The sequence below is a fragment of the Frankia nepalensis genome (assembly GCF_016786325.1).
Classification (GTDB): Bacteria; Actinomycetota; Actinomycetes; order Frankiales; family Frankiaceae; genus Pseudofrankia; species Pseudofrankia nepalensis.
Window position 1 is genome coordinate 15599 of sequence record NZ_JADWYU010000141.1, and the last position, 57671, is coordinate 73269.

The 57671-nt window shown below is 70.9% G+C and carries 52 protein-coding genes (1 of these 52 cut by a window edge); 32 read left to right on the forward strand and 20 right to left on the reverse strand.

From position 1 onward, the window contains the following. Positions 1-769: hypothetical protein (locus I6A81_RS20845; protein ID WP_203010278.1), on the forward strand; the 769-nt coding region annotated here is incomplete at its 5' end. 244 nt (positions 770-1013) lie between these two features. Here the strand turns inward: I6A81_RS20845 and I6A81_RS20850 are convergent. The 3 genes from I6A81_RS20850 to I6A81_RS20860 all read right to left on the reverse strand — a co-directional run bounded on the left by I6A81_RS20850 (position 1014) and on the right by I6A81_RS20860 (position 4210). Next, positions 1014-1529 (reverse strand): HEPN domain-containing protein, encoded by a 516-nt coding sequence (locus I6A81_RS20850; protein ID WP_203000011.1) that lies wholly within the window; start codon positions 1527-1529, stop codon positions 1014-1016. Next, positions 1530-2660 carry a DUF262 domain-containing protein gene (locus tag I6A81_RS20855; protein WP_203000009.1) on the reverse strand — a complete coding sequence of 377 codons (1131 nt, stop codon included), beginning with the start codon at positions 2658-2660 and terminating at the stop codon, positions 1530-1532. It lies immediately after the preceding gene. A 182-nt stretch (positions 2661-2842) separates the two neighbouring features. Continuing rightward, positions 2843-4210, reverse strand: a complete 1368-nt coding sequence (locus I6A81_RS20860) for a hypothetical protein (RefSeq protein WP_203000007.1) — start codon at positions 4208-4210, stop codon at positions 2843-2845. Positions 4211-4500: 290 nt separating this feature from the next. Between I6A81_RS20860 and I6A81_RS20865 the strand changes: the two genes are divergently transcribed. The 3 genes from I6A81_RS20865 (at position 4501) to I6A81_RS20875 (ending at position 7387) form a co-directional block, all read left to right on the forward strand. Further along, positions 4501-4983, forward strand: a complete 483-nt coding sequence (locus I6A81_RS20865) for a hypothetical protein (RefSeq protein WP_203000005.1) — start codon at positions 4501-4503, stop codon at positions 4981-4983. A 59-nt stretch (positions 4984-5042) separates the two neighbouring features. After that, positions 5043-5570 (forward strand): hypothetical protein, encoded by a 528-nt coding sequence (locus I6A81_RS20870; RefSeq protein ID WP_203000003.1) that lies wholly within the window; start codon positions 5043-5045, stop codon positions 5568-5570. Between the two features lie 413 nt (positions 5571-5983). After that, complete coding sequence (locus I6A81_RS20875; RefSeq protein ID WP_238428270.1) at positions 5984-7387, forward strand: replication initiator; 1404 nt, start codon at positions 5984-5986, stop codon at positions 7385-7387. 479 nt (positions 7388-7866) lie between these two features. Here the strand turns inward: I6A81_RS20875 and I6A81_RS20880 are convergent, their stop codons facing one another. Next, on the reverse strand, positions 7867-9417 hold the full coding sequence (locus tag I6A81_RS20880; protein ID WP_203000001.1) for a recombinase family protein: 1551 nt from the start codon (positions 9415-9417) through the stop codon (positions 7867-7869). Between the two features lie 263 nt (positions 9418-9680). On the opposite strand from I6A81_RS20880, the gene I6A81_RS20885 reads away from it, so the two are divergent. Beyond that, entirely contained in the window at positions 9681-10052 is a 372-nt protein-coding gene (locus I6A81_RS20885; RefSeq protein WP_202999999.1) for a VOC family protein, read from the forward strand. Positions 10053-10126: 74 nt separating this feature from the next. On the opposite strand, the gene I6A81_RS20890 is transcribed toward I6A81_RS20885, so the two are convergent. Continuing rightward, a complete protein-coding gene (locus I6A81_RS20890) occupies positions 10127-10846 on the reverse strand; it encodes an IclR family transcriptional regulator (protein WP_202999997.1) in 720 nt (239 codons plus the stop codon). A 186-nt stretch (positions 10847-11032) separates the two neighbouring features. On the opposite strand from I6A81_RS20890, the gene I6A81_RS20895 reads away from it, so the two are divergent. From I6A81_RS20895 to I6A81_RS20920, 6 genes are all read left to right on the forward strand, one after another. Next, positions 11033-11686: a nitroreductase family protein gene (locus tag I6A81_RS20895; protein WP_202999995.1), complete on the forward strand. Its 654-nt coding sequence runs from the start codon at positions 11033-11035 to the stop codon at positions 11684-11686. Between the two features lie 78 nt (positions 11687-11764). Continuing rightward, positions 11765-12313 (forward strand): hypothetical protein, encoded by a 549-nt coding sequence (locus I6A81_RS20900; protein WP_238428269.1) that lies wholly within the window; start codon positions 11765-11767, stop codon positions 12311-12313. A gap of 331 nt (positions 12314-12644) precedes the next feature. After that, positions 12645-13145 (forward strand): large conductance mechanosensitive channel protein MscL, encoded by a 501-nt coding sequence (gene mscL / locus I6A81_RS20905; protein WP_407661344.1) that lies wholly within the window; start codon positions 12645-12647, stop codon positions 13143-13145. A gap of 179 nt (positions 13146-13324) precedes the next feature. Next, positions 13325-14368, forward strand: a complete 1044-nt coding sequence (locus I6A81_RS20910) for a YihY/virulence factor BrkB family protein (RefSeq protein ID WP_202999993.1) — start codon at positions 13325-13327, stop codon at positions 14366-14368. A 245-nt stretch (positions 14369-14613) separates the two neighbouring features. Then, complete coding sequence (locus tag I6A81_RS20915) at positions 14614-15678, forward strand: NAD(P)-dependent alcohol dehydrogenase (RefSeq protein WP_238428278.1); 1065 nt, start codon at positions 14614-14616, stop codon at positions 15676-15678. Between the two features lie 470 nt (positions 15679-16148). Continuing rightward, on the forward strand, positions 16149-16790 hold the full coding sequence (locus I6A81_RS20920; RefSeq protein ID WP_202999991.1) for a DUF2510 domain-containing protein: 642 nt from the start codon (positions 16149-16151) through the stop codon (positions 16788-16790). 75 nt (positions 16791-16865) lie between these two features. Here I6A81_RS20920 and I6A81_RS20925 read toward each other — a convergent pair whose 3' ends face one another. Continuing rightward, on the reverse strand, positions 16866-20465 hold the full coding sequence (locus tag I6A81_RS20925; protein ID WP_202999990.1) for a WD40 repeat domain-containing serine/threonine protein kinase: 3600 nt from the start codon (positions 20463-20465) through the stop codon (positions 16866-16868). Between the two features lie 525 nt (positions 20466-20990). Beyond that, a complete protein-coding gene (locus tag I6A81_RS20930; RefSeq protein ID WP_202999989.1) occupies positions 20991-21563 on the reverse strand; it encodes a MarR family winged helix-turn-helix transcriptional regulator in 573 nt (190 codons plus the stop codon). A gap of 60 nt (positions 21564-21623) precedes the next feature. Between I6A81_RS20930 and I6A81_RS20935 the strand changes: the two genes are divergently transcribed. The 4 genes from I6A81_RS20935 (at position 21624) to I6A81_RS20950 (ending at position 25811) form a co-directional block, all read left to right on the forward strand. Further along, positions 21624-22475 carry an alpha/beta fold hydrolase gene (locus I6A81_RS20935; protein WP_202999987.1) on the forward strand — a complete coding sequence of 284 codons (852 nt, stop codon included), beginning with the start codon at positions 21624-21626 and terminating at the stop codon, positions 22473-22475. 71 nt (positions 22476-22546) lie between these two features. Next, positions 22547-22861 (forward strand): pentapeptide repeat-containing protein, encoded by a 315-nt coding sequence (locus I6A81_RS20940; RefSeq protein WP_202999986.1) that lies wholly within the window; start codon positions 22547-22549, stop codon positions 22859-22861. A 408-nt stretch (positions 22862-23269) separates the two neighbouring features. Then, complete coding sequence (locus I6A81_RS20945; RefSeq protein ID WP_202999985.1) at positions 23270-23971, forward strand: cysteine hydrolase family protein; 702 nt, start codon at positions 23270-23272, stop codon at positions 23969-23971. A gap of 181 nt (positions 23972-24152) precedes the next feature. After that, on the forward strand, positions 24153-25811 hold the full coding sequence (locus I6A81_RS20950; protein WP_202999984.1) for a permease family protein: 1659 nt from the start codon (positions 24153-24155) through the stop codon (positions 25809-25811). Between the two features lie 260 nt (positions 25812-26071). Here I6A81_RS20950 and I6A81_RS20955 read toward each other — a convergent pair whose 3' ends face one another. Continuing rightward, entirely contained in the window at positions 26072-26509 is a 438-nt protein-coding gene (locus I6A81_RS20955) for a hypothetical protein (protein ID WP_202999983.1), read from the reverse strand. A gap of 534 nt (positions 26510-27043) precedes the next feature. Between I6A81_RS20955 and I6A81_RS20960 the strand changes: the two genes are divergently transcribed. Then, complete coding sequence (locus I6A81_RS20960; RefSeq protein WP_203000033.1) at positions 27044-28036, forward strand: aldo/keto reductase; 993 nt, start codon at positions 27044-27046, stop codon at positions 28034-28036. A gap of 392 nt (positions 28037-28428) precedes the next feature. Here I6A81_RS20960 and I6A81_RS20965 read toward each other — a convergent pair whose 3' ends face one another. Next, positions 28429-28800 carry a winged helix-turn-helix transcriptional regulator gene (locus I6A81_RS20965; RefSeq protein WP_202999982.1) on the reverse strand — a complete coding sequence of 124 codons (372 nt, stop codon included), beginning with the start codon at positions 28798-28800 and terminating at the stop codon, positions 28429-28431. 323 nt (positions 28801-29123) lie between these two features. Here I6A81_RS20965 and I6A81_RS20970 point away from each other — a divergent pair, with 323 nt between their 5' ends. Both I6A81_RS20970 and I6A81_RS20975 read left to right on the forward strand, forming a co-directional pair. Then, positions 29124-29486, forward strand: coding sequence for a luciferase domain-containing protein (locus tag I6A81_RS20970; RefSeq protein WP_238428267.1), 363 nt, complete (start codon positions 29124-29126; stop codon positions 29484-29486). A gap of 117 nt (positions 29487-29603) precedes the next feature. Further along, entirely contained in the window at positions 29604-29996 is a 393-nt protein-coding gene (locus I6A81_RS20975; RefSeq protein ID WP_202999979.1) for an EthD domain-containing protein, read from the forward strand. Between the two features lie 106 nt (positions 29997-30102). On the opposite strand, the gene I6A81_RS20980 is transcribed toward I6A81_RS20975, so the two are convergent. From I6A81_RS20980 to I6A81_RS20995, 4 genes are all read right to left on the reverse strand, one after another. Then, a complete protein-coding gene (locus I6A81_RS20980) occupies positions 30103-31041 on the reverse strand; it encodes an alpha/beta hydrolase (protein WP_202999977.1) in 939 nt (312 codons plus the stop codon). Positions 31042-31210: 169 nt separating this feature from the next. Then, complete coding sequence (locus tag I6A81_RS20985; RefSeq protein ID WP_202999975.1) at positions 31211-32053, reverse strand: LuxR C-terminal-related transcriptional regulator; 843 nt, start codon at positions 32051-32053, stop codon at positions 31211-31213. A 604-nt stretch (positions 32054-32657) separates the two neighbouring features. After that, a complete protein-coding gene (locus tag I6A81_RS20990; protein WP_202999973.1) occupies positions 32658-33446 on the reverse strand; it encodes a TetR/AcrR family transcriptional regulator in 789 nt (262 codons plus the stop codon). A 275-nt stretch (positions 33447-33721) separates the two neighbouring features. Continuing rightward, positions 33722-36115: an acyl-CoA dehydrogenase gene (locus I6A81_RS20995; RefSeq protein WP_202999971.1), complete on the reverse strand. Its 2394-nt coding sequence runs from the start codon at positions 36113-36115 to the stop codon at positions 33722-33724. 259 nt (positions 36116-36374) lie between these two features. On the opposite strand from I6A81_RS20995, the gene I6A81_RS21000 reads away from it, so the two are divergent. After that, positions 36375-37370 (forward strand): Rieske 2Fe-2S domain-containing protein, encoded by a 996-nt coding sequence (locus I6A81_RS21000; RefSeq protein WP_202999969.1) that lies wholly within the window; start codon positions 36375-36377, stop codon positions 37368-37370. Between the two features lie 79 nt (positions 37371-37449). Here the strand turns inward: I6A81_RS21000 and I6A81_RS21005 are convergent, their stop codons facing one another. From I6A81_RS21005 to I6A81_RS21015, 3 genes are all read right to left on the reverse strand, one after another. Beyond that, the gene (locus tag I6A81_RS21005) at positions 37450-38322 is read right to left on the reverse strand and encodes an SDR family oxidoreductase (RefSeq protein ID WP_202999967.1); all 873 of its coding nucleotides are present in this window, start codon (positions 38320-38322) and stop codon (positions 37450-37452) included. Further along, positions 38319-38519 (reverse strand): hypothetical protein, encoded by a 201-nt coding sequence (locus I6A81_RS21010; RefSeq protein WP_202999966.1) that lies wholly within the window; start codon positions 38517-38519, stop codon positions 38319-38321. The genes I6A81_RS21005 and I6A81_RS21010 overlap by 4 nt, the downstream gene beginning before the upstream one ends. 351 nt (positions 38520-38870) lie before the next feature. Next, on the reverse strand, positions 38871-39287 hold the full coding sequence (locus I6A81_RS21015; RefSeq protein ID WP_202999965.1) for a VOC family protein: 417 nt from the start codon (positions 39285-39287) through the stop codon (positions 38871-38873). A gap of 153 nt (positions 39288-39440) precedes the next feature. On the opposite strand from I6A81_RS21015, the gene I6A81_RS21020 reads away from it, so the two are divergent. Further along, on the forward strand, positions 39441-40523 hold the full coding sequence (locus tag I6A81_RS21020) for an NAD(P)H-dependent amine dehydrogenase family protein (RefSeq protein WP_202999964.1): 1083 nt from the start codon (positions 39441-39443) through the stop codon (positions 40521-40523). 57 nt (positions 40524-40580) lie between these two features. Here I6A81_RS21020 and I6A81_RS21025 read toward each other — a convergent pair whose 3' ends face one another. Continuing rightward, entirely contained in the window at positions 40581-41603 is a 1023-nt protein-coding gene (locus I6A81_RS21025) for a TIGR03619 family F420-dependent LLM class oxidoreductase (protein ID WP_202999963.1), read from the reverse strand. Between the two features lie 37 nt (positions 41604-41640). Between I6A81_RS21025 and I6A81_RS21030 the strand changes: the two genes are divergently transcribed. The 4 genes from I6A81_RS21030 to I6A81_RS21045 all read left to right on the forward strand — a co-directional run bounded on the left by I6A81_RS21030 (position 41641) and on the right by I6A81_RS21045 (position 46003). Beyond that, positions 41641-42243: a nuclear transport factor 2 family protein gene (locus tag I6A81_RS21030; RefSeq protein ID WP_202999962.1), complete on the forward strand. Its 603-nt coding sequence runs from the start codon at positions 41641-41643 to the stop codon at positions 42241-42243. Between the two features lie 204 nt (positions 42244-42447). Continuing rightward, complete coding sequence (locus tag I6A81_RS21035) at positions 42448-43209, forward strand: crotonase/enoyl-CoA hydratase family protein (RefSeq protein WP_202999961.1); 762 nt, start codon at positions 42448-42450, stop codon at positions 43207-43209. Between the two features lie 252 nt (positions 43210-43461). After that, the gene (locus I6A81_RS21040) at positions 43462-44220 is read left to right on the forward strand and encodes a FadR/GntR family transcriptional regulator (RefSeq protein WP_203010279.1); all 759 of its coding nucleotides are present in this window, start codon (positions 43462-43464) and stop codon (positions 44218-44220) included. 598 nt (positions 44221-44818) lie between these two features. Continuing rightward, complete coding sequence (locus I6A81_RS21045) at positions 44819-46003, forward strand: amidohydrolase family protein (protein WP_202999959.1); 1185 nt, start codon at positions 44819-44821, stop codon at positions 46001-46003. Between the two features lie 122 nt (positions 46004-46125). Here the strand turns inward: I6A81_RS21045 and I6A81_RS21050 are convergent, their stop codons facing one another. The 3 genes from I6A81_RS21050 to I6A81_RS21060 all read right to left on the reverse strand — a co-directional run bounded on the left by I6A81_RS21050 (position 46126) and on the right by I6A81_RS21060 (position 49292). Then, on the reverse strand, positions 46126-46884 hold the full coding sequence (locus I6A81_RS21050; RefSeq protein WP_202999957.1) for an SDR family oxidoreductase: 759 nt from the start codon (positions 46882-46884) through the stop codon (positions 46126-46128). Positions 46885-47342: 458 nt separating this feature from the next. Further along, positions 47343-47729: a glycine cleavage system protein GcvH gene (gene gcvH, locus I6A81_RS21055; protein ID WP_202999955.1), complete on the reverse strand. Its 387-nt coding sequence runs from the start codon at positions 47727-47729 to the stop codon at positions 47343-47345. Positions 47730-47807: 78 nt separating this feature from the next. Continuing rightward, positions 47808-49292 carry an L-serine ammonia-lyase gene (locus tag I6A81_RS21060; protein WP_202999953.1) on the reverse strand — a complete coding sequence of 495 codons (1485 nt, stop codon included), beginning with the start codon at positions 49290-49292 and terminating at the stop codon, positions 47808-47810. Positions 49293-49482: 190 nt separating this feature from the next. Here I6A81_RS21060 and I6A81_RS21065 point away from each other — a divergent pair, with 190 nt between their 5' ends. The 8 genes from I6A81_RS21065 to I6A81_RS21100 form a co-directional block, all read left to right on the forward strand. Beyond that, a complete protein-coding gene (locus I6A81_RS21065) occupies positions 49483-50427 on the forward strand; it encodes an ABC transporter permease (protein WP_202999951.1) in 945 nt (314 codons plus the stop codon). Then, positions 50424-51380 (forward strand): ABC transporter permease, encoded by a 957-nt coding sequence (locus I6A81_RS21070; RefSeq protein ID WP_202999950.1) that lies wholly within the window; start codon positions 50424-50426, stop codon positions 51378-51380. The genes I6A81_RS21065 and I6A81_RS21070 overlap by 4 nt, the downstream gene beginning before the upstream one ends. Before the next feature lie 148 nt (positions 51381-51528). Next, positions 51529-53100, forward strand: coding sequence for an ABC transporter substrate-binding protein (locus I6A81_RS21075; protein WP_202999949.1), 1572 nt, complete (start codon positions 51529-51531; stop codon positions 53098-53100). 2 nt (positions 53101-53102) lie between these two features. Beyond that, on the forward strand, positions 53103-54140 hold the full coding sequence (locus tag I6A81_RS21080; RefSeq protein ID WP_307874796.1) for an ABC transporter ATP-binding protein: 1038 nt from the start codon (positions 53103-53105) through the stop codon (positions 54138-54140). A 56-nt stretch (positions 54141-54196) separates the two neighbouring features. Next, entirely contained in the window at positions 54197-55267 is a 1071-nt protein-coding gene (locus I6A81_RS21085; protein ID WP_202999948.1) for an ABC transporter ATP-binding protein, read from the forward strand. Next, the gene (locus I6A81_RS21090) at positions 55264-56064 is read left to right on the forward strand and encodes a TetR/AcrR family transcriptional regulator (RefSeq protein ID WP_202999947.1); all 801 of its coding nucleotides are present in this window, start codon (positions 55264-55266) and stop codon (positions 56062-56064) included. The genes I6A81_RS21085 and I6A81_RS21090 overlap by 4 nt, the downstream gene beginning before the upstream one ends. Beyond that, entirely contained in the window at positions 56061-57296 is a 1236-nt protein-coding gene (locus tag I6A81_RS21095; RefSeq protein ID WP_202999946.1) for a M20 family metallopeptidase, read from the forward strand. The genes I6A81_RS21090 and I6A81_RS21095 overlap by 4 nt, the downstream gene beginning before the upstream one ends. 227 nt (positions 57297-57523) lie before the next feature. Then, positions 57524-57671, forward strand: partial view of an acyl-CoA dehydrogenase gene (locus I6A81_RS21100; protein WP_203004587.1) — the 5' portion only. It continues 2012 nt past the right edge of the window; 148 of the gene's 2160 nt are visible here — the first part of the coding sequence; it begins with the start codon at positions 57524-57526; the stop codon falls past the right edge of the window.

Consider the following 57671-nt stretch of genomic DNA (forward strand, 5'->3'; position numbering starts at 1 on the left):
CGATCCCGATCCCGGCGGTGGGCCGGACGATCCCGATCCCGGCGGTGGGCCGGACGATCCCGATCCCGGCGGTGGGCCGGACGATCCCGATCCCGGCGGTGGGCGCAGTCGCCACATCTTTGAGATCGTCGGTATTTCAATTGCCGCACTTACTCTAATCACGTCATCGATCTTTGGCTGGTTAGCGATTGTTGCGGCGCGAGACTCCGTGGACATCGCAAATGAGGCGCTTCTAGATTCACGGGCCTCCGAAGAAGATGGGCAGCTGTTAAATCTACTGAGGATCAGATTCAACTCAATCGAGCCGCGATTTGCTTTTGAAATGAGAGATCTTGAGTTCGAGAATAACTCCCCGCGAGGCTTTTATCTGTACCACCTCGAAGTCAACATGTACATCTCTGGTCTCGACGAACGGGCGGCATCTGCTGGCCCCGCGCCCCGCAAAACATCGATACTTCGCATTGAGAAACTACTCAGCCCGTGCACGGTAGTCACCGCTCAAATGTCTGAGGACTCCGCCAATGAACTCTTTGTCTCTGCCCTGCAACGGGCGGTGGAAGTTGAAAAATACCGGGGCTCGGGCGGGGGCTCCGGTCGTATCTATACGGCGACGACGCTGGTGGTGCGGGATGTTGCTGCTGACACCTACTGGCGGTTGACGCCCGGGCAGCCGCCCGAGCGAGCTGTGCCGCTTTCGAATCCCGGTCAGAATCTTGATCCGAGAAGAGACGTGCAGATCTCAGGCGAAGGTTCTCTACCTGGTTGTTGAACGGTGCGTGCGACGGATCCGCGGCACCTCCGGCCGACCTTCGCGCGATGCGATCCCTGTGCAAAAACCTCATAGATTTGCTGCGACAAAGATCATCTTTCTTCATCAAGATCCGTGGTAGTCCGCTCGCGTTCGCGGGCTTAGCTGTCGCGGTGACTGCCACCTGGAACCGTCCACAGACATCCGCCGTCGACGGTCTCGCGCGACGAGCGAGGTCGAATCTCTACCGATACTGCCTACGACCTCAGGTAGGACGGAACCGAAGTATGAACCAGTCCGCAACCTGACATGCTACATCCTTAAGTGCTAGCGCTTTGACGACCCCGATCCCCTCGTTCAAGCCGTGTGCAATCCTGTTGCGCCGATCGACCAGAAATGCGAGCTCGCGCCGCAACTCCTCGTCGTTTGCGTTCAAGAATTCGCCGAGTTCTTCCTGCATTCCAGCATCAAAACGACCGGTGAATGTCTCCAGTGCATCCGGAGTCGGGTTGTGTGTTCTCTCTAACCAGCCAAGGGAAAAGGAGCGTACGAGTCCATAGGATTTATGCCTCGTGTAAGCTCGCGCGGTCTCGGCGACTGTTTGTTCTAGGTATCCGCAGCTGCGAATGACTAGGAGGCGCGCCAGCCATGAGACGATCTCCTGATCATTCGACGAACGAGCCTGCTCTTCCACTATAGAAGCAAGCTCGGAAAGCCGTTTCAGGATAAATGTTACTTCTGCGGGTGGCCAGACGTCTATCGGGCTGCGCGTCGTCGACATCTATATGCGAGCAAACGCTTTGGTCGCGAGGGCGAGACGCGTTCGAACACTCTCCTCGTCCGCCGTCGCCCTAGCGGTGACCTGTTCAAGCTCCGGCTCTTCCAGGAGCCTCCGTATCTGCTCGTCGATATCCTCTGGTGTGGGCTCCGTACCCGCATCCAGACGTCGAGCGATCCCCACGAGAAGCGCCTCCGTCAACGCCGCGTTAAGTTGACTTCCTCTGGCCCTAAGTGCGCGCCTCCCTGCTCGCGCGAGTATAAGCTCAGTTGCTCGCTCAAACCTCGACTCTAGAATTTCAACCGGAAGGTCTTCCAGGTTCCGATGAGCGCCTACGAAGTCATTGAGATACTTCTTCAAGGGTCGCTTATAGTTGCCGGGAGACGTGTAGAGTGCGATAAATCTCAGCACGATCTCCTGATCACGCAAACGAGGTGAGGCCGGGCCATACAAAGCCCGCCACGAAGGCTTCTCATTCAAGGCTGTCAGGAATTCAATTAGCTCTCCCGCGTACAGAGCCACCCGGATCTCATGGGGCGTGAGTTGAGTGCCACCGGAATTGAGTCTCTCAAAAATCTGATACACCGCGTCGAGAGATTCTCGGGTGCCATCCGTCTTCACCACGGTGGCTTGGATGAACGTGTTATCGAGAGTTCGCCGCTGTTCCGGGGTTAGTGTACGGTACGTCAAGTCTTGAAACCTCGGCGCCACATTCTGTAGCGCAAACTCTCGTCCAGCAAATATCCCATCGTAGAAGGCGCTCATAGTCTTGATGCGCTGCTGTCCGTCTAGCACTAGGTACCTGCGGTCCTGCTGCTGGACGAGAAAGATGCCCGGAATCGGATACCCCAACAGTAGTGATTCGATGAAGCGATCCATCTGTGGGCGTCGCCAAACGAATCTTCTCTGGAATCCCGCCGTTTCAACGGTAGCGTCATTGTTTCCAAAACTAGGGACTACAATATCGCCTCTATTGTGGCGCCTAACGAGACCCTCAATATCAAAGTCGGTGCCGCTGTAGCTGATCTGCGCCGGATCAGGATCCACTTCTCGCAGCTCGTAAACATCGTCGAGTCCAAGGCCCGGTTCCTCGTCCTCAACGATGGACAACGCTTCATCTGAGGTCTCGCTCACACGAGCACCTTACTACTCGAGGCTCGCCGTACGATCAAGACCTGGATCCGCGACGGCTCTCGAGCACGGTGCGTCAGCGCCGTGAGCAGTCGTCGCGCGGCGCGATCCTTGCATCGACGCTTCCTTGATCATCGACACACGGATTCGGTAACGCCGTGAGTGCTCGCGTTTGACGCTACTTGCTACTGGGGTAGGGCGGGCTGCGGCCTGTCTTGCATGAACTGCTCGAGTTCGGTCGTGAGGTCGCGGATGGCTGTTGTGTTGTGGTAACGGGGTGTGGTCAGGACATCGTGGATGCGCTGGATGTCTGCAAGGAGGCCGTAGACGCGGTGCTGCGGGGGCAGATGGAGGATCGGTTGTAGGGCCTCGCGCACGCCTTCGACGTTGCCGGCGCGGGCTCTTGCCAACGCGAGTGCTTCGTAGGACCCGTTGGTGTTGCCGTGACGCGCCTCGGTTGTGGCCTCAAATGAGGCTACGGCTGTGGTGGCGGCGGCTTCGGCTGTGGTTGGGTCGGGCAGGAATGAGTGGGCGTCGGCGGCGATGTAGAGGGTGTCGGCGTCGTTGATGGTGAGCCATCCGCCGAGGTCGCTGAGGTCGTCGGGTTGGGCGCGGTCGCGTGCCTCTGCGGCGGCACGTAGGGCGGCGTGTGCTTGGTCGATGTCGCCGACGGTGGCGTAGGCGCGGGCCTGCAAGTAGGCGTGTTCGACGGCGGCGCTTCCGCGGGTTGTGGTGGCGTCGGCGTCGGCGAGTTGGGTGTAGCGGAGTGCGTCGTGGTGCCAGCCGGCCCATCGGGCGTTGGATGCCTGGCGGTTGCGGAGCCAGACGCGTAGGGCGGGGCTGCCGGCGCGGTCGGCGCAGAGTAGTGCTGTGCGGGTTTGGGTCATGGCGGCGTCGAGTTGGCCGGTGTCGCGGGCGGCGTGGGCGAGCATTCCGCTGGCGGCTGCGGCGAGGAAGTAGACGTCGCGGGCTTGGTTGGGGTCGGTGGGTGCGTCGAGGTGGCGGAAGGCGAAGCGCTGCGCGGCGGCGAGGCCGGGGATCAGGGTGGGGCCGCCTTCGGTGGGGAAGGCGTGGGCGATGCGGCGTACCTCGTTGGTGAGGAGGGTGACGACGTCGGCGGAGGTGGTGGCGCTGTGGGCGCGGAGTAGGAAGTTGGCTGCTTCTTCTGCGGCCATGAGTAGCCCTCCTACGGACGGGGAGATGGGACCGTTTCCCGACGCTTCTTCACTGTTGGCCGCGGGTCGTGTCGCTGGGTGACCCGCTCGGGTGGGTGGGGCGAGTTCGGTCCTGGGCGGTGGTCCCTGGGGTGGGGTCAGGAGGCGGTCTGCGGTGATGCCGAAGAGTTCTTCGAGGACGCGGCGGGAGGCGGGGACGGGTCGGGTGACTTTTCCGGCTACCCAGCGTTTGGCGGTGCTGTAGTCGATGGTGCGGGTGGTGACGTCGTCGAGGCGGGCGGCGGTGGTGGCGTATTCGCGGCAGAACTGGTCGACGGTCCAGCGGCGTTGGACCAGGAGCAGGCCGAGCAGGGTGCGCGGGTTCGGGCTCGGGGGCATGGCTTTCCCTTGGGTGTGTGGTGCTGTCCTGTCGGATCGTCGTGCCCGGGGGGCGTGGTGTCAGCGGGGTCGGGGTGGATGAGCCTCAGATGCCCCCGGCGATGCGCCTATCGGGTCCGGAGACGCCCCGAAGATTCCCCTCGCGTCGCCACTTACGGAAGCTGATCGGTTGCCGATAGTTGCGGCTACCGGACCCCGGTCAGCAGGGCGCCATTCCTGGTCAGGGCCGGCTGTAACGGTCCGCGGGTGCGGACGTCGTCGGCTCGATGGAGGTAGGAACCGTGACTGCGGTGACGATCATTCTGGGTGAGGTAGGTGGGCCGGTGACGGTCGAGTTGCCGGAGCTACGGGCGTTGAAGGCGGACGGGTTGGTCCTGGGTCGATCGCCGGGCTCGGATCCGGTCGATGGCGGCGGGTGCGGGTGGGCGACGGTGGAGTACCTGTCTCGGCCGTATCTGGTGCGCTTGGCGTTCGAGTTCGCCCGGCACTATCCGGAGGCCGGGCCGGTCGTGCTGTGGCCGCTCGGTGTGGCGGTGGAGTTGACGGCGGTGGCGTGCGCGGTTGGTGGGCTGCTGGTTGGTGTGCGGCCTGTCGGGTTGGTGGCGCCGGTGGTGTGTGCGGTTCGACCGCCGATGCGTCGTAGCAGGCTGGCGCGTTGTCACGACGTGCGAGCAGATCTCGACGGGTGTGCCGTTTCGTTGGTGGTGTGGGAACTGGTCGTGCCCGCCCGGGGCGTGTGCCTGTCCGGGGCGATGCGGGCGGTGGCGGCGTGAGCGGCTCGGTAGTGACGGGCCAGGACTGGCGGGCGGTCGCGGGGGCGCTCAACGGCCGGATGGCGGCGTGCCTGGTGGGCCAGTCGCGGTTGGCGGCGTTGTCGGGGGTGTCGGTATCGACGATCAGGATCGTGCAGCGAGGCGACGGCCGGCGCAACGTCACCGCGGAGACGTTGACGTTGCTGTGTCGGGCGTTGGGCTGGCCGGATGGCCACCTTGCCCGGGTGCTGCTCGGTCGGGAGGTCGACGACACGGCGGCGCCGATCGGTGGCATTGACGCGGCGCAAGGCCGTCCGCATGACGGGTGCCCGACCTGCCTGGCGCGGAGTGCGGCAGAGTTCGCGGCCGGCGACGGCGGCGGGGCGAAGGAAGGGAGAACGTCGCTGGCGACGGTGTCGGCGCGTCCGGGAACGGGTGTCGAACTGCTGGCGGCGCAACTGGCGCAGGTCCCGGCCGGGTACGTGTTCGTGGAGGCCTTCGGGGACGAGAGTCCGGTGTTGGTGTTCGGGCCGGCGTCGGGTCAGCCGTCGCGACGCGCGCTGCTGTCGGCGGTGGTCGGCTCGCTGGCCCCGGGCTGGGACGGCTGACCCGACAGGACTAGCAGCGGCGGGTCTTTGGTCCTTTGCGTTTGTTTGGCTGTGTTTGCTTGCGTTGGCTGGGTATCTTAAGGGGCAAGGTCATCGGGTAGGCGCGTGTCAATATTCCCTACTCTTTCTTTGTACGGGTGCCGCCATCTATAGGGGAGCTCGCCAGGTGCGGTTCGGCAGGGCTTCGGTGTCACCACCTCCGCGTTTGGAGTGACCCCAACGCCGCTTCGGCGGTGTCGGGGTATCCCGGGCGCTCCCCGCTTTCGGGCGGGTGGCTATGCAGGTCACGGCCGTAGTCCCTTTTCGCCGTGCCCGCTTTCTGATCTGCGCCGCTGTCGTCGGCGTGGTCATGGTGGGCACTGCTGTGGGGTGTGGTCGGGCCTGCTGTCCCGGGGTGGAGGCAGCGGTTCCCGATGGTGGACGACGTGGTGTCGCCGGTCGTGGCGGCGGGTGGCTGTGTACAGCCGATCAGGCTTTCGGGCCGCAGCGATCATGTAGACCTGGCGACCGGTGAGATCCGCGCGACCGCGGCGCCGCCAACGGTACATGTGCGGTGCAACAACCGGCGGGCCAGCGCGTGTCCGGACTGCTCGAAGCTGTATCAGCGGGATGCGCGGCGGATCGTGGTCGGCGGGCTGGAGGCCGCGGCCGGTGGCTCGGCCGGGCCGGCGGGGTCTCCGGCATGGTTCATCACGCTGACGGCTCCGAGCTTCGGGGCGGTGCATTCCCGCCGGGCGGGCACGGGTGCCGATAGTCGGATCTGTCGGCAGCGGCGCGGGACCTGCGAACACGGCCGGGCGTTGTCGTGTCTCCTGCGCCACGCGGCGGATGACCGGCGGCTCGGGGAGCCGATCTGCTCGGCGTGTTTCGACTATGGCCGGGCGGTGGTGTGGAACGCGATGGTCTCGGCATTGTGGAAGGCCACCCGCGACGCGTTGGAATCGGCCATCGCGGCCGCAGCCGGGCTGACCGTCGCCGGGCTGCGTCGGCAGGTGCGGGTGTCGTTCGTGCGGGTCGCGGAGGTGCAGCGCCGCGGGTTGGTGCATCTGCATGTCGTGGTGCGGGTCGACGGCCGCGACTCGTCGGGCGGGCTGACCGGCGTACCGGAGTGGGCCGCGGGTGAGCTGGTCGCGGACTGCCTGCGGGACGTGGTGGCGTCGGTGGCGGTCGCCGCGCCGGATCCTGCGGGGGTGGCGCTGCTCGACGCGTCGAGGGCGCTGCCGGTCGCGGCGTCGGCCGGCGGGTGGGCGGTGCGCTGGGGCGGGCAGGTCGACATCCGGCGTATTCGGCTCGGGTCGGAGATGGATGCGGCCCGGGTCGGGAACTACCTGGCGAAGTATCTGACCAAGTCGACGACTGACGGCGGGGCACTCGACGCGCCGGTGCGTTCGCTGCGACAGTTGGCCCGACTTGGGTTGCGTGAGCATGCCCGGCGGCTGGTCGAGGCGTGCTGGCGGCTGGGCTCGGACACCGCGTTCACGGCGGCGTTGGATGCGGCGGCGGGCCGTCCGCCCGGCCGGGTGCCGGGGCTGATCCGCTGGTCGCACAGTTTCGGCTTCGGCGGCCACGCGCTGACCAAGTCCCGGGCGTACTCCACGACGTTCTGCGCGCTGCGGACGGTGCGGCGGCGCTACGCGCGGGTGTTGGCGGCGGCGTTCGCGGGCCGTCCCCTGGGCGTCGATGGCGGTGGGCTGGTGGTCCTCGACGAGTTCGGCCGTCCGGACGGTGATCCGGCGACGCTGGTTGTCGGCTCCTGGCGGTATGCCGGACGTGGCCGTGATCCTGTGGCGGGCAACCGTCCCGGGGACTGGCTGTGAGGCGTCGGGGGCCGGTGCGGTTGGCCGGGGAGATCGCGCTGTTCGACCTTGCCGAGGATGACGCGTCGGGCGGTGCGGACCTTGCGGGGCGGGTGGTCGCCGAAGAAGCGGGCACCGAAGGTCCCGACTCGTCTTTCGCCTTGTCTTCTGCTGGTCGGGAGGATTCTGCGGCGGCGTGCCCACCGTTGGCGGGGGTGGGCGGGTGGGACCCCCGAACGGCACCAGATACCGCTGCGGGCCGCTCGGCTGACGTCGGGCGCGGCGCGTCAGGCGCGGCGGTCGGGCCTGCTCCTGCTGCTGGCCCTGGTGGTCGGGCTCGTGCGGGTGGGCGGGCGTCGCAGGCGGCTCGGCTGTGTGCGCAGGCGGCGGCGGATGCGTGGATTGACGCGATGGTCGCGGCGGCTCCGCCGCTCGATGACGCGACCGCGGAACAGATCGTCACCCTGCTCGGCGGCCCGTCGGTAGGTCGGGCCGGGTGGTCAGGCGGCCGACGTGCGGGTTGAGTCCTCCTCTTCCTGCTCGGGCTGGGTCGCGGCCGGGCTCGTCGGGCGGAACTGGCGCCAGCGGACGTCGAGCCGGGTGACGTCGATGGTGCCCGCGGGGCCGTGGCGGCGTCCGGCGGGCTTGACCTTCACCGACGCGAACAACAGGCGGTACAGCGTGCGGCGGGTCGTGACCGGCAACGCCTCCACCCGGGCACGGATCTCGGACTCAGAAGGCTGGCCCTCGACCAGGCGCACGACGTACAGCGGCACCGCGACCGTGTCCGCCTCGACCTGCGCCGCCGCGATCTGCGGCAACAACTCCGCCTCGACCTCGGCCAGCCCCTGCGGGCTGAGCTTCCCCGTCGCGGCGGCCTTGTAGAACCCGGATAGCCGGGCCTGAAGCTCCCCCACGGTGCGCCGGGCTGCCACCGCCCGGGAATCGTCAGGCCGTGATAGCCGTGCCAGGATGTCCGGCCTGGCCAGTCTGCGCACCGTCAACGTGAGCAGGTGCGCGTCGAACTCGACCAACATGATCGACACATGGCGGGCCCCCGTCGAACACCAGTAATGCGGCCGACGCGCCCCGCCCGGGTTCACCGACAGTCCAGCACCGCAGACCGCGCAGGCCGCGATCCCCGACCACTCGTAGCGCTGCCGCCCCGGCCGCGATGCCGCTGCCGGCCGTCCGCCGACGGTCCGCTCGGCCATCGCCCGACCGGCGGCGGCAAACGCCAGGTCATCGACCAGCGCGGGCCACGTACCCGGATAGACCCGACCACCATGGGTCCGCCGCGCGACGTACACCTCGGCGGTCGCGATCCGGCGCACCGTGCCCGCCGTCCACGTGGCTCCCTTCGGCGACGGGATCCCCTCGGCGTTGAGCGCGGCGACGATCGAACGCAGCGACCGCGCCTCACCCACCTCCTTCACGATCCGCCGCACGATCGGCGCCGTGACCGGGTCCGGGTTCTGGACGACCAGCCGCTTCGTCTCCGGGTCGTACTCACGCCGATAGCCGTACGGCACCGGACCTTGCGGGCGTCCCTTGCGGATGCCCCCGGCCACGCCGCGCCGGACCCGTAGAGAGATCTTTTTCGTCTCGGCTGCCGACCGGATACCCTCCTCGGCCAACGTCTCCCAGTCACGGGCGTTGGCCATGTCATAGGTCCGGTCATGCGACGCAACCCGGATCAGGATCCCGTGGTCGTGGCAGTAGTCCAAAAGCTGCGACCACTCCGTCAGCTTCCGGTCCCCACGCGACGCCTCCCACAACCACAGCGCATCACCCCGGCCCGCCTCCAAGTCGGCCAGCAGCCGGGACCACTCCTCCCGGTCCCGCTTCGCGAACTCCGACGCCGACCGGCCGTTGTCCGTGTAGACATCGGCGACGTCCCACCCGAGCTCGGCGCAGTCCTCTCGGCCCTCGGACTCCTGGTCACTGACCGACTTCCCGTCGTCCAACACAGACCGACGCGCGTAGATCAACGCCGAACGGACATCCGCCCGCGTGACGACCAGCCGACCCGCCTGCCTACGTCCACCCATAGCACCAATTGTAGTGATTAAGAGGCATGACGTCCATGACGCGGAACGTCTGACTGATCTCTCGACGGCCGTTCTGGTGCGGCGAACGTTGCTGGATAACGGCACTGGGTCGTTTCTGATGGCGCTTGGACGGTGTGGCGGAGCCACGTCTTGATCGCCGCGACGGTGAGGGCGCGATTGAAAACGTGTGCCAGGCTGGCCCGCTCCCGCGGGGGCGTCGCGGCTTCTTCTTCGCCCCCGGCCCTTCCCCTAGGGTGCCGGTCATGGCCTGTCGAATTTCCGAGCTGGTGATCGATTGCCGGGACCCGCGGACCCTGGCGGCGTTCTGGTGCGAGGTACTGGGGTTCAGCGTGCTGGACGACGACGACGGCGTGGTGGAGATCGGGCCGCCGGAAGGGTTCGGCGGCTTGCAGCCGACCCTGATCTTCAGCCCCAGCACCGAGCCCAAGACGGGCAAGCTGCGGCTGCATATCGACGTCAACGCCACCGACCGCGACCAGGACGCCGAACTTCAGCGCCTGCTGGCCGTTGGCGCCCGCCCGGTCGACATCGGCCAGAGCGACCAGGTGAGCTGGCATGTCCTGGCTGACCCCGAGGGCAACGAATTCTGCCTCCTGCGGGCCCGCCTGACCTGAGCGCGCCCGCCGCATGGCGGCCCCAATCCCCCGATACGCGCTCAACGCCGGCCCGAATCCGGCCGGGAACGTCCTCAGGCCGAGAGGGACGGGGTGAGGTGGGCGGTGAGCGCAGCGGCGGCCGCGGCGAGCAACGGCACGGCTCGCCGCGCCGCCGGGACGGATGGCGCTATCACCGAGAGCGCCGCCGCTGGACCGCCGTCGCCTGTCGGACCCACCGGTGCGGCGATCTCGGTCCCGCCCAGGTGCCTTTCTTCCTTGGCAATCGCGAGCGAGCCGCCGCGAATGTCGGCGAACTGGCGGTGGAGCAGCCCCGGCGCGGTGACGGTATACGGCGTGAGCCGCGTCAGGTCGCTCAAAACCCGCTGTCGCAGCGCGTCGGGACCGTGGGCCAGAAAGAGTTTGCCCGCGGCCGTCGCGTGCAGCGGCAGGTGCGACCCCCTCGACACGGGTGCGTCCAGTTCGTCGATGATGAGCAGGCGATCGCCGTCGAGGGAGGTCAGCGCCACGGCACGGCCTGTCGCCGTGCGCAGTCCGCGCAGGTAGGGCCGTCCGGCGTCGGCGAGCCGTCGCTGGCACGGAACCTGGCCGCCCAGCACCCACAGCCGGGTTCCCAGCCGGTACGACCCGTCGGCCTGGCGTTCCAGGCCTCCCCACGCCACGAGTTCCCGCGCGAGCCGCAGCGTCGTAGGCAACGGCAGGCCGCTGCGCGCCGCGATGGTGGTCAACCGCAGGCTGGCCGAGCCGTCGGAGAACGCGTCCAGGAGGGACAGCGCCCTGCCTACCGTCGACATGCCATCGCCTTCCGGACATCGCGCCATCCCAGCCAGCGCATGATCCTGGAAAATCCGTGATCACCGCGCCCTGTCCCGCGGTCACCCGCGGCACTTTCACCTGGTGAAACCGGACGCTACCGCCCTCACGTCCCTGGCCGGCACCCTGTGGTTCCCCGATCCGTAGAGGCCACGAGAGGCAAGCGCATGCTGCTGGACCTGTCGCCCGACGAGCTGTTGTCCACCACCCGGGCGGTACGCCACCGGTTGGACCTGACCCGGCCAGTGCCATGGGAGCTCATCCAGGAGTGCGTCGAGCTCGCGGTGCAGGCGCCCACCGGCCGTAACCGGCAGCGGTGGCATTTCGTCGTGGTCACCGACCCGGAGCGACGCCACGCGCTCGCGGACGTCTTTCGGCGGGCGGTCGCGGCGGCCGACCCGCACGCCAGCCCGCTGACGCGGCGCGACGCCGAGCGGATGAACGCCTACCCGTCGTCGTTGTCCAGGATGCGCAGCGGCTTCCAGCACCTGTACGACAACATCCACCGCGTGCCCGCGCTCGTGGTCCCTTGCGTCGAAGGGCGAACCGACGACGCTTCCGTCCTCGCGCAGTCGATGACCTGGGGCTCGATCCTGCCAGCCGTGTGGAGTTTCATGCTCGCCGCCCGCGCGCGGGGGTTGGGAACGGTGTGGACGACCGCGCAGGCGCCCCTCGAACGTGAGATGGCCACGCTGCTGGGCGTCCCGGCCGACCGGGTGATGCTGGCCGCCTTCATTCCACTCGCCTACACCGTTGGCACCGAATTCCGGCCGGCCCCCAGAGTTCCCCTGGACCAGGTGCTGCACCGCGACCACTGGTAGCAGACGGGGCGAAAGCATCGGCGAGTATCACCGTTCCCGGCGCGCGGGGCGGATTCCCCGCTTGCTAGGTTCACGGGGGTGACCGGTGGTCGACGGGAGGCCGGGCGGCCGCGGCTCATCGAGCGGCGAAGCGAGGTGCCCGCCCCGGCGGGGGAGATCTGGGCTCGGGTCAGCCGTATGGACGGCGTGAACGACGAGTTCAGGCCCTGGATGCGGATGACGGTGCCGCGTGCGCTGCGCGGGGCCAGCCTGGACGACCTGCCGCTGGGCGTCCTGGCCGGGCGGAGCTGGCTGCTGCTGTTCGGCCTTGTTCCGTTCGACTACGACGACCTCGTCATCGCGGAGCGCGAGCCAGGGCGGCGATTCCTCGAGCGCTCGACGATGCTGTCGATGCGGCGGTGGGAGCACGAGCGAATCCTCAAGCCGTGTGACGCCGGTACTGGCACCGGTGGCCGGACCGTGGTCCACGATCGGATCGTCTTTGAGCTACGGCGGCCGCTCGCGCTGGTGCCGGGCCTTGGCGCCGTGGTGGCGTCGGTCGTGTCGGGGCTGTTCGCGCATCGTCATCGACGTCTCGAGCGCGCCTTCCGGTCCTCGCGCGAGGGCGACGAACGACCGTCGAATTGACGCCGTAACCCGTCCTGACCGCGACCTGGTGTTCGCCCGCCTCGGCGTCCCTGACGGCGGAGCCACACCCCAAAGGCCGCCCCGGGCGTGCGCGGCGGCGAACTCCCGGGCGACGGCGAACTCCCCGGGCGACGAGGCCGGGAGCTCAATGTCGAGCACCGCCGCGGACTGCGCGTCTGCCGGCGGCCGGCTACGGACGCGGCGGGAGGAATTAAACACGCGTAGCGGGAAACAGATCGCCCGGCGGCATGATCGGACCGGAGGGCGGGCGGATATGCGTTGGAAGAGGTTGTCGGGCTGGGGCTGGGTCCGGTTGCCGGGTCGGCGTGAGGTGATCGGCGACGCGGTGGTGGCGGCGAAGGCCGTCCGGTCGCCGCTGGTGGGGTTCCGGCAGTTCATCACCAGGGGAAACGTCGTCGACCTGGCCGTCGCCGTCGTGGTCGGCACCGCGTTCACCGCGGTGGTCCAGTCGCTGGTCAAGAACATCTTCACGCCGTTGATCGCGGCGATCTTCGGGAAGCCGGACTTCTCCAGCCTTACCTTCCACGTGCACCACAGCGTCTTCCACTACGGCACGTTCCTCAACGATGTGATCACCTTCCTGAGTGTGGCCGCGGTGATCTACTTCGTCGTCGTCTTCCCGTTGGCCAGGTTCAACGAACTGCGCCGGCGAGGGCAGACCGACGAGGTCGAGGCTCCCTCGATCAGCGACGAGGCGCGGCTGCTGACCGAGATCCGTGACCTGCTGGCCGCGGGCGTCGGTGGGGGCCAGCTACCCGCCCAGGCGGAGACCCGCGCGGGAGCCGACGGCGCTCCGCCGCCGAGCGACTGAAAACCTCCTCGAGGCTCACGCGTCCCGTCGCCGACGCCGCCGGCCAGCCCGAGGGTTCTGACCAGCCCGGCGATCTGGCCAGCGCGGCGTCATCGGCAATGCCGCCATCCGGAATGAATCCCGGTGCCCGGCCCAGGCCAGCGGCGTTATCGCGGTTGTGCCGGGGTAGATGCGGCGGCATGGTGTCGATCAGGCGGAAGCGCCAGCCCACGGAACTCGCGGTGGGCACGGGCCCGGACGAGGCCGTCCAGGAGGCCCAGCCGGACCGGCCGGGAGAGCTGCGGCTGGCGTCGTGGTGGGCGGTGCTGCGCAGGACGATCACCGAGTTCAACGACGACGCGCTGTCCGACCGGGCCGCGGCGCTGACGTACTACTCGATACAGTCGATCTTCCCCGCCCTGCTGGTCCTGGTGTCGCTGCTGGGTGTGATCGGCAGGTCCGCGACCGCGACGATCCTCGACAACCTCCAGCACCTGACCCCGAGCTCCGCGCGGGACGTGGTGACCAACGCGGTGAACGGCGTCCGCGACAGCGCCGGCGCGGGTGGGGTCATCGCGATCCTTGGCCTGGCCGGAGCGATGTGGTCGGCGTCGGGCTACGTGGCCGCGTTCATCCGAGCCGCCAACGCGGTGTACGACATTCCGGAGGGCCGACCGGTCTGGAAGATCGCGCCGTTGCGGATAGCGGTGACCGTCGCGCTGATGCTGCTTCTCGCCCTGAGCGCCGTGATCGTGGTGTTCAGCGGTGGCGTGGCTCGCCAGGCCGGGGCGGCGCTCGGCTTTGGCCAGACGGCGGTCGAGGTGTGGTCGTACGCAAAATGGCCGGTGCTCGTCGTCCTCGTCATCCTGATGATCGCGATCCTGTACTGGGCGGCGCCGAACGTTCGGCATCAGGGCTTCCGCTGGCTGACGCCGGGCAGCATCCTCGCGCTGGCGATCTGGATGATCGCCTCCGGCGCCTTCGCGTTCTACGTGGCCAATTTCGGCTCGTACAACAAGACCTACGGCGCCCTGGCCGGGATCATCATCTTCCTGGTGTGGCTATGGCTGACCAACCTCGCGATCCTGCTCGGACTGGAGTTCGACGCGGAGCTGGCCCGTCAGCGGGCCATCGCCGGTGGCTATCCGCCCGGCGCCGAGCCGTACACCCAGCCGCGCGACACCCGTGGTTTCCCCCGCCGTCCCGTCCGCAGGAAGACGCGGCCGGCGACCCGCGGCACCTGACGTCTCCGGCGCACCTGGGCACATCTCCGGCACACCCGCCGAGCCACGCACCGCCCGGCGGGTACCCGGAGAGCGCTGAGAACACCGGCAGTCCACTACCTGTCAGGTCCGGTCTTCCGCCGTGTTCCGAAAATGCGTGATTTGGCGGGACGCGCGGGATTGGATCTGGCAACCCGGGTCTTGGGCCTGGCGACTCGGGGTAGGGCACCGCGTGTTCCAGTAGAGCGAAGGAGATCGCTGTGCTGATGAGGGCGGCCCGGATGTACGGGTACCACCAGCCGCTGCGGCTCGAGGAGATTCCGGTTCCCGCTCCCGGGCCGGACGAGGTCCTGGTCAAGGTGGCGGCGACCGGGATGTGCCGCAGCGACCACCAGTTGCTCGAGGGCTACTTCCAGCGGGCCGCGCCGATGGAGTTCCCGGCCGTTCCCGGGCACGAGGTCGCGGGCCACGTGGCCGGGACCGGCTCCGCCGTACCGCGTTCGGCGGGCCTGGCCGAAGGCGAGCTGGTGCTGGTCAGCGCGGGGTGGGGAGACGGCACGTGCCGGCAATGCCATGAGGGCAATGAGCAACTGTGCACCGGGACCGGTGGATGGATCGGATTCGGCCCGCCTGGCGGCTTCGCGGAATACGTGGCCGTCCCGCATCGGCACCTGGTCCAGGTGCCCGGTGGCGACCAGAAGGCGGAGCACCTCGCGCCGTTGACCGATGCCGGGCTGACTCCCTACCGCGGCGTGAAGAAGCTGGTAGCAGCCGGAAAGCTTGGACCAGGGCGCACCGTGGTGGTCGTCGGCATCGGCGGACTCGGCAGCTACGCCGTGCAGTACGCAAAGCTGCTCGGCGGCGGCGCCACCGTGGTCGCGTTCTCCCGCACCGACGAGAAGCTGGCGGTCGCCCGGCAGGGCGGCGCCGATCACACCGTGAACACCCGTGACCTGAGCTCCCGCCAGGTACAGGACGAACTGGAGCGGCTCACCGGTCGCCGGACGGTCGACGCGATCCTGGACTGCGCCGGCGCCCCCGCGTCGATCGCGCTCGACTTCGAGATTCTCGCCGCCGAGGGAGCAGTCGCCTCGGTGGGCCTCATGGGTACCAAGGTCGAGGTGCCGCTGAACGTGATCGTGGGCACCGAGCTCTCCTACTTCGGCTCGTTCTGGGGAAACCACAACGATCTCACCGAAGTCCTTGCCCTGGCCGCCGCGGGACAGATCAGGCACACCGTCACCACGGTGAACTTCGAGGACATCAACGACAACCTCGAAGCGCTCGCCCGCGGCGACGTCGTCGGCCGTCAGGTAATCGTCTTCGACTGATCCGGTGTCGGCGGCCCCGTCGAGGAGAGGCACTGAAGCGGCCGCTCACTTGTCAGGATGTCCGTCGGCTGACGCGGATCCGCCTGGACGTGGCCGGTCCGCCGCCGCGGCGAGGTGGTCGGCGGCGCGGGCATGGACCAACTCCGGTGAGCCGTTGTCCACATATGGCATCCGTCCGCGTATGGCATCCACATACACCGTCCGTGTGGACGAGATGATCGTCCGAGTCGCGAGTCGCGTCCGGCGGGCGGCTCGCTGGAAACTCGTGATCAACGCCTTGCGATCACTTTCTGTGACCGCCGGCCGTTCGCCGAGACATGCTGAACCAAATCCCTGGAAACACCGTCCACAAAACAGCCCCGACACTGGCGGACAATCGGTGGTCAACCCTCGCGAGTACGTCGTAACTGGTTGAAGTCGTTCCTATACTCTGCCCTCATGGATCTGCGCGCCGTCCTGGATCGCCGCCGGTGACCGCCCCAGGGGGCGGGTCCGCCGCCCCCGGCTGGTACCCCGACCCGGCCGCGCGCTTCGCCCAGCGCTACTTCGACGGCGCCCAATGGACCGACCAGGTCACCAACGGCCGCGGCTGGTACGGCCCTGAATCCGCCGCGCCGCCGCAATCGCGGCCTGTCCCGGGTGCCGGCGGCGGGCGGCCGAACCCGTTCGCCGTGGTGACGGTCGTGGTCGGCGCCCTGGCGATGCTGCTCGGCCTGTTCGCCGTGCCCTGGATATCGGAGGACGGGGTGGAGGTCTCGGCCAACGACATCCGCGAAATCGTCGACTCGTCCATCGGGTGGGAAGGCGACCCACCCGGTTTCGTCGGTCCCTACTTCGAGTTCGGCCTCTATCTCGCCATTTTCGGCCTTCTTGTCGTCGCGTTGGCCGCCGCGCTGACCCCGAGCCCGACGAGGACGCCGCTGGCCATCATCGCCGGCGTCGGCGGCGTTGCCGCCGTGATCTGCCATTTTGTGGCATGCAACGATCTTTCCGATGGCGAGCTCGACCTGTTCAGCGCTGGCCCGTGGGTGGTCGCCGCCGGAATGGTGCTGAGCGTGGTCGGCGCGCTGATTCCGCCCTCCCGGGCGCCACGCCCCGACCCGTTCGGTTAGCCGTAGGCGGCCGCCTCGTCGTCGACGCCTACGCCGATCCGGAATCCGAGGCCGAGGAGGCCGGCAGGTCGCTGGTCACTCCGGGGACTCGGGCGGGAATGTGTAGTCCCAGGCAAGCTCCCAGGCGCACAGCCGGGAGTCCATGTCGGCGGTCGCCAGCAGCGTGCCGTCCCGGTTCAGGGTCGCCTGGTAGACCGGTGCCCGGTGGCTCTCCAACGTGCGCAGGCAGCGCCCGGACGAGACGTCCCACACCCGCACCTGGCGGTCCCAGTCGCCGGTGATCGCGAACGTCCCGTCGGCACTGAGGGCGAAGGCCTGTGGCGTTTTCGGCAGCCGCAGGGTCTGGCGCGTCTGTCCAGTGTCGGTGGCCCACACCCGCAGCACGTCGTGATCAGGCGTCGCGGCCAGCGCGCCGTCCGCGCTGAAGGCGATGGCGGGCTCGCCGGGAACATGGGTGCCGCCCGCGCGGTCCACGGAGAAGCGGAGCGCGCCGTCGCCGACGTCCCAGGCGCCGACCGACCGGCCTCCGGACACGAAGAGGGTCCGGCTGTCGGCGCTGAAGTCGAGGCGCTCGTATCGGGCGCGCGACCCCAGCGCCCACCTGGGACGGTCCGCGTCGAGCGACCACAGCTTGACGTCGTGGTCGACGAAGGGGTTGCCAGACAGGTCGACGTCCGGGCGGATGCCGCCGAGCGTGGCCGCATGCCGGCCGTCAGGGCTGAGCGCGACCGTGTGCACCGCGCCGTCGTGTGCCCGCACCTCGCGCAGGATCTCGCCCGTGGTCAGCCGGAGCAGGCGCAGGTCGCCGGACTCGTAACCCATCAGGACGCGATCGTCCGTGGGCGTGAGCGCGAACGCGGAGATCGCGCCCAGCTCGGTGGTGAACAAGTACATGTTGCCGTCGGTGAGACTCAACAACCGCACCGTGCCCTGAGCGGTCAGGACCACGAGCAGGCGCTCGTCGAGGGCGAACTGGATGTCCTGGGCACCCCCGCCGGTGCCACGGTCGAAGACATGCAGCCGCTCCCCGGCGGCGAAGTCCCAGACCTCCACCTCGCCGGTCCACCGGCCGGTCGCCGAGACCAGGCCGTCCCCGGTCATGGCCAGGGCCAACGGCCGCGTGAACACCCCGTTCCCGTCGAACGCGTACAGCGGCCACGCGCCGAGCAGGGCGGACCTGCGGCCGTGCGCGCCGACCCGCGCCCACGCCGCCCGCAGATCCGGGTGGCGGGCGAAACCCGGCATCTCCTGGGCGGACCGCAGGGCCTCGGCGGCGGCGGAGAGTCGACCCTGTGCCGTCAGGCCATCCACCCGGTCCATCAGCTCGCCGAACACGTCCCGCGCCCCGGTGACCTCACGGGCTGACCGCGGCCGCGCGTAGCACCAGGGTGCCTGGTAGTCGGCGGCGGGCAGTGATCGGACCGCCACGTGGCCGCCGCCGATGCCGAGGACGACGACCTGGCCGTCGGCGCTGACCGTCGCGGTGCGCACCCACCGGCCATGGGATGGCAGCTGCTGGTCGAGCGTGCGCAGGCAGCGTCCGGTCGTGGCGTCCCACGCCTGAACCGGCACCCCGGCGTCGCCCGCCGTCACGACGGTCGGGCCGACCGAGCTCACCGCCAGGGACCCCACGGACCGCCAGGTGTGATCGACCTCGCTCACGACAGTGAGTCGGCGCGCGTCCCACAAGGTGAGCGGCCCGCGCCACCAGGCGACCACGGCGCACCGCGCGTCGGGGGACACCGCCGCGATGTCCATCGGGTACTTGCGCACGGGACTGCCGCCCAGCGTTCCCCTCGGCGGCCCGACCAGCGTCGCGGTACAGGTCCTGCTGGCCACGTCCCAGGTACGGACGGTTCCGTCGCCGTCTCCCATGAGCCCGCCGAACGACGCCGACAGTGCCCGGCCGCCGTCGTGGCTCAGCGCCAGCGCGCTGATCGCCCCCGTGTGGCGGTCCACCGTGCCGACGTATCGGGGCGTACCCGACTCCCAGATCCGGATCACGCCGCTCGCGGACCCCGTCGCGACGTACCGGCCGTCGCCGCTCACCGCCACGGCTGTCACGGCGGTATCCCCGTCGATCTTCTCCAGCTCCCGTCGCCGGCCGCGCCCGAGGTCCCACACCTCGGCGGCGCCGTCCCGGACGGCGAGCCCGACCGTGCCGGCCGCGTCCATCGCCACGGCCGTGACGGGCTGTCCGCGCTTCGTGAGGGTGCGCCGCACCCGCCGCCTGCCGCGCGCCGGCGCCCAGAGCAGCAGCCTGCCCCCGCGGTCGCCGGACAGGACGAGGCCGCCGTCGGCGCTGCTCGCGACGGCCGACACGTCCGCGTCGTGGTCGTCGAGGCCCACGTGGACCCGCGGCGGGCGATGCTCCCACGCGGTGAGCGCCGCGGCGACGTCCGCCGAGTCCGGGTCGGCGGCGGACGCCTCCCGCAACAGTTCCCCGGCCCGCTCGTCCTCGTGCCGCTCCAGCTGCGCGGCGCCGAGGAGCAGGGCGCCGTGCCCCGCCGGCCCGCCGCCGTCGGCGGCGAGCGCCGCCTCGACGTCCGTGACGAGCTCCTCGCCGGTCTGCCGGCCCGACCGCCAGCGGTGCAGGCCGAGGTTGTAGACCGAGGGAAGGTGGTACGGGTCGGTGTCGAGAGCCCGCGACCACAGCTGTTCGGCCTCCTCGATCAGGCCCAGGTCCAGGAACGACAGGGCCTGGTTCGACAGGCCGTCCGCCAGCAGGCGCGCCGGCCTGGGCACGGGCCGTTCGTAGGCGGCGCCGACGAGCTCGGGGTACAGCCCGCACAGCCGTGCCGCCACGTCGGCGAGGCTCGCGGGGCGGGCGGCCGGGTCGGCGGCGAAGCACTCGCGCAGCAGGACCGCCACGTCCGCGGGCATCGGCGGGATCCGCGGGTCGCGGGCGCCGCCGTCGCGCCCGAACGCGTCGAGCGCGTCCCCGGCCGCCGGGCCGTGGCGCCACGGCCGGCCGCCCGCGAACATCTCCAGGACGGTCACCGCCCAGGACCACACGTCCGTCGCGGTGGTCAGCCGGACGCTCCGGTCCACGGCGGCGCTGGCCTGTTCCGGCGAGCAGTAGGCGGGCGTCATCCCGCCGAAGCTGACTCCCACCGGACCGTCCGGTGGCCGGGCGGGGGCGCTCTCGTCGGCGGCCGCCCGCGCCTTGGCCACGCCGAAGTCGGTCACCTTGGCCGTGCCGTCCGGTTCCAGCATCACGTTGGCGGGTTTGACGTCCATGTGGACGAGCCCGGCCTCGTGCGCGTGGGCGAGGCCCCACGCCATCTGGACGGCCGTGTCGAGAATCCGGCCGAGAGCGGCCCGCCCGCCGCCCGCGTAAAGGCCCCGGCCGCTCACGGCCTGCGCGAGGCTTCCGCCGTCCACCCACTCGGCGAACACCCGGGGGATGTCGTCGATGGTGCGGACGTACGCGCAGGCGACCGTGTGCGGGTGCAGCCCGAGTTTCACCCAGGTGGCGGCCTCGGCCTCGAAACGGGCGCGGCCCGTCGGCGTGCGGACCGTCTTCGAGCGCGGCGTCTTCACGGCCATGTCGACCCGCCAGCCGCGATGACGCACCCGGTGAACGACGCCCATGCCGCCGCTGTGCACCACGTCGAGCACCTCGTACAGGCCGAGCACCACGTCGCCCGGTTCCCAGTCCCCAACCCGCGTCATGGCTTCAGCCGACCAGCGGGTCGAGAGACCCCGGCGCGCCGAAGAAACCCTGCGCGGCGAAGAAACCCCGCGCCGAAGAAACCCCGCGTCCGCATGCGGCCCCCGTCGTCTGGCCGAAACATGTCGCAAGAACCAGACTACTCCTGACGGAAGAGCGTTCAGTACGTGTTCGGGGACCACCACGTCGGGCGAAAACATTCGATCTTGACCACAAATCGTTCATTCCCGAGACCTCACGGCGGGCCGGCGGCACCTTTGAGGACGGGCAGCCAGGCGACCGGAACGCCTGATCGTAAGAAACCGCGGTCATGTCCGCTGGCCCTGGCCGACGGAACAGACCGACGAGGAGCCGCTGTCTGCCCGCGCCGGCGCCTGCCGCCCGGCGCCGTCCATACAGAAAGCAGGGCATGTTCAGCAACCGGATGAGGCCTCCGCTCGAGGTCACCATCGGCGGGCACCCGTCCACCCGCGGATCCGCGGCGACCCGCGACCCGAGGCCTGCCTGGTCATCTGGCCGGCGATGGTTCAGTCGTCGGACCGGTCGCGGCTGCTCCCGCCGCGGTCGGCGTCGCCGTCCCGGTCACCGTCGCGGTCGCGGTCGTCGAGGGCGTCGAGCATCGCGGTGAGCACGCGTAGGGTCGCGTCGACGTCGGCGCCGGTGATGGTCCCGGCGACCTGGCGCAGCAGGTCGTGCTCGCGCGCGGCCACGGCGCCGATCGCCTGGCCACCGGTGGGCGTGAGCCGGACGTGGTGGGAACGGCGGTGGGCGGGATTGTCGACGGTCTCGACCCAGCCAGCGGCCCGGGCGTCGTTGACCATCCGCTGCACGAACTGGCGGCTGAGGTCCTGGTCGCGGGCCAGCTGGGGAACGGTCAGCGTGCCGCGCCGGCGCAACTGGTCCAGCACGGCGCGGACGCCGACGGACATGCCCATCGCTGGTTGGCTGCGTTCGACCACGCGCAGGACCTTGCGGTACAGCGGGCCGACGACGAGGTAGACCTCGGCCAGTCGGTTCGCCAGGTCGTCGGGCGCGAGCTGCGCCTCTGGGCTGGGCGCGTCGGGGCCGGGCGAGAGGCGGTTGGGCCGGGAGGAGCTCACAGGTCAAGGTTATGACACCTGGGTTGTCAATCCTCGTTACGGCATGACACCTTGGGTGTCATGACCGCGATGCTGGCTCCTCTGCGCACCCTCGACCTCGGCGACCAGCGCATCGCCTATCTGGACCGCGACCTGGGCGCCGGCGGCATCCCGCTGGTCCTCCTGCACGGCGGCGGGGTCGATCACCGGATGTGGTCCGCCCAGCTCGACGCGTTCCCCGAGCGCCGCGTCCTGGTGCCGGATGCCCGTGGGCACGGCTGGTCCTCGACGCCGTCGATGCCCTACCGTCTCTGCGACGACGTCGTCGCCCTCCTCGACGCGCTGGAGATCGACCGGGCAGTCCTGGTGGGCGTGTCGATGGGTGGGGGCACCGCCGTGGACACCGCCCTCGAACACCCCGACCGGGTGGCCGGCCTCGTGGTGAGTGGTACCGGCACCAGCGAGCCGGACTTCCAGGAGCCCTGGGTGCTCGACATCCAGGAGACCTGGCGGCGTACGGAGGAAGCCGGCGACCTCGAGGGCTGGATCGAGGCGTTCATGCGGTTCGTGCCCGGACCTCGTCGCGGCGCCAACGCCGTCGAGCCCGACGTGACCCGCCTCGTCGACACGATGGTGCGGGGCACGCTGGCCACCCACCTCCTGCGCGGGCCCGGAGGAGCGCCGGTGCCCCCGCACCCGCCGACCCCGGTCACCGACACGTGGGCGCGCGTGCCGCGGATCGGCGTGCCGGTGCTCGCGGCGGTCGGGGCGCTGGACGGCGACGACCACCTGCGGATGGGCCGGCGGCTCGCCGACTCCGTCCCGCACGGGAGCCTCGTGACCATCGACGGCACCGCCCACTACCCGAATATGGAACGCCCGGACGCCTTCAACGCCGCCATCGCCGGCTTTCTCGCGACTCACCACCTCTGACCCGCCCCTCCGCCCGAGGCAGACGGCGGCCGTCAGGACGGCACCAGACCGGCGTTGGCGACGGACAGTTGATGGACCTGTTCGACCTGGCCAGCCGCACCCTTGGCGGCGCCGACCTCCGCGGGGTCGGCCTCGACGCCGCGGACCCGACCGGTGCCCGGCTGGACCGGGCGGACCTGACCGGTACCGTGCTGGCCAGGGCGAACCCGACCGACGCGCTCGAGCGGGCGCGGGGCAGGTGGATGTGGCGTTCGGGGACGAGGGGACGCGGCTGCCGGCGGGGCCTTCGCGGCCGGCGTCGTGGCTGCCGGCCACGAGTTGACAGGGCTGCGCGGGCGGCCGGCCGGACCCGGCGGCGGCCGTCCTCGACGCGGTCGTCGACGTGACCAGCGCGCCCGCGGCCGAGGGAGCCGAAGCCGCTCCAGCCAGAACGGCGGAAAGTCATGGCTTGGCTACATAGTGTCGCTGACGGCCGTTCCGTGGTTCTGTATACGGCATAGGATACGAGGCCGTATACATCATTTACTGCTGCGTTACACAGCGACACGCGGCCCGAAACCAGGCGGCCCGACAGTCATCGCCAGGCAGCTAGCGCCCGCGGTATCCAGGCCCAAACCCCGACCGAATCGCACGTATGAGGTCTCCCGAGTCCGGGTATCCGGCCGGCTTGCCCCTGTCCCGGTCCTCGTCCCCGTACAGCGATCCGAGCAATGAGCCGACGGCCGTACTGGCCGGTTCGGTACTTCCAGGTCGCCGCATACCGTCCCCGTCTCCGCCGACGACAGGACTCTGGCATGACAAGCGCACCACTCACCCTCCTGGCACGTCCATACGACTTCACCTTCGACCCGGCCACGACCGCGCTCGTCGTCATCGACATGCAGCGCGACTTCATGGAGCCGGGCGGTTTCGGTGAAAGCCTCGGTAACGACGTGTCCCAACTGCGGAGCACCATCGAGCCGCTGGCGGCGGTTCTCGCCGCGGTCCGCGCCGCCGGCCTGACCGTCATCCACACCCGAGAAGGCCACCTGCCGGACCTCTCGGACCTGCCCCCGGCCAAGCTGAACCGGGGGGACGCGGCCCTGAAGATCGGCGACGTGGGCCCGAAGGGGCGAATTCTCATTCGCGGCGAATACGGCCAGGACATCATCGACGAACTCGCGCCGGTCGAGGGCGAGATCGTCATCGACAAGCCGGGGAAGGGTGCTTTCTACGCCACCTCGTTCGGCGACGTCCTGGCGGAGAAGGGCATAAAGAGCCTCGTCGTCACCGGGGTCACGACCGAGGTGTGCGTGCACACGACGGTCCGGGAGGCCAACGACCGCGGTTACGAGTGCCTGGTCCTTTCCGACTGCGTCGGCAGCTACTTCCCGGAGTTCCAGCGGGTCGCGCTCGAAATGATCGCCGCCCAGGGCGGCATCTTCGGCTGGGTCGCGCCGTCGGCCGCGTTCATCGACGCGCTCGCGCCCCTCTCGGCGGCGTCGGCCGCCCAGTAACCGGCGCCCAGGCGCCCAGTAGCGGGCGCCGAAGCGCCGAGTGACCGCCGGCCGGTGACCGCCGGCGGTGATTCAGGAATCCGGCCGCCGCGCGCCGGGCCGGCCACGACCGGCCCGCGGCCGCGGCGAGCGCCCGGGCAGCCGCGTCGCGGCTGTGCCCACCGTCATCGAGGAGTCTGTCATGGTGAAGTTCCCAGGGACGGGCGGCACAGCCACCGCCGGTCCGCCGCTGTGGGTCCGGGGCGACCTCAACGCGTTCTTCGGGCTCGGCATCAACGTGCTGGTCAACGTCCTGGTGCTGACCGGGCTGTGTATCGGCGTCGTCGCCATTCCCAAGGGAGACGTGCTCGGCACGATTCTGCCCGCTCTCGGGATCGCACTGATCCTGGGAAACCTGTACTACACCTACCTGGCCCGCCGGCTCGCGGTGAAAGAGGGCCGGTCGGACGTCACGGCGATGCCCTACGGCCCCAGCGTGCCGCACATGTTCATCGTCACGTTCGTCATCATGCTGCCGATCTACCTCAAGACGAAGGACCCGTTCAAGGCGTGGGAAGCCGGCATGGCATGGGCCTTCATCATCGGCGTGATCGTCATGCTCGGCGCGTTCGTCGGGCCCACGATCCGCCGCTACGCCCCCCGGGCGGCCATGCTGGGCACGCTGGCGGGCATCTCGATCGCCTTCATCTCGATGCGGCCGGCAGGGCAGATGTGGGAGGCGGCCTGGATCTCGCTGCCGGTCTTCGCCCTGCTCCTCGTCGGACTGCTCACCGACATCAAGCTCCCCTGGAATCTGCCGATCGGGGCGGTCGCGCTGCTGGTGGGCACCGCGATCGGCTGGATCGGCGGTTTCATGGACGCCCCGGACGTGAGCTCGGCGGCCAAGGACATCGCGCTGGCGGTACCCGACTTCCGGTTCGACATGCTCTTCTCGGGGCTGGCGGACCTCTCGCCGCTGCTGGCGACGGCCATCCCGCTCGGCGTCTACAACTTCACCGAGGCCATGACCAACGTGGAGAGCGCCGCGTCGGCCGGTGACAACTACAACCTGCGCGCGGTCCTGCTCGCCGACGGCTTCGGCGCCGTGGTCGGTTCCTGCCTGGGCTCGCCGTTCCCGCCCGCCGTCTACATCGGCCACCCGGGCTGGAAGGGCGCCGGCGGCCGCACCGGCTATTCGCTGGCCACCGGAGTGATGATCGCGGTCCTGTGCTTCTTTGGCCTGTTCAGTCTCCTCGGCGCGGTACTCCCGCTGCCGGCGATCGTGCCGATCCTGCTCTACATCGGCCTGCTGATCGGCGCCCAGGCCTTCCAGGTCTCGCCCAGGGCGCACGCGGCCGCGGTGGTCGCGGCCCTGTTGCCCAACATCGCCTCGTGGGCGGTCGGGCTGATGGACAACGCGCTGGCGGCCGCCGGCACCACGGCGACCCAGGTGGGCTACGACAAGATCAATCAGGCTGGGGTCGTCTACGAAGGTCTGATGATCTTTGGTCAGGGGGCGATCCTGGCCGGCCTGGTGCTCGGCTCGATCGTCGCCTTCATCATCGACAAACGGTTCGTCCCCGCGGCGATCTTCTCGGTGGTCGGCGCGGTGCTGTCGTTCATCGGCCTGATCCATGGCGAGAAGGTCGAGTGGGACGCCAACGGCCAGGTGGCCCTGGGCTACCTGATCCTGGCCGCGGTCTGCGTCGCCTTCGCCCTGACCAAGCCGGCGCCGCGGGTGCCGGACGCGGACGAGATCGAGCTGGAGCGCGTCCACGGGGTGCCCCAGCAGCCGAAGAAGCAGGACAAGGACAGCAGCGAGCCCGGCTCCGCGCCGGAGGTGCCGGCCCCCGCGAGCTGACCAGTCTGACCGCCGTCCGCCGCCGCCGTCCGCCGCCGCCCGCGGCGGCGCCGGGGCCAGGCCCGGCGGCGCGCGCGGTACACCAGTTCGTCCTGGGCACCCAGTTAGGCGGGGCGCGCGGCGGGCGGGCGCGCCCCGCCGAACACGGCCCTGTCGCGTGCCGCGACCGGAGAACGAAAAGGTTCTCCCGGCGTCCCCTCTCGGTTACCTGGACGATCCGAGCTCCGTCGAGGAAATACGCGGGAATGTCGGCTCCCAGGTCAGCCCGTGATCGTGACCTGTGCCTCCATGTAGATTGCCGCCCCGCTGGCCACGTGGACCAGATAATCTCCGGGCATGAGGGGGCCGGAGTTTCCGGTATACGGAATCGTGACCGAGGTGGCGAAGTTGCCCCTGGAGTCCGGGTCCACGCGCCCGAGCGCGGCCTTGTTCCAGTCGAGCCGCGGGTCGTCGGTGACGAGGCTGATTTCGACGCCCGTCGTCGGCACCCGCCGGGGGTCGTACTTCGGCTCGAGGTCGCAGAATATGATGGTCAGCACGGCTCCGCGGCTCAGCAGAGAGCTCGAGATTTGGTAGATGTCCTCGCCCGAGCTTCCGCTGACCTCCTCGAGGAGCGGGCAGGTGGTCGTGTCCGAGGTTCCGCCGAGCGCCGGTCCTCGAGGATTTCCCCTCGCCTGGGCTGTTCCCGCGACTGCCACGGGAGCGACCATCAGCGCGGCTGCGAGCGCGAGTCCCGAAACCCTGCGACGCATGTGGCACCTTCCCCTTCGACCTCGTGAACAGCCCGAAGCCTGCCTGGTGGAACGTGTCGCCTACGAACCGCGGGGAAAAGAATCACCGGGCTCCCGCGCGCTCTACCTTCCCGGCCTCACGGTGACATAAACGCGCCCCGTGACCCCGCGTTTGTGGGCGCAAATACCGGACGATGTCGGCCCGTGGCCGCCAGCCGGCCTCCGTCGTCATCCGCCGAACCGGATGACGGCACGGAGGCATCACTGCCTCGTCGTCTTCGGCCGCGACCGCGACGTCCGGGCTCATCCGCGGGCCTACGACCGGGCCGCCCGCGCAGAGCTGTGGGAGCCCAGTCCCCACCTGGTCGACCACCCGGGCGTTCCTGAGCCTGGGCGGCCCAGGCCGAGGGTGGCCCTGTCACGGCCTCCCTGCGCCGGGCGCGCCGTTGCACGATGCGGCACATGGGCAGCGCCATTCGCACACCGACAAATGGTCTGACGATGCGGTACCGGCTCTTCGGCCAGACCGGCCTACGGGTCTCGGAGCTCTTCCTCGGAACGATGACCATTCCCGACGCGGCCGCGTGCCGCCGTGTCGTCGAGGCCTATGCCGACGCGGGCGGCAACGTTCTCGACACCGCGTCGGCGTACGGCGAGAGCGAGACCATGCTCGGCTCGGTCATCGACCGGCGTGACCGCTTTCTCCTCGCCACGAAGTACACGCTGTCGAGGGACGCCGGCGACCCCAACGCCTCGGGCAACCACCGCAAGAACCTGGTGCTCTCGCTGGAACAGAGCCTGCGCCGGCTGCGCACCGACTACATCGACATCTATTGGGTGCACCTCTGGGACCGGCACACCCCGATCGAGGAGACCATGCGCGCGCTGGACGACATCGTCCGCGCGGGGAAGGTCCTCTACGTCGGCATCTCCGACGCTCCGGCCTGGATCGTCGCCCGGGCGAACACCCTCGCGCAGTGGCGCGACTGGTCGCCGTTCGCCGGCGTGCAGGTGCCCTACAACCTGCTGACCCGCGACATCGAGCGGGAACTGCTGCCGATGGCGGAGTCGCTCGGGCTGACCGTGGCCGCCTGGTCGCCGCTCGCCGGCGGCGTGCTCTCCGGTGTCGTCGACGCGCCCGACGGCCCCGGGCGCTCGGCGCGGGTCGACCCACGGGCGCTCACCGCGCGGGACCGGGCCGCCGCGGCGGCCGTCCGCGCGGTCGCCGAGGAGCTGGGTGCCACCCCCGCCCAGGTGGCGCTCGCCTGGACGCGTGCCAGATCCGCGGCGGTGCACCCGATCATGGGCATCAACAACACCGAGCAACTCGCCGAGAACCTGGGCGCGCTCGGCCTCGTTCTGCCGCCGGACGCGATCCGGCGGCTGGAATCCGCCGTCGAGTTCCAGCTCGGCTTCCCCGGCGACTTCATCGCGGAGTGCGAGCCCAGCTCGTTCGTCTTCGGCGACACCGCGACGAAGGTGGACGGGCGGTAACCACCGGCGCGAGCGCGCCCACGCGCCTTCTCTCCGACGCCGAGCAGGAGGCCATCGAGGCGATCCCACGGCACGGTCCGCCGCCGCGAGATCCTCGGAGACCAGCAGCACGATCGCCTTGGGCGGGAGGCGGACCTGGCGAGCTTCGAGTCCGGGAGCGGCGGACGAGGGCGACAGCAGACCGTCGCCTGACCATGTGCCCAGGCCGGCGCCGCTCCCGGCAACATTCGTCCGACCAGCACGCGTCCGACCGCCGGCATGATCGCCGAATGCCCGCGGAAACGGCTCGACGGACAACCGGTGTCCTCGCCGTCTCCGCGGGCAACTAACGATCAACCATCTCGCGCGCCGCTTTGGACCGCGGCGAACCATCGCGGCGCCGGCACCAGACTCTAGATCGCCTCGTCGTAGGCGTGCCGGGCCTGCTCCACCTCGTGCAGGTGTGCCTCTGACCAGTCCACCAGCGTCTCGAAGACCGGCACCAGGGAGAGCGCGAGCTGCGTCATCTCGTACTCGACCCGGGGCGGGATCTCGGCGTAGTAGGTGCGGGCGACCAGACCGTCCCGCTCAAGCTGGCGCAGCCGCTGGGTGAGCACCTTGGGGCTGATCGTGGGAAGGCGCCGCTCGATCTCGTTGAACCGCTGTCGGCCGTGGAGCCGCAGCACCCACAGGATCGGCGTGGTCCACCGGCTGAAGACCAGGTCCACCACCGGGTTGATCGGACAGGAGTCCAGCGACTGGCTGACGATCGCCCGCTTGGCCACGACACCCTCCCTCAGGCTTCGCTCTTGATTGGATCCCTCTGGGAAGTCGCTTTCCTTTAGGAACCTACTATACGGCGGGTGTTAGCTTCGTCTGCGTCGTCGCCAGAAACGGCGGCCTGACCAGGGCAACCGGCCGCCGCGCGGCCGGGCGCGCCGCCACGAGCCACCGCCGGTCGCGTCGGTGGCGGACCTACGGAGCACCTATGACCATGCCCGCGCTTCCACCTCGGACGGGCCCACGTCCTCGCACCGGGCCGGCGGTGCCACACGAGCAGTTGACGCAGCCCAGCCCGCCGCACGTGCGGGAGCAGCTGGTGCGGTGGATGTCCACGCAGCTGCCCGGGACCAGGACCGGCGAGAGCGAGATCTCGCTGCCCGGGGCGGTGGCCGTCTTCCTGGACGAGTTCCCCTGCGCCGAGGGTGCCGTGCTGCTGCCGCCGCGGCTGGACGCGGAGCTCGGCCACGTGCATGTCGACGGGAGCCTGCACCTGGCGCTGCCGTTGGCCGACCAGGCAGAACTGCTGGCCAAGGGATGGGGCGAGCGCCACCCGCTGTATTCGCCGAGTGTCAACGTGGTGATGCTCTACGCCCCTCGGACGGCCGAGGAGCTCGATGTGGCACATTCCGTGCTCGACGCCTCGTACCGCTACGCGACCGGGCGGGAGCGGGCGCCCGCCCACCCCTGACCAGCCGGCCGGTTCTTCGTCCACGGTCTCCGTGGCCGCCGCCGTGCCGGCGCCAGCTGACCACTCCTCCATAGGTTGTCGTCGGACGACCGACTCAACTGAAGGACGGAACCCGCCATGATCAAAGTGATCATGCTGTTGAAGCGAAAGCCCGGGCTTTCGCTGGCCGAGTTCGTCGAGCACTACGAGAAGGTTCACGTTCCGCTCGTCGAGAAGCTCGCGACCAGGGCCAGGCACTACGAGCGGCACTTCCTGCACCCGATGGGGAACATCGTCGACGGTGGGGAACCCCTGGAGCCGGAGTACGACGTCGTCACGGAGATCTGGTACGACGACCTGGCGGCGTTCACCGACGAGCAGCGGGATGCGCGCCAGCGCCCCGAGCTGGTCGCCGCCGTCATCGCCGACGAGAAGGTCCTGTTCGACCGGGCGAAGACCCGCGTCGCGTTCGCCGAGGACCGAGTCTCCACTCTCGGAGCCAGCGGTCAGCGCACGACGGATGCCTCGTAAGTCCTGGAACCTCTTTGACGGTCCGCGAGGACCGTCCCCAGCGGGTCAGTGGAACGGCGTCGCGGTTCGGCCTGGGCGGCGGGCAAAGCGGCGAGGTGACTCCTGGTTATCCGGCGGTCGGCCGGGGTGGGGGCGCGGTGGGCGCCAGGGCGCGGCCGACGAAGGCGAGCTGGGCGGGCAGGGCGGCGCGCCAGTACACGGGGTCGTGCCCGCCCGGGCCGAAGCCCTGCTCGGTGGCCGCGAGCTCGCTGGCGGCCTGGCGGGAGACGGCGTAGAACGGGTCGCTCTGCCCGCAGTCGATCCGGTAGGTCACGCCCGGGGCCGGCGGCTCGCCCAGGACCTGGTGGGCGGCGAAGTCGGTGGCGGAGTCGAACGCGCCCGGCGCGCTGGCGCCGTAGGCCCGCCACAGCGCCGGGCTGCTCGCCGCCACGGCGGTGACCAGGTCGGGGTGGCGCTGGGCGAGCAGCAGCGCGCCGTAGCCGCCCATCGACCACCCGATCGCCGCGAACCGGGTGGTGCGCAGCCCCTGGTCCGCGAGGCGGGGCAGGATCTCCGTGAGGATCATCCGTTCCGGGTCGTCGCCGGACGCGCGGGGATGCCAGTAGGCCTCGCTGCCGTCGACGGTGACGGCCACGAACGGCGGCGCGGTTCCCGTCCGCGCGGCGTCCGCCAACGCGGTGTCCAGGCCGAGGAGCGTCACGGCGCGCGGCGCGTCGTCGCCCCGGCCATGCAGGACGAGACACAACGGCAGACCGTCGACGGAGCCCACGACCGGTGAGACGACCACCATCGACACGACCTGACCTCGAGCGGCGCTGTGGAACGTCGTCCGCGTCACCGCCGCCGGCCCGTCCGGTACCACCGCCGCGCCGGCGCCCGTCGGCGTCGTGACTCCGCCCGTCGGGCCGGCCGGTCCGCCGCCCTCGGAAGGGATCGGCGCGGGTGCCGCGGCGTCGCCGGAACCTCTTGCCCACCAGGCGCCACCGATGGCACCGGCCACGGCGGTCGGAACCGCCAGCAGGATGGTCCGTCGACTCGGCCGCACACCCACGATCGTGCCATTGCCGGACGGCACCCCGCGGAGCCGGGAGCCAGCATCAGGATGGCCGGCGCTCGGCGGGTGATCTCGAATCCTTCCGGTGACGTCGGTGGACCGCCGAACAGCCGTCACGCGGTCTGATTCCGGCCATGGCCCCAAACGTGGTGGCCGGTGTTTACCGCAACAGGCCGGACTGTCGGGCCACGTGTACGGCCGCGGTCCGGTTGCGCACTCCGAGCTTGCTCCGGATGGTGCGCAGGTATGCCTTGACGGTCTCCGGGCTGACGAACAGCCGCTCGGCGGCCTCCGCGTTGGAAAGTCCCTCGGCGACCAGACCGAGGACGTCCAGCTCGCGCCGGGTGAGCGCGTAGGTGGAATCGGCCCTCGACAACGACTCCAGAATGCTGTTTTCGAACAGGTTCTTGATGACGGCGATCCTCGCCCGGGCAATCGGGGTCGTGACCTCGATTGCCAGCTGTTCCAGCTCGTCGTCGATCTGGCGCAACGCCTGCGCGTCCATGTTCCACCGCTCCAGACCGTCAACCCGGTGGGCCTGCGCGGCACGGGCGACGAAGGCTTCGAGATTCCGTATGAACGCCAGCGCGGTCCTGGTCGTCGCGCTGGCCATCGACTTGTCCGGCCGTAGCGGCAGGTAATGTACGAACAGCACGCGGCCGTCCAGCCGCAGGGGGACGGCGAGCACGGAGTGGATGTCCTCACGGCAGTCGCCGAAGCTCGGCCCGTCGGTACCAGCCCGGACATTCAGGCTGCCGCGCTCGACGACCACGTGCCGTCCGCGCGCCACCGCCCTGCCTCCGATATTCTGCGCCGGGGCCGCGGTCGCTCCCATGATCTGTTCATTCTCCACGCCGTCGGCGCATCGAATGGTCACCACCCTGGTACGCGGATGCACCCAGCCACCGAGCGCGAAATCGGTGCCGGTACGTTCCCGAAGCCTGGACGTGGTCTTGGCGAGGAACTCGTCGACCCCGGGGTCGCAGGGAAACTCTGGTAGCATTCTTCCTCCTCGAAGATCCCCCCACCATCGGTCCGCGGGACGCGGACAGAAGAGCCGCCGAACAGGACTGGCCGGAGCGTTCCAGCGGACGTGGCCGAACTATTGGAGTCGTGCCCGCACCAGCTGGTACCCAACGCGAAGCGGCGGAAAATCGCCGGTTCGACAACTGGTTGGCACGATCGGGTCTCACCGCCGCGCGGCAGGTGCCCGGCTGGCCGCCGACGAGGTCCGCGAGATCCCCGGGCGTCGTCTCCACCCACCCGGACGGACGGTCACCAGGAGCTTGTCCATTTCGGGAGACTGATCGATCCGCCATTCCGGCACAATACGGCCGGCGTCTCGTCCGAGACAAGTCCACGAACGGAGAGGGCCGTCCTGGATTGAGACGTTCTCCCAATACCGATGTCGCGGTCGCCCTCCACAGCCGCGCCAGCGTCAAGCTTCCGCGGGACAACGACCGCGCGAAGCGCGCCGGCCGGGACCGGTTGGTATTCCAACGGCCTGGGGCGGTGTTGACACCCTATTTCGGGGGTGTTTGGCTGACGGGATATTGAATAAAAGGATCCTGTCGCCTCCTCCGGGGAGGCCAGTGAGGCCCGCGCTTTCAGGTCTGCGCGGAGTTCGACGCCCTGGCGAGGCGGCGCAGGATCGAGCGTCCGTCGCCAGACAGCTCGAGGCGTTCGTTCACCTGCTGGTGCCACTCGCGTGGGCGGTGGGCGCCGAGGCCGCCCAGGCAGAACACCGAGAGATCGACCGCGTCGGGTGAGCGGACCCCGTACTCGTTTCCGATGGTCATCGAGGTCAGCAGCGACGTTCGTGCGGAGACCACGAAGTAGGTCGCCGGCTCGATGTCGAGGGCGGTCAGCGAGGCGTCGGCCGTGGCCGCCTCGATCAGCTCGCGGTACAGCGACATCACCGGCACCTGGGAGCGCGCGATGAGGTCGGGATCGGCCTGGCTGAGCTGCCGGCGCAGGTGCACGAGGCCGCGGTCGACGCCGGCCTTGTTGTGCATGGCGGGAAGATGCGCGGCCGCGAGGATCGCGCCGGCCAGCCGTTCGAGCGGGTCGTCCAGGCCGGCGATCGCGGCCCGGATGATCCGCGCGTTCGTGTGCATCGCCTCCTCGAACACCGCGAGCAGCAGATCGTCCTTGCTCGCGAAGTACTGGTAGAGGGTCCGCAGCGACTGGCCGGCCTCGTCGGCCACTTCCTGGACGGTCAGCGACTCGCCGTTCGAGCGCTCGAGCACCTTCGCCGCGGCGCGGATGAAGCGGTTCCCCCGGTCGATCGAGCGTCGCTGGGCCTCCTGCAGCGACCGCGTGACCACGCGTCGTTGCCAGTCCGCTGTGGCGTCGTCGTCGGTCTGGGCACGCTCGCCGACAGCGTCTACATCCATTGCCATGACGTTACCGGATCGTGCAAGTCACACTGGACCGCCACGTGGGCGTGGTCGCGGCACGGGTCTCCGGAGTTGCGGGAGCCCGTTCCTCAGTAGTCGTGGCGCAGCAGACCGATGACGGTCTTCGCGCGCCGCGCGAGCATGACCCGCCCGACGATCCGCGTGTGCTCCGCCCAGTGCGTCTCCGCCGCCGCCGCGTCGCCCTGCTCGATGAGTGTGGCCAGCCGCGCCCGCGAACGTAGGCCGCGCGGCCGAGTCGAGCTGGCGTCCTTTCAGCTGGCGGCCTCGCCGCCTGTTGTGGTCGCGGATCGGGTTCCCCGGCGGGTCTTGGGGAGGCCGAGGCGTTGTTCGGCGACGAGGTTGCGGGCGATCTCGGTGGTGCCGCCCTGGATGGTCACGACGCAGGAGTGGCGGGCGGCGCGCTCGATCTCGCCGTCGGCGGCCGGCGGGACCATGCCCTCGCCGGCCGGGGCGCGCAGGATGCCGCCGAGGCCGGCGGCGTCCTGGAGCTCGCGGCTGGCGCGCTGGTAGGCGGTGGAGGCGAACAGTTTCGCGATGGTGCCCGCGACCGCCGCGGGCTGACCGGAGATATTCAGCCAGGCGGTCTGTTGGGTGAGCAGGAAGGCGGCCTCGGCGTCGGCCCGGGCTCGGGCGATCGCCGTCAGTACGGCCGGGTCGTCGGCGGGGCGTTCCCCGTCGGGCCAGTGCCCCGCGGGCCCGGGCACCCGTGCCCAGGCCGTGACGGCGGCGAGCAGCGGTTCGAGCATCGCGGTGCTGCCCATGACGCCGCGTTCCAGGCTTAGTCCGATCGCCATGACCCGCCAGCCCTCGTTCACCTCGCCGACGCGGCAGGAGTCCGGGACGATCACGTCGTCGTAGAAGACGATGTTGGTCCGCTCGTCGGCGATCGTGTGGATGGGCTGGATGGTGATCCCCGGGGTGTCCATCGGCACCAGGAACATCGTCAGGCCGCGGTGCTTGGGCAGGTCGGGGTCCGTGCGGGTCAGCAGCAGGCAGTGCGCGGCGGTGTGGGCCAGGGTGGTCCACATCTTCTGGCCGTTGATCCGCCAGGCGGTGTGCGCGTCGTCGGTGGGAGTGGCCCGGGTGCGCGCGGCCGCGACGTCGGAGCCCGCGCCCGGCTCGGAGTAGCCGAGCACCGCGGTCGCCTCGCCGGCCAGCAGCCGCGGCAGCACCTCGGTCCGCAGCTTCGGGCCGCCGATCTGGTCGAGCACCCCGGCGACGATCATGGTCGTGCCGATGCCGTGGTAGGGGGCGTCGGCGAGCTCCAGCTCGCGAAACAGCGCGGCCAGCTCGTACGGGTCGCGGGCGGCGCGCCCGCCGGGCGCCGAGGCGGCGAGCCAGCCCTGTTCGGCCAGGGCCCGGTGCAGCGCGGGCACGTGCACGGTGCCCGTCCAGCGCGCCTCGTGGCGGACCTCGTCGGTCAGCCAGGACCGGACGAACGTCCGCACCTCGGCGGCGAACGCGCCGACCGGCTGGCTGTAGGCGAAGTCCGTCCCGCTGGCGGCGTCCGCTTCGTCGGTGGCGTCCGCGCCGGGCTGGGGTGGCCCGCCGGCCGCCGGGGCCTGGCGACCGGTGGGGTCGGTGGGGTCAACAGCGCCGGCAGGGGGGACGGCCGGGCTGTCGACGAGGTCGCGGCCGAGCTCGCGGGCCAGGGCGCGGGGGGCGCCGGCGAGCGCGGGATAGGCGCGGGCGCGGCGGAAGAACAGCTGCGCGTCGTGCTCGACGGCGACCCCGAGGCCGCCGTGGTACTGGACGGCGCGGTCCGCCGCCGCCCGGGCGGCGTCCGCGGCGAACAGGGCGGCCATCGCCGCGAGCTGGCCACCGTCGGCCCCGGTGACCGACCGCCGCCCGGTGTCCAGGCTCCAGGCCGCCTCCCGCGCCAGCAGCGTGGACGCGTCCACCAGTCCTGGCAGGTCCGCCAGGCCGTGCTGCACCCCCTGGAACGAGCCGATCGGCACGCCGAACTGGACGCGTTCCTTCACCCACCGGGTCGCGAGCGTCAGCGCGCCGTCGGCCAGCCCGGCGAGCCAGCCCGCGACCAGTGTCAGCCACTCCGCCCGCGCCCGCGCGAACGCGGCCACCGCCGCCGAGCCGCCCAGCGCCGCCGAACCGCCCAGTACCGCGGCGCCGCGCAGGTCGCGGTCGGCGACCGGCAGGTCGCCCTGGTTGGCCGTGGCGGAGGCGGGCGGAGCTGACCGGGCCGCGACCAGCTCGCCGTCGACGACCGCCAGCACCAGACCGGCCACGGCCCCCGCGGGCACGGCGACGCCGGTGGCGGCGCGCACCCGGGGCGCCAGCGTCGCGACGAGCTCGCCGGCGACGACGGCGGGCAGGTCGGGGTGCTCCGGCGCGACGGCGGCGAGCAGCCGCGCGGCCGCGACGTGCTCGGCGAACGGCACCGGCGCGAGCACCCGGCCGAGCTCGACCGCCGCGACGACCGGCGCGTGCAGCCCGGTACCGCCGCCCCCGTGTTCCTCGGCGACGGCGAGCCCCGGCAGCCCGGCCGCGCACAGCGCCGCCCACAGGGCCGGATCGTGCCCCAGCGGCTCCGCCGACCGCGCCGCCGAAAGCCCGGGGTTGCGAGCGAGCACCGCCAGCGCCAGCTCCCGCGTCGCCCGTGACACCTCGTCCAACGACAGGTCCATCCACGTCTCCCCGGGGCTCGACCGCTGTTCGGCTGGGACGGCGGAGGCCGTCTGGCCCACCGCCGTCCTTCGATATATATATATTATTCGGCGTCGGTATCCCGTCTTCCGTGACCCGTCCGAGCAGCCAACGCACCGGTGCCAGCCCGGGGGACCCACCCAGACCGCGTGCCCGGCCGCCGGCCGTGGCCACCCACCACCCTTGCCGCCACTTCGACCTGGCCCTGGATAAATCTAGAGCTTTAGCGAGGGACGTCACATGAAGGTTCCGTTCACCTGGAAGCCCACCGGCTGGTTCATGATCGGCTGGTCGCTCGACTTCCCCACCGGCCAGGTGCGCTCGCTGCGGTACTTCGGCGAGGACCTCGTCGCCTACCGCGACGACAACGGCGAACTCCACGTCCTGGCGGCCCACTGCCGCCACCTCGGCGCGCACCTCGGCCACGGCGGCAAGGTCAACGGCGACTGCATCGAGTGCCCGTTCCACGGCTGGGGCTGGGGCCCCGACGGCCGCAACCGCTACATCCCGTACCAGGACCAGCCCAACCGCGGCGCCCAGCTACGCGTCTGGCCCGTGCGCGAGCAGCACGGCTGCGTGTTCGTCTGGCACCAGCCCCACGGCGAGGAGCCCCGCTGGGAGATGCCCGACATCTTCACGGTGTTCCCGCAGTTCGAGACCGACCCGGCCGCCTACTACCCGCCCTCGCCGGCCATGTCCCGCAAGCAGGAACGCGAGCCGGTGCACCCGCAGATCCCGGGCGAGAACGCCGCCGACAGCATGCACTTCCAGTACGTCCACCACGCCAGCGTCACCCCGGTCCTGCTCAACTGGGAGCACGACGACCACGGATGGCTGTTCGAGACCGGCTGGCCCAACAGGCGCAGCACCGAACCGGACGCGATGGCGCTGCGGATCTACAGCTACCTGTTCGGCCTCGGCGGCGCGATCAGTGCCTTCGACGGCGTCGACAACTACCGTCTCATCTTCGCGACCACGCCGGTCGAGGACGGCTGCTCGGACATGTTCTACTCGATCTGGTGGCCCCGCCTGCCCGGCGACACCTCCGACACCCCGCCGCCGGACGTCCTGGAACGCATCGAGAAGGAGTTCCTCTCCACGCTCGAGGACGACCTCGAGATCTGGCGGTACCAGGCCTACATCGACCAGCCCAAACTGGCCACCCAGGACGCCAAGCCCTACATGGCCTACCGTCGCTGGGCCACCCAGTTCTACGAGATCCCACCTGGCCAGTAGCCACCACAGGCACCAGCCGCCGGTGGGCTGACGCCGTCGAGGGCGCGGCCGCCCTCGACGGCGTCGAGCCTGCCGTTGATCAGCGAGCGCCGCCTGGGCCTCGGTCCTCCAGGGAGGCCTGCGTCGCGGGCGCGGGGGCGGGGGCGGGGATCGCCGGGATGGAGATCGGGACGGCGACGGGCGCGGCCGCGGTACCGGCTGACGTCGCGGGAATGCGCGGCACGAGCGTCAAGGACGGGATCGAGCTGCTCGCCCCGCAGTGAAGGGTGGCCGCCGTGATATCGACCAGGTGGTCGACGTCGATGAAGTGACCGGTCAGGTAGCCAAGCCGCTGCCACTCGGTGACCGCCTGGCCGATGTGCTCGGGGTCGTTGCCGGCGAGCGAGCCGGTGGCCGAGTCACCCTCGCCGCCGAGGCAGTCGCCCATCGCGAGGCGCGTGAAGCCGACGTGGGGGTGCTCGACGCGCCAGGCCTCGATGAGCTTGTCGAGCGCCGCCTTGCTCGCGGCGTACCCGCCGACGAACGGCCACGGCGGGCCCTGCGACGCGCTGATCGACGACAGGTAGACGGCGGAGCCGCCCGCGCGGGCCAGGTGAGGCAGGGCGGCCGCGGTGACCAGCGCGGCGCCGGTGACGTTGGTCGCGAACAACTGGGCCCACTTGGCCGCGCTGATCTGCTCGAGCGGCATGATCGTGATGAGGCCGGTGGAGTACACGAGGCCGTCGATGCCGCCGAGCGCGGCGGCGGCCTCGGCCACCGCGTCGTGGCAGGACGTCTCGTCGGTGACGTCGCAGGTGACCGCGACGGCCCCGCCACCGGCCTCCCGAGCCGCCGCGTCGAGACGCTCACGGCGGCGGGCGAGCATCGCCACCTGCTTTCCCTGCCTGGCGAGGCCGAGCGCGATGCTGCGCCCCAGGCCGCTCGAAGCCCCGACCACGACGACGCGCTTCACGCGGCGGCCCCAGCGCGCACGCCGCCGGCCCCGAACCCGCTGCCGGCCTCGAACCCGCCGCCGGCGTCGCATCCGCTGCCGGCCTCGAACCCGCTGCCGTTACCGGACGATCGCCCGCCGCCGGCGCGGGGCGTCGGCGACGGCCCGCCGCCGTCCGTCCGCGCCAGATCCCTGTCGGTCAGCCTCGGCCAGGTCATCGTGAACCACCGTCCTTCGCGTCTAAGAAGGCCGTCGACCGCGCCTGTCGAGGCCGATCTCCGTGCCCGCGGGGAAAGCGCATCGCCACACCTCCGACTCGGGGGAGCCCGTCGGCCCGCCGGCCCGACACGGCTCCGCGCTCCTGCCCTGGCGCCTCGCCAAAGGCATCTATACATATAGATCTTCTGATGGCCAGGTACCAGGCTGCCGTCCCGCGGCCAGGCTCCTTTGCCGAGCGCCCCGGCGGCGGCACAGGCATCGGCGAGCCCGGCGAGACGTCGGCGCTCGTCACCTGGCGACGACGCTGCCCGATACCTGCCGCTGCCCGATACCTGGACGACGCCGTCCGGTCAGTCGGGCAGGTTGGTCGCCAGCAGCGTCACCGCCATGCCGCACACCGGCTCGAGGTCGGCCTCGTCGACCACCACGTCGCCCACCTCCCGGTGCTGTTGGTAGCGGACCCGGGCGCCGTGCCGGGCGGCGACCGAGATGGGGCCCTCGACGTCGGCGGCGCGGACCACCACCGAGTAGACGCCCTCGGCCCGCTCGTCGAGGAACGCCCGGAAGCGAGCCGTCTCCGTGCCCGCGGGCTCGGCGGGCGAGACGATCTCGACGCCGGCGGACCAGTCGAGGAGCACCCGGATGCCTTCCTCGGCCAGCGGCACCTCGTGGAACGTCAGCCCGAGATCGCGCCAGAAGTCGGCGGCCCGCTCCTGGTTCTCGGGCTGGACGCAGTAGACGACATGGTGGAGTCTTGCGCTCGTCACGTCCGAAACATATAGAGCTATGTGGGATCTGTATAGCGGGCGGGGCGCCGGTCGCCGGACCTCCGCCCCGCCCCACCGCGCCGCGCGGGCGCGGGGCCGGTGCCCAGGCCACGGCCCCAGCGCCCGAAACGTCTAGAGACTAGGAGCTCGACCATGGCGACCTCACCACCGCTGCGGGTCATCCAGTGGGCGATGGGCAGCATCGGGCAGATCGCGGTCCGGCACCTGGTCGACAACCCCGCGTTCGAGGTGGTCGGCTGTTACGTCACGTCGGACGAGAAGGACGGCAGGGACGTCGGCGAGCTCGCCGGGATCGACCCGATCGGCGTGCTCGCGACGCGCGACGCCGAGGCGCTGCTGGCGCTGGACGCCGACTGCGTCAACTACGCGCCGCTGTACGTGGACGTCGACGAGATCGTCCGGATCCTGCGCGGCGGCAAGAACCTGGTGACGCCGTCCGGCTTCACGTTCCCCGAGGCGCTGAACGCCGACCTGCGGGAGCGGCTCGAGGCGGCGTGCCAGGAGGGTGGGGTGTCGCTGTTCGGTTCCGGGATTCATCCGGGGTTCGCCGGCGACCTGCTGCCGCTGACGTTCGCCCGGCTGACGTCGCGCATCGACGAGCTCGTCGTGCAGGAGGTCGGCGACTTCCGCAACCATCCCTCGGCGGCGATGATGTTCGACGGCCTCGGCTTCGGCCGCGGTCCCGCGGACCTGAAGGCCAACCCGCCGCGGATGTTCGCCACCATGGACCGGACCTTCAAGGAGTCGATCTACCTGCTCGCCGCGGGCCTGGGTATCGAGGTCGAGGACTACGACTTCGTGTGGGACACGGCGGTCGCGGTCCGGGACGTCACCGTGCGGGCCGGCTCGATCAAGAAGGGGCATGTCGCCGGGATGCGCCTCGAATGGCGTGTCTGGAACGGCGGCAAGCCAGTGGTGATCTTCCGGTCCTACTGGCGGATGGACGACACCACCGACCCCGACTGGGGGTACGAGAACGCCAAGTACGCCCTGTACTTCACCGGGCTGCCCTCGTTCCGGGTGAACTACGAGCCGACCGAGCCCGGGCCGGACGGCGACATCGGTTACTGGGGCCGGATCTGGACGGCGATGGCGGTGGTCAACGCGATCCCCGCCGTCGTCGCCGCGCCGCCCGGCCTTCGGACCCACCTGGACCTGCCGGTGATTCAGCCGCCGCACCTGCACCGCTCCGCGGAGGCATTCGGACCGCGGTGACTCTGGCGGGTACTCCATATGCCGAGGTGGACAGGTCAGCATGTCGAGCCGGACAGGTCAGGCGCCGTCCTCCGTCAGGAAGAGCCGGCCGAACTCCTCGAGCCAGGCGATGGACTCGTCGGGCGAGCTGACGTCGCCACCGACACGCAGCTGCGTCACGCCGGCCGCCGCGTACCTGCGCAGTTCGGCGCGCACCTCGCCGGGGTCGCCGCGCAGAACGTCGCGGGCCTCCGAACGCAGCCGGGCGGTGGACGCCCAGGCCACCAGCCGCAGCGCCTCGAGATCTCGGCCGTGACGTTCGCACGCCCGGGCTATGTCCTCACGAAGGCGGGTGAAGCGTTCCGGGGAGATCCGGGCGGTGACCCATCCGTCGCCCAGGCGGGCGACACGGTCGAGGGCGGCGGGGCTGTAACCGCCGATCAGCACCGGGATCGTGCCGCGCGGCGGGAGCGGCCGGGGGTCCATGGCGGGAATGGCCCAGAAATCGCCGTCGAAATCGACGCTCCGGCCGTCGGCCGACCAGATTCTCCGAAGAATGCGGACGTGTTCCTCCGCCTGGGCGCCGCGCCGCCGCCAGTCGGCGCCCATGGTCTCGCCCTCCTCGCGGAGCCAGCCGACCCCGACACCGTAGACGAGCCGTCCGCCCGCGAACAGGTCGATCGTGGCGAGCTGTCGGGCATTCAGTACCGGGTGCCGGTTGGTCACCACGGAGACCGCGGTGCCGAGCTCAATGGTCGACGTCACCGCCGCGGCGACCGCGAGGACGGTGTTCTGCTCCAGGTTCGCGCCCATGGTGTCGCGCATCGCGTCACCCGACACCACCTGCGGCGTTGCCGCGAGCGGGTATCTGGACTCCACCCGGTCGGGCACGACCAGGTGATCGACGGTCCACACCGCGGTGAACCCGGCGGCCTCCGCCGCCTGACAGTAGTCCCGGACGAAACCCGGCGCCGCGAAATCACCCGTGTGTGGTACCTGAACCGCGACGTCCAAACCGACCTCCGGATGCTTCGCGGTGCGCTGATTTATATGGCGTGTGATGATCCGACGCCATTCTACCGAGTGGGTGCCCTGGTTCATGACCAAGCCGATGGAACGCGGATCTGGAGGCCAGTGAATGCGGTATGACGAGAGCTGGCTGCCTGAGTCGCTCGATCAGCGGATCGACCGACTCGAATCCCTCGACCAGATCCGCCAGTTGGCGTTCCGCTACGCGTCCGGGGTCGACTCGCGCAACCTCGACGACCTCGTCGAGCTCTTCGTGGACGACGTACGGGTCGGCCGGGACCGGCGCGGCCGCGCCGCGCTGCGCGACTGGTTCGCCCAGACGTTCTCCCGGTTCGGCGACAGCATCCACCTCGTCGGCAACCACGTCATCGACCTGGACGGACCGGACACGGCGCGCGGGGTCGTCTACTGCCGTGACGAGCTCGAGAAGGGCGAACGATGGCAGGTCGGCATGCTCCAGTACTGGGACGTGTATGTCCGTCGGAGCGGCCGCTGGTACTTCAGGGAACGCCGGGTGCAGCGGTGGTACGCCGTCGACGCGGCGGAGACACCCTGGCACGGGGCGGGGGTGCCGGGCGACGACCGCGGCCTGGCCATCGGCCAGCTCCCGGACGTCTGGCCGAGCTGGTCGCGGTTCTGGCGGGAGCGAAACGAGGCCCCTCGCCCTGGGCGACCGCGGCCGGGTGACGCGTCCCAGCGGCCTCCCACCTGACGCGCCGCGGCGCTTGGGGCGTCGCCGGCGTGCGCGGCCCGATCGAGGTGATCACGAGTGGATCGTAGCTAAAAATCTAGATGTATCAACTCGCGGCGCCGATAGATCTAGAGGTATAAGAAGGGAGCGGGTCGGCGACGCCGCACCCGCCGCGAGCCCGCGAGGCCGGGCACGCGGCGTCGGGAACGCTGAAGGAGCGAGCTGGTGAGTGTCCTCGTCGAACGGCAGGGCGCCGTGGTGGTCGTCACGCTGAACCGTCCCGAGCAGCGCAACGCGTTGGACGGCGCGACGATGTCCGGCGTTGGCCGGGCGCTGGCCGACGCCGAGCGGGACGACTCGGTCGCGGTGGTCGTGCTGACCGGCGCCGGCGAGGTCTTCTGCGCCGGCATGGACCTGAAGGCGTTCGCGTCGAGTGGCACGCAGTTCGCGCAGGACGGCCCGGGGCTGGAGGTCTTCACTCAGCGGCTGTACCCGAAGCCGATCATCGGCGCGGCCAACGGCTCCGCCGTCGCCGGTGGCTTCGAGCTGCTGCTGGCCTGTGACCTGGTGGTGGCCGCGGAGGGCGCCCGGTTCGGGCTGCCGGAGGTGAAGCGCGGCCTGGTCGCCGCCGGCGGGGGCATCCTGAACCTGCCGCGGCGCCTGCCGCTCGCGCTCGCCCTCGAGCTGGGGCTGACCGGGGACCCGGTCGACGCGGCACGCGCCCACGCGCTCGGGCTGGTCAACCGGGTCGTGCCGGCGTCCGAGGTGCGCGCCGAGGCGCTGCGCCTGGCCGAGCGGATCGCCGCCAACGCTCCGCTCGCGGTCCGGTTCACCAAGGAGCAGATGCGCGCGGTGGCCGGGGGCACCGACGCCGACGAGCTGGGCCGGTTCAACAAGTCGATCGGGCCGATCTTCCAGAGCGCGGACGCGCGAGAGGGCGCGATCGCGTTCGCCGAGCGGCGACCGCCGGTCTGGACCGGCCGGTAGGCGAAGCCCGGACGAGCGGGTCCGGGGGCGCCACCCCGCCCCGCCGCGCGAGCACCCGCGGCGCCACGACGCGGCCGAGGCCCCGGCCGAACCCGCGGCTTCCCTCACGACTCGACCCCGTGCCCTACCGGGTGTGGCGCCGGCCACCGCGGGTCGCGGCGGCCGGCGCGCGCCCAGCCCGCGGCGTGCCACGATGTAGACGGAACAGGGGCACGGTCGACTCACGGACCGTGCGCGTAGCCGGGAGGGTCAGTGGTCGCGAGGAAGGGTGCGCGCCCGCCCCGGGAGAAACCGCAGCAGATCGCCGACGAGATCCGCACGCTCATCGTCGAGGGGCGGCTCGCCGACGGCGACCTGCTCGGCCGCGAGCTGGAGCTGGTGGAGCGGTTCGGCGTGTCCCGGCCTTCGCTGCGGGAGGCACTGCGCATCCTCGAGGTCCAGGGGCTGATCTCGGTGGAGCGCGGCGTCCTCGGCGGCGTCTTCGTTCGGCACCCTGACGAGCGGCTCGCCGCGCACACCGCGGCGCTGGTGCTCCAGGCGCGCAACGTGGCGCTGTCGGATGTCCATGTCGCGCGCAGCCATCTCGAGCCGTTGGCGGCCCGCCGGGTCGCCGAGTCGCCCACCCGGCGGGCCGCCGCCGCCGAGCTTGCCGCGATTGTCGACGAGCAGGAGGAGTCGATAGCCGACCCGGAGGCGTTCACCCTGGCCAACGCCGAGTTCCATCAGCGGCTGCTGGCATTGGCGGAGAACCAGACGCTCGTGATCGTCGCCGAGATGCTGGCGGAGATCGTGGCCAGGGCGGTCGCCGCGGCGAGCCAGGACGAGGCGATCCTCGGTCCGCTTCCGAACCGTCGCCGCGGCGTCCGGTCCCAGCGCAGGCTGGTCGAGCTCATCGAGGCCGGCGACGGCCCGGCGGCCGAGGCACACTGGCGCTCGCACATGATCCTCATCGGCAAGCTCGTGCTCGGTGACCGCGCCGACGCCGTGGTGGACCTGACCGAGCGCTACTGATCGACGAACGGGTCGAGGCCCTCTCCTGGGTGTCGACCGAGGACCGACCCCGGGGTGGCGACCACCTCGATGGTCGGGTTCGCGATGAACTCGGTCCGTAGGTTGCGCGCGACCAGCTTCCTGCGGCCGGTCAGCTCGATGGATCGGAAGAGATCCTCGTGCCGTTTCGGCAGGTGCCTGGTGAATGCCTCATCCCTCTCCTAGGGAGGGTGATCAGCGTTGAAAGCAGGAAGTCAAGTCTTCTTGCCGTCATTGTGATTCGCCTCGCATGGGTTTCGGTGAAACCAAGGCTAGCGGAGGATGAAAGGCTCCCTCCGCGCCACCGGCGGCGTGGCCGGGAGGGCTGTGATCACTGTCACGTGCCGGCCGTGACAGCGCCAGCCGAGCAGGTCGGGCCGATGCGAGTCGTGTGACGGGTCGCATCCCGGCGACCACGTCAGATGGCGGATCCTGGGCGCCGGCCGCCGCGCCGCGCGGATCGCCGGCGCGGCCCGGCTGGCTGGCCGATCGACAAGCCGACCTCCACGCCCTTCTGTGGAGAGCTGTACTATCGCCTGTGTAAAGCGAGACTTTACCTCGACTGACGCGGGGAGATGCGATGGAGTTCGATTTCGAGCCGATCGATGCGGACAACCACTACTACGAGCCACTCGACGCGTTCACCCGGCATCTTGACCGTGCGTTCAAGGAGCGGGGTGTGAAGGTGGTCACCGAGGGCAGGCGTACGCATCTGCTGATCGGTGGGAAGGTCAACCGGTTCATTCCGAACCCGACGTTCGATCCGATCATCGTGCCGGGCTGCCTTGACTCGCTGTTTCGTGGTCAGATCCCCGACGGTGTCGACCCGCGGTCGCTGATGGCGGTCGAGCCGCTGAGGTCGGAGTACCAGAACCGCGACGACCGCGCCGCGCTGGCCGAGCGTCAGGGTCTCGACGCGATCCTGCTGTTCCCCACGCTGGGCTGCGGCGTGGAGGAGGCGCTCAAGCACGACGTCGACGCGACGATGGCGAGCCTGTCGGCCTTCAACAAGTGGCTGGAAGACGACTGGGGCTACGTCTACCGGCACCGCCTCGTCTCCGCGCCGATGATCTCGCTGGCCGACCCGGCGGCGGCGGTCGCCGAGATCGACCGCGTCCTGGACCGTGGTGCCCGGATCGTGCATGTGCGGCCCGCGCCGGTTCCCGGCGAGCACGGGACGTCCCGTTCGCTGGGCGACCGGGCGCACGACCCGGTCTGGGCCCGGCTCGCGGAGGCCTCGATCCCGGTGGCCTTCCACCTGGGGGACAGCGGCTACAACGCCTTCACCGCGGCCTGGGGCGGCACCTCGACCTTCCAGGGTTTTGGCAAGGTCAGCTCGTTGAGCAAGATCCTGGTATCTGACCGGGCGATCCACGACACTGTCGCCTCGCTGGTGGTGGACGGTGTGTTCACTCGTTTCCCGGGCCTGCGGGTGGCGAGTATCGAGAACGGTTCGGACTGGGTGTCGCTGCTGGTCAGGCGGCTGCGTAAGCAGGCGAACCAGACGCCGTGGGACTTCCCGGAGGACCCGCTGGAGGTGGTGCGGCGCAACGTCTGGGTCACGCCGTACTACGAGGAGGACATCCAGGCCCTGGCCGAGCTGGTCGGTGTCGAGCGGATCCTGTTCGGCTCCGACTGGCCGCACGGTGAAGGGCTCGCCGAGCCGACCGACTTCGTCAAGGAGCTGCACGGCTTCGACGACGCCGCCGTCCGCCGGATCATGCGCGACAACGCCCTCGAACTACTCGGCGTCGAGTCGCTCTGAACACCGGCCCGACGAACAGGGGCCGGGCGACGCGGATGACCACGCCGCCCGGCCCCTGCTCGCGTCACAGGGATCTGACTGGTGGACAGAGAAGTACGCGGCGGAGGCGGCGTGCTCGGCGATCAGCTGGCGTGAGTCGCCAAGACGCGCGGTACAAGCGTGATGGACGGGATCGAGCTGCTCTTCCCGCAGCGCAGCACCGATGACGTCACCTCGACGAGGTGCTCGACGTCGATGAAATTCCCTGTGAAGTAGCCAAGCCGGGTCCACTCCTTGACGGCCTGGCCGAGCACCTCCTGGTCGGCGCCGGCGATGATGCCTGTCGCGGAGTGGCCGTCGCCGCCGAGGCAGTCCCCGATCGAGAGCCGGGTGAAGCCGACGGCGGGATGCTCGGTCCGCCAGGCCTCGACCAGCTTGTCCAGCGCCGCCTTGCTCGTCGCGTACGCGCCGATCAGCGGCCATGGCGGGCCCATCGACGCGCTGACCGACGACAGATAGACGGCGGCGCCCCCGGCCTTGGCCAGGTGCGGCAGCGCCGCGGCGGTGACCAGCGCGGCGCCGGTGACGTTGGTCGCGAACAGCCGAGCCCAGGTGTCGGCGTCGGTCTGCTCGATCGGCGCGGCCGTCCAGGTAGCGGAGGCGTAGACGAGGCCGTCGATGCCTCCAAGCGCATCGGCCGCCGCGGCGACCGCGGCCTGGCAGGAGGCCGGGTCGGTGACATCGCAGACGATCGGCACGGCATGCTCGCCGGCCTCCGCCGCGGCCTTCTCCAGCCGCTCGCGGCGGCGGGCGAGCAACGCCACCCGCGCTCCCTGCCCGGCCAGCGCCAGTCCGATACTGCGTCCCAGGCCGCTGGACGCTCCCACCACGACGACGCGCATCAGCCGGATACCGCCGCCGCGAGGACGCCGCGGCCGGAGACGGCAGCGTCTGTCGCGAACTCGGCCGGCTCCGATGCGCGATGGGTGGGCACCTCGAAGGAGAGCCGCAAGGGCATGTGACCGCCCCCTTCAGCTTGAGATCGACAGGGCTTCTTGGGATCAGGACACACGTCAGGCACGAGCGCGGTGGGCCGCTCTCGTCCGGCATGCGGAGTGCCGGAGCTGGCTGGTCCGCTCCCGGAGGCCGGCGTTCCCGCCGGACTCGACGCGGCATCCCCGACCAGGTTCTACCTGATGCGAGCCAAGATATCTACATGTATTGGTGATCGATTGCAACAGATTGTGGATCTTTCGGACGGCAGGTGACCCGGGCGACCGCCACGGTCAACGCGGCAACCAACGACATCGGGCCGGCCTACCCGAACAGGGGACCACCATGGCGCGGGCAGCGCGCCCTCTCATCCGTCGGTGGCGGGCCCCGTGGTGAGCGCGGCGTAGCCGGCGGCGTCGAGCAGGTCCGGGGATCCAACGACTCGCATCCGGAACAGCCAGCCGGAGCCGAACGGGTCCGCGTTGAGCAGACCGGGGTCGGCCAGGACGGCCTCGTTGCGCTCCAGGACCTCCCCGTCGGCGGGCGCGTACAGGTCGCTCACCGACTTCGTCGACTCCACCTCGCCGCAGGGCGCTCCCGCGGCGAGCATGGCGCCGGCTTCGGGCAGCTCGACGAAGACGATGTCACCGAGGGCGTCCGTGGCGTACGCGGTGATCCCGACCCGGGCGAGGTCGCCGTCGATCTCCAGCCACTCATGCTCGGCGGTGTATCCGAGGTGGTCGGGCACGTTCATGCCGCTCCTTGCTCGTCGCGACGTTCATCCGGCGAGTCCCGGTGCCGCGGTCGGTGACCGGTCAGGGGGTTGGGTCGGTCAGCATTCGGCGACAGCGACCGACAGGCCGCCCCGGGCGGTCTCCCGGTACTCGGCCTTCATGTCGAGGCCGGTCGCGCGCATCGTCGCGACGACCTGGTCGAAGGACACCCGGTGGCGGCCGTCGCCGGCGAGCGCGAGGCGCGCCGCGGCGATCGCCTTGGTCGTCCCGATGGCGTTGCGCTCGATGCACGGAACCTGTACCAGGCCGCCGACCGGGTCGCAGGTCAGGCCGAGGTTGTGCTCCATCGCGATCTCGGCGGCGTTCTCGACCTGCTCCGGTGTGCCGCCGAGCACCTCGCACAGGCCGGCCGCCGCCATCGCGCAGGCCGAGCCGATCTCGCCCTGGCAGCCGACCTCCGCGCCCGACAGGGACGCGGCGCGCCGGATCACCAGCCCGAAGGCGCCGGCGGTCAGCAGGAAGCGGACGGTGTCGGCGTCGGCGCGCGGCCCGTCGCCGCCGGCGACGAAGCGGCGGTGGTAGTAGAGCACCGCGGGGACGATGCCGGCCGCCCCGTTGGTCGGCGCGGTGACCACCCGTCCGCCCGCCGCGTTCTCCTCGTTGACGGCGAGCGCGGCGGCCGCGGCCCAGTCGAGCGCGCGCAGCGCGTCCCGTCCGCCCGCCGCGACCGCGGCGCCGGCCAGGGAGTCGCGCAGCTGGCGGGCTCGCCGCCGTACCCGCAGCCCGCCTGGCAGTGTCCCGTCGGCGCGCCAGCCGCGTTCGATGCAGTCGGCCATCACCCGCCAGCGGGCCAGCAGCCCGGCGCGGACCTGCCGGACGCCGTGGCGGGCGGCCTCGTTGACCAGCATGACGTCGCTGATCCGCAGTTCGTGCTCCGCGCACCGGGCGAGCAGGTCGGCCGCTGACGAGAAGGAGTACGGCCCGTCTCCGCGAGCTGCTCGCTCGCCGGCGCCGGCGCCGTCCCGGTCCGGTCCGGCGGCCTCGCCGCCCGGCGCCGCGTCGTCGACGATGGCGCCGCCGCCAACCGAGTAGTACGTCCGTGTGAGGAGCACCGCGCCGGAGGTGGCGTAGGCGGTGAACCGCAGCGCGTTGGGGTGCCGGGGCAGTGGGTCCGGCTCGCGGCGCAGGTCGTGGTCGAGGTCGAAGGCCACCTCGTGGACGCCGAGCAGGCGCACCCGGCGGTGGGCGCGGACCGCGAGAGCGCGCGCCGGCACGTCGTCCGGGTCGCAGTCGTGCGGGCGCAGCCCTTCGAGACCGGCGAGGACCGCGGCGTCCGTGCCGTGGCCGGTACCGGTGAGGGCGAGCGACCCGTAGAGCGTCACCTCGATCCGGGCCGCGGCACGAACCTCGCCAGCATCCGCGCCGACGAGCTCGACGGCGTTCGCGCCGACCTCCTCGGCGAGGTGCTCGGCGAAGCGGCGCGCCGCGCGCATGGGCCCCACGGTGTGCGAGCTCGACGGGCCGAGCCCGATCGAGAACAGGTCGAGAACGCTGGGCGTGCCCAGCGCGGTCCCAGGTGGCATGCGGCCGAGTGTGCGCCGGCGGCGGGCCAGCAGGCAAGCCCTCCGAGACCCGAAAATTCGCGGTGATCGCTTGTAACGCCCGCTCTACATGGGGAAACGCAATGTAAAACGATACGTAGCGTCTTGACAGGCGTCATGGCTGGGGTGTCCCATGCGAGGTGTCGAACCCCCGCCACGTCCGGGATGGCCTATGACTCGCGCCCTGGCGCACAAGCTTCTCCAGCTCCTACCGGTGCTCGTCCTGGTCACCGTGGCTACGACCGCGCTCGTCGACCTGATGCCGGGATCCCCGGGGCGCGCCATCCTCGGGCCCGACGCGAGCCCGGAGGCGGTCGCCGCCCTCGACGCCCAGCACGGCTTCGACGACCCGCTGCCCCAGCGCTACCTGTCCTGGCTCGGCCACGCGCTCACCGGCGACCTCGGCAGCTCGGTCAGCAACCGCCAGCCGGTCACCGACCTGATCGGCGAGCGCCTTCCGGTCACCTTCGAGATCGCGCTGCTCGCGCTGCTGCTCTCGGTGGCGGTGGCGGTGCCGCTCGCGCTGTGGGTCGCCGCGCGGCCCGGGGGACTGGCCGACCGGGTGGTGTCCGCGCTGACGTCGGCGACGCTGTCGATCCCTTCGTTCGCGGTCGCGCTGGTGCTCGCCTACCTGCTGGCGGTCAATACGCACGTGTTCCCGGTGTCCGGATGGGTGCCCTTCGAGGACAGTCCGGCCGACAACCTGCGCCACGTGGCGCTGCCCGTGTTCTCGCTGGCGCTCGCCGAGATCCCGATCTTCGTCCGCATCCTGCGTGGCGACCTGCTGACGGTGCTGCGCCAGGACTTCATCCTCACCGCGCGGACGAAGGGCTTCTCGACGCCCCACGTGCTCCTGCGGCACGCGCTGCGACCGGCGTCGCCGTCGCTCGTCACCCTCGCGGGCCTGGCCGCCGGGCGGCTGATCGGCGGAACTGTGATCATCGAATCGCTGTTCGCCCTGCCCGGCCTCGGCAACCTGGCGACCCAGGCGATCTACGGCAAGGACCTGCCGGTGATCCAGGGCGTGGTGCTCGTCGTGGCGCTCAGCTATGTCGCCGTGAACGCGCTGGTGGACCTGCTCAACTCCGCGATCGACCCGAGGACGCGTACCGCGTGAGCGACCAGAGCACCATGGCCTCCGCCGTCTCGGCCGCGCTCGCCGCCCCGGCTGACCTCGCTGGCACGGCCGTCCCGGACGACTCGGCCGGCGCCGCGGCGAGTGTGGTGACGAAAGGCCGGCGGACCCGGGCGGGCCGGCGTATCGGCGTCGGCGGCTGTCTGGCGGTCGGATGGCTGGGGCTGCTGGTGGTCGCGGCGGTGACCGCACAGTGGCTGCCCCTCGACGACTACGACACGCTGGTCGGCGATCCCGGCGTCGCGCCGTTCGCGGACTGGTCGCACCCGTTGGGAACCGACGGCATCGGCCGCGACGCGCTGTCCCGGCTGGTGTACGGCGCGCGGGCCTCCCTCGTGGTCAGCGTCGGCGCGGCCGCGCTCGGGCTCCTGGTAGGCGGGCTCATCGGGGTGCTCGCCGGCTACCTGCGCGGCTGGGTCGAGGCGGTCGTGGACGTGCTGGCGAACACCCTGCTCGCCTTCCCGCCTCTGATCATGCTGCTGGCGCTCGCCAGCGTCGTGTCGCCCACCCTGTGGACGCTGGCCGCGGGCCTCGCCCTGCTCGCGGTACCGCCGAGCGTCCGGCTGGCCAAGGCGAACGTGGCCAGCGCGGCCCGCCGGGAGTATGTGCTGGTCGCCGAGGCGCTGGGGGCGCGCCGGCGGCGCGTCGTGGCGCGCGAGCTGATCCCGAACGTGGTGCCGCCGCTGGTCTCGTTCGCGTTCGTGGGCATGGCCGCGCTGATCGTCGCCGAGGGCTCGCTGAGCTTCCTGGGGCTCGGGATCCCCCCGCCGAGCCCCAGCTGGGGAGGCATGATCGCGGCAGGCAAGGACGATCTCGCCGACCATCCGGCGTTCGTGTTCGTCCCGTGCGCGGCGATGTTCCTCACCGTTCTGGCTCTCAACACGATGGCCGATCTTCTGGGGCGCCGTCTGGACGTGCGGGAGTCGATGTTGTGACACCGCGCCACGCGGCAGCGCATTCATAGGGCAGCGCATTCGCGGGACCGCGTAGCCGCCGGGACCGTGCAGCCGAGAGACCGCGACATCTTCGGTCCTCGTCCCGACCGTGGCTCACCGAGCCCAGATCCGATGTGAAGAGGTTTCCGTGAAACGTCGTGCCGCCGCGGTGCTCGCGGCCGTTGTCGTCTGTCTGGCCGCCGTGTCCCTCACCGCCTGCGGCGGGTCCGGCGGCTCGTCGTCCGGGTCGGGCTCGTCGTCCGTGAAGCCCGGGCGGGGTGGCTCGCTCACCGTCTCGCTGGCCACCGAGGCGCGTGGCCTCGACCCCTTCGTGGCAAGCCCGCAGGGCGCGGCGGACGGCAACCGCCTGATGGCGATCTACGATGTACTGCTGCGTTTCGACCCGAAGGCCGGGAAGATCGAGCCGGGACTCGCGACCGGCGCCACCAGCGAGGACAACCTGACGTGGACGCTTAAGCTGCGCGAAGGCGTCACGTTCAGCGACGGGACGCCGTTCGACGCCGAGGCCGTGAAGTACACCTGGGAGCAGCACGGCGTCCCCGAGAACGGGTCGCTGCAGAGCGCCGCGCTCAAGGGTGACTCGTTCACTGTGGTCGACCCGCTGACCCTGCGGATCACGCTGCCCGAGCCGAACGCGCACTTTGACAAGCTGATCGCCCGGAGCGTGCCCTACATCGGCTCTCCCACCGCGATGCGCAAGGGTCTCGCGGAGTTCTCGAAGAATCCGGTGGGTGCCGGGCCGTTCGTCGTCGAGGAATGGGTGCGCGACGACCATCTCACCCTGCGGCGAAACCCGACCTACTGGAACGCTCCGGCGCCGAATCTCGACGAGCTGACCTTCGTCGTCAACACCGACGAGCAGCAGCGTTACAACGCCTTCGTCGCCGGCCAGACGGACCTCATGCTGACCCAGACGGCCGAGACGATCGAGCGAGCCAACGCGGCCGGCACCGTCGTGGACCTCCATGAGCTCAACGGAGGGGACGCGCTCCTGTTCAACAACGATCGGGCGCCCTTCGACGATGTCCGGGCTCGCCAGGCAGTCGCGGCGGCGCTGTCCCGGGAACGGCTCGACCAGGTGGTGTTCGGCGGGAAGGGACTGCCAGGCGGCGACCTGTTCCGCGAGAACTCGCCGTTCCACGTCCCGGGTCTCGCCGCGGTGGACGGTGACACCGCCCGGGCGCAGCGGCTGCTGGACGAGCTCGCCGCGGACGGCAAGCCGTTGCGGTTCGACATCCTGATCCCGTCGTCGCCGCTGGCGCGGGCGTTGGGGGAGTACCTCCAGGCGGCGCTTGGCGGGCTGCGCAACATCGAGGTCGGGCTCAAGACGGTCGACTTCGTCAGCTACCAGGTCAAGGTGCTGTTCAACCGGGACTACGACCTGAGCTTCCTGACCATCCGGTTCGACGACCCGGAGCCCGTCCTGTGGAACCGGCTCCACTCCGACCGGACCGACAACTACGTCGGGTACCACAGCCCGGCGATGGACGCCGCGCTCGACAGGGAACGCGCCACCGCGGACGGCCCCGAACGCCTCGCGGCCCTGACCGAGGTCCAGACGGTGTTCAGCCGGGACGTGCCGTTCTGGCTCTACCAGCAGTCGGTGGTCGGCGCGATCCACGGCGACGACGTCGCGGGCGTCGAGTTCTTCAACGAGGGCACGATGCGCGTCGACGCGCTCGGCCGGACCGACGGCTAGCCGTGGCCGCCCTCGCGGACACCGCGGTGGTCGGCGCCTCCGCGCCGCCTGGTGAGCCGCTGCTGCGGGTGTCGGGGCTGACCGTCGACATCCCCACGCCGCGCGGCCCGCTGCGGGCGCTGGACGACGTGTCCTTCGAGCTGGCCCCGCACCGGACGCTCGGGCTGGTCGGCGAGTCCGGGTCGGGCAAGTCGATGCTGGTCCGCACGATCATGGGAATCTCCCCGGCCCGGTCGACGGTCACCGGCTCGGTCCGGTTCGACGGCGTGGAGCTGACCAGCCTTCCGCGCCGCGCCGCGCGGTCGTACTGGGGCCGGCGGATCGCGATGGTGTTCCAGGACCCGACCACCTCGCTCAACCCGGTGCTCACCGTCGGTCGCCAGCTGACCGAGGCGACGCGGGCCCATCTGGGTCTCGGCCGCGCGCGGGCCACAGAGCGCGCCGTCGAGCTGCTCGACCTGGTCAGCATTCCGGAGCCGCGGCGACGGCTGCGCCAGTACCCGCACGAGCTGTCCGGCGGGATGCGCCAGCGGGTCACCATCGCGATGGCGCTGGCCTGCGATCCCGACCTGCTCATCGCCGACGAGGCGACCACCGCGCTGGACGTCACGGTGCAGAAGCAGATCCTCGACCTGATCGCCGGGATCCAGCGGGAACGGGGCCTGGCGCTGATCCTGGTGAGCCACGACCTCGGCGTCGTCGCGGGCCGCACCGACGACATCGCCGTGCTCTACGGCGGCCGCGTCGCCGAGCGCGCCAGCACCCGGGTGCTGTTCGCCGGCCACCGCCATCCCTACAGCCAGGCGCTGCTCGCCGCGGTGCCGCGGCTGGACCGCCCCGCGGGCGCGGCCCCGCGGACGATCCCCGGCACGCCACCGGACCTCGTCCTCGCGCCGCCGGGCTGCCGGTTCGCCCCGCGCTGCCCGTCGGCCGAGGACGACTGCCACCGCGCCGCGCCCGCGCCGCGGCCGGGAGCCGACCCGACCCACGCGTACGCGTGCCTGCATCCGATCCCCACGACCAAGGCGGAGCGGCGGTGACCCAGACGACGACGGCACACGCGGCGGTGACACAGCCGGCGGTGACGCAACCGGCCATGGCACAGGCCCCGGCGCGCCCCGGCGCGCTGCTGCGCGTGGAGCATCTCGTGCAGCGCTACCGCGCCAGGGGCGCGGTCGTGCACGCGGTCTCCGACGTGAGCTTCGACCTGCTGCCCGGCGAGTGCCTCGGCCTGGTCGGCGAGTCCGGGTGCGGGAAGTCGACGACGGGGCGCGCGATCCTCCAGCTGCCCCGACCCACCGCCGGGCGGGTCGTCCTCGACGGCGAGGACCTCTGCGCCCTGGACCGGCGGCGGCTGCGGCACCGGCGGCACCGCCTTCAGATGATCTTCCAGGATCCGGTGGCCGCGCTCAACCCGCGGCGCAGGGTGCGCGACCTGGTCGTCGAGGGTCTCGACATCCAGCGTCAGCTGCCCGGCGGTGAGCGCGCTGCCCGGGCAGACGCGCTGCTGCGCGACGTGGGCCTCGACCCCGAACTGGTCGGCGACCGGCGCCCGCACGAGCTGTCCGGCGGCCAGTGCCAGCGGGTAGCGATCGCGCGCGCCCTGGCCGTCGGCCCGGACGTGCTCGTCTGCGACGAGCCGGTGGCCTCGCTCGATGTCTCGGTGCAGGCCCAGGTCCTCACCCTGCTGGCCCGGCTGCGCGCCGAGCACCGCTTGGCCCTGCTCTTCGTCGCCCACGACCTCGCCGTCGTGCGCGCCGTCGTCGACCGCGTCGCGGTGATGTACCTGGGCACCATCGCCGAGATCGGTCCGGTCGACGCGGTGTACGACACCCCGGCCCATCCATACACCCGCGCGCTGCTCGACGCCGTGCCGGTCCCCGACCCGGCGGTCGACCCGGAGCAGGCGCCGTCGCTGACCGGCGAGCTGCCGTCGCCACTCGCCCCGCCGTCGGGCTGCCCTTTCCGGACGCGCTGCCCGCGGGCCGCCGACCGGTGCGCCGCCGAGCGTCCGCTGCCGCGGGCGGTCGGCCCCGACCACCACGTCGCCTGCCACTTCCCGCTCGTCGATCCGCTTCCCGACAGCACCTCCGGGGATGGCTCCCACGAGGACGGCTTCGGGCGGCCCGCGGGCGCGGGGGAGCGGGCCGGGCGCGACCGTGCATGAGCATCGCCGACAACGCGGCGGCCGTCGTCGCGTCGCCCAGCACAGTCGCGTCGCCCAGCACAATGGCGCTCGTGACCGCCGACGCCCCACCTTCGGAACCGTCCCGCCCCCGCCGCGGCCGCAACCGCGACGCCGCCGCCCACCAGGCGATCCTCGACGCGACGGAGGCGCTCGTGCTCGAGCGCGGCTACCCGGCGCTGACGATCGAGGAGATCGCCGCCCGGGCGGGCGTCGGCAAGTCGACCGTCTACCGCTGGTGGCCGTCGCGGGCGCACCTGGCGGTCGAGCTGCTCGTCGACCGCTGGTTCGAGTGGGGAGAGGTCCCCGACACCGGCGACACCCGGCGCGACCTCGCCGAGTTCAGCGCGGTGAACTTCCGCAACCAGGCCAGCGCCGCCGGCCGGGTGATGCAGCAGCTCGCCGCCGACAGCCCGGCCGCGATGGCCCAGCTGCACGAACGCTTCGTGGTGCCACGCCGCCAGATGGGCCGCGCGATCCTCGAACGCGCGGTCCGCCGCGGCGACCTGCCGCCCAACGCGGACACCGAACTGATTCTCGACATCTTCGCCGGCGTGCCGGCCTACCAGATCTATTCCACCGGACGAATCCGGGACCTGCGCGACGTCGACCAGCTCGTCGACCTGGTGCTGCGCGGCACCACACCCACGCGCCAGCGCGGCCGGCCACGGACCGGTGCGGCGAGTACCCCACGCCGGACGAGCGCCCGCGGCGCGCCGACGCGCCCGATGCCCGCGACGGCGTCCCCGCCGAATGAGCCTCCCGAGGAGCCACCATGAGCGACACGACGGACCTGCCCGCCGCGACGACGGACCTGGACCTGCCCAAGTCCGCCGCCGGAGCGGCGATCCGCCGGGCCGACGCACGACTGCGCAGGCTCAGCCACGACGTGCACGCCAATCCTGAGACCCGCTTCACCGAGCTCAAGGCGACCGCCTGGGCCTCCGAGCTGCTCGAACGCCACGGCTTCGCCATCGAGCGCGGGGTGGCCGACCTGGAAACCGCCTTCGTGGCAAGCTACGGAACCGGCCCGCTCGTGCTCGGCATCTGCGCCGAGTACGACGCGCTCCCCACCATCGGACACGCCTGCGGACACAACATCATCTGCGCCTCGAGTGTCGGCGCCGGGCTCGGACTGGCCACCGTCGCCGACGACCTCGGCCTCACCGTCAAGGTGATCGGCACGCCTGCGGAGGAAGGCGGCGGTGGAAAGATCATCATGCTGGACGCCGGGGTGTTCGACGGCGTGCACGCGGCGATGATGACGCACCCCTTCCCGGGGGACGCCGACATCCTCGACATGACGAACACGATGCTGGCCTCGGTGCAGTTCGAGGTCGAGTTCCGGGGCCGGGCCTCCCACGCCGCCGGCGGCCCGAGCCTCGGCATCAACGCGCTCGACGCGGTCACCGTCGCGCAGACCGCCATCGGCTTGCTGCGTCAGCAGCTCCCGATCGGCGACCTCGTTCACGGCATCGTCACCCACGGCGGCGACGCCCCGAACATCATTCCCGAGCGGACGGTGCTGAGCTACTACGTCCGATCCCTGACGATCGACCGGGCCGAGGCGCTGGACGCGAAGATCCGGCGCTGCTTCGAGGCAGGCGCGCTCGCGACCGGCTGCGAGGTGGAGATCCGCTCCACCTCGCGCACCTATTCGCACATGGAGGCCGACGTCGACCTCACCCGGTTCTACGGGCGCAACGCCGCGGCGCTGGGCCGCGACGTCCTCGAGGTCCCGTCGAGCGCGCGGACGAGCGCCGGCGCGTCCACCGACATGGCGAACGTGTCACTCGCCCTGCCGGCCATCCACCCCGGCGTCGGCATCGCCCACGCGCGGGGCTTCCCGCACCACGCCGACTTCACCCGCGCCTGCGCCACCTCCGACGCCGACGCCACCCTCCTCCACGCCGCCACGGCCCTGGCCTGGACCGCCATCGACGCCGCGGGCGACGCCGACGTCCGGGAGCGGCTGCTGCGCGGCGAGCGCAGGACCGAACCGGCCGGCTGACCGGCGGCGATCACCACCGCACCCATGGCCCGTCCCGGCATTGGTCGTCGCCCGGCGGTCCCGCCACGCCGGGCGACGACCAGCCGCGGGCACCGAACTGGAAAGTATGACTTTTTCCATCGTAGAGTTCTGTTCTCGCAGGCAGAGGACTGGGCGGCGCCCTGGCCGCCCGTGACGCGTCGTCGGACACGGTCGCCGCACCCGTCGGCGAGGCAGAGGGAGGCGTCATGACGATCGCCATCGGCGAGGAACACCAGGAGGTCGCCCGGACCACCCGGGCGTTCCTGGATGGCCACCAGGCGCGGGCCGCGGGGCGCGAGCTGCTGGCCGCGCCGCCGACGGCGGTGCCGCAGTTCTGGAAGGAGCTCGCCGAGC

Bases quoted from the DNA above. Each gene is read 5' to 3' on its own strand.
- I6A81_RS20950 (WP_202999984.1), top strand. From the start codon at position 24,153: ATGGTGAAGTTCCCAGGGACGGGCGGCACAGCCACCGCCGGTCCGCCG.
- I6A81_RS20940 (WP_202999986.1), top strand. From the start codon at position 22,547: ATGGACCTGTTCGACCTGGCCAGCCGCACCCTTGGCGGCGCCGACCTC.
- I6A81_RS21010 (WP_202999966.1), bottom strand. From the start codon at position 38,519: ATGACCTGGCCGAGGCTGACCGACAGGGATCTGGCGCGGACGGACGGC.
- I6A81_RS20880 (WP_203000001.1), bottom strand. From the start codon at position 9,417: ATGGGTGGACGTAGGCAGGCGGGTCGGCTGGTCGTCACGCGGGCGGAT.
- I6A81_RS21065 (WP_202999951.1), top strand. From the start codon at position 49,483: ATGACTCGCGCCCTGGCGCACAAGCTTCTCCAGCTCCTACCGGTGCTC.
- I6A81_RS21045 (WP_202999959.1), top strand. From the start codon at position 44,819: ATGGAGTTCGATTTCGAGCCGATCGATGCGGACAACCACTACTACGAG.
- I6A81_RS20995 (WP_202999971.1), bottom strand. From the start codon at position 36,115: ATGGACCTGTCGTTGGACGAGGTGTCACGGGCGACGCGGGAGCTGGCG.
- I6A81_RS21085 (WP_202999948.1), top strand. From the start codon at position 54,197: ATGGCACAGGCCCCGGCGCGCCCCGGCGCGCTGCTGCGCGTGGAGCAT.
- I6A81_RS20850 (WP_203000011.1), bottom strand. From the start codon at position 1,529: ATGTCGACGACGCGCAGCCCGATAGACGTCTGGCCACCCGCAGAAGTA.
- I6A81_RS20860 (WP_203000007.1), bottom strand. From the start codon at position 4,210: ATGCCCCCGAGCCCGAACCCGCGCACCCTGCTCGGCCTGCTCCTGGTC.
- I6A81_RS20990 (WP_202999973.1), bottom strand. From the start codon at position 33,446: ATGGATGTAGACGCTGTCGGCGAGCGTGCCCAGACCGACGACGACGCC.
- I6A81_RS21025 (WP_202999963.1), bottom strand. From the start codon at position 41,603: ATGAACCAGGGCACCCACTCGGTAGAATGGCGTCGGATCATCACACGC.
- I6A81_RS21060 (WP_202999953.1), bottom strand. From the start codon at position 49,292: ATGCCACCTGGGACCGCGCTGGGCACGCCCAGCGTTCTCGACCTGTTC.
- I6A81_RS20975 (WP_202999979.1), top strand. From the start codon at position 29,604: ATGATCAAAGTGATCATGCTGTTGAAGCGAAAGCCCGGGCTTTCGCTG.
- I6A81_RS21000 (WP_202999969.1), top strand. From the start codon at position 36,375: ATGAAGGTTCCGTTCACCTGGAAGCCCACCGGCTGGTTCATGATCGGC.
- I6A81_RS20960 (WP_203000033.1), top strand. From the start codon at position 27,044: ATGCGGTACCGGCTCTTCGGCCAGACCGGCCTACGGGTCTCGGAGCTC.
- gcvH (WP_202999955.1), bottom strand. From the start codon at position 47,729: ATGAACGTGCCCGACCACCTCGGATACACCGCCGAGCATGAGTGGCTG.
- I6A81_RS21020 (WP_202999964.1), top strand. From the start codon at position 39,441: ATGGCGACCTCACCACCGCTGCGGGTCATCCAGTGGGCGATGGGCAGC.
- I6A81_RS20890 (WP_202999997.1), bottom strand. From the start codon at position 10,846: ATGTCGACGGTAGGCAGGGCGCTGTCCCTCCTGGACGCGTTCTCCGAC.
- I6A81_RS20970 (WP_238428267.1), top strand. From the start codon at position 29,124: ATGTCCACGCAGCTGCCCGGGACCAGGACCGGCGAGAGCGAGATCTCG.
- I6A81_RS20910 (WP_202999993.1), top strand. From the start codon at position 13,325: ATGGTGTCGATCAGGCGGAAGCGCCAGCCCACGGAACTCGCGGTGGGC.
- I6A81_RS21030 (WP_202999962.1), top strand. From the start codon at position 41,641: ATGCGGTATGACGAGAGCTGGCTGCCTGAGTCGCTCGATCAGCGGATC.
- I6A81_RS20925 (WP_202999990.1), bottom strand. From the start codon at position 20,465: ATGACGCGGGTTGGGGACTGGGAACCGGGCGACGTGGTGCTCGGCCTG.
- I6A81_RS20875 (WP_238428270.1), top strand. From the start codon at position 5,984: ATGGTGGACGACGTGGTGTCGCCGGTCGTGGCGGCGGGTGGCTGTGTA.
- I6A81_RS20870 (WP_203000003.1), top strand. From the start codon at position 5,043: ATGGCGGCGTGCCTGGTGGGCCAGTCGCGGTTGGCGGCGTTGTCGGGG.
- I6A81_RS20945 (WP_202999985.1), top strand. From the start codon at position 23,270: ATGACAAGCGCACCACTCACCCTCCTGGCACGTCCATACGACTTCACC.
- I6A81_RS21050 (WP_202999957.1), bottom strand. From the start codon at position 46,884: ATGCGCGTCGTCGTGGTGGGAGCGTCCAGCGGCCTGGGACGCAGTATC.
- I6A81_RS20885 (WP_202999999.1), top strand. From the start codon at position 9,681: ATGGCCTGTCGAATTTCCGAGCTGGTGATCGATTGCCGGGACCCGCGG.
- I6A81_RS20985 (WP_202999975.1), bottom strand. From the start codon at position 32,053: ATGCTACCAGAGTTTCCCTGCGACCCCGGGGTCGACGAGTTCCTCGCC.
- I6A81_RS20935 (WP_202999987.1), top strand. From the start codon at position 21,624: ATGACCGCGATGCTGGCTCCTCTGCGCACCCTCGACCTCGGCGACCAG.
- I6A81_RS20915 (WP_238428278.1), top strand. From the start codon at position 14,614: ATGAGGGCGGCCCGGATGTACGGGTACCACCAGCCGCTGCGGCTCGAG.
- I6A81_RS21095 (WP_202999946.1), top strand. From the start codon at position 56,061: ATGAGCGACACGACGGACCTGCCCGCCGCGACGACGGACCTGGACCTG.
- I6A81_RS20895 (WP_202999995.1), top strand. From the start codon at position 11,033: ATGCTGCTGGACCTGTCGCCCGACGAGCTGTTGTCCACCACCCGGGCG.
- I6A81_RS21090 (WP_202999947.1), top strand. From the start codon at position 55,264: ATGAGCATCGCCGACAACGCGGCGGCCGTCGTCGCGTCGCCCAGCACA.